General features: G+C 70.9%; 46 protein-coding genes and 2 pseudogenes (1 of these 48 running past the window's edge). 21 read left to right on the plus strand and 27 right to left on the minus strand.

From position 1 onward, the window contains the following. Together JHN63_RS11590 and JHN63_RS11595 are read right to left on the minus strand one after the other, a co-directional pair. The coding region (locus tag JHN63_RS11590; RefSeq protein WP_307781867.1) for a MarR family winged helix-turn-helix transcriptional regulator at positions 1-445 on the minus strand (445 nt) is incomplete at its 3' end. 45 nt (positions 446-490) lie between these two features. Then, positions 491-2,710 carry an MMPL family transporter gene (locus tag JHN63_RS11595; protein WP_200679430.1) on the minus strand — a complete coding sequence of 740 codons (2,220 nt, stop codon included), beginning with the start codon at positions 2,708-2,710 and terminating at the stop codon, positions 491-493. Between the two features lie 184 nt (positions 2,711-2,894). Between JHN63_RS11595 and JHN63_RS11600 the strand changes: the two genes are divergently transcribed. After that, positions 2,895-3,617: a TetR/AcrR family transcriptional regulator gene (locus JHN63_RS11600; protein ID WP_200679431.1), complete on the plus strand. Its 723-nt coding sequence runs from the start codon at positions 2,895-2,897 to the stop codon at positions 3,615-3,617. Positions 3,618-3,649: 32 nt separating this feature from the next. Next, positions 3,650-4,306 carry a maleylpyruvate isomerase N-terminal domain-containing protein gene (locus JHN63_RS11605; protein WP_200679432.1) on the plus strand — a complete coding sequence of 219 codons (657 nt, stop codon included), beginning with the start codon at positions 3,650-3,652 and terminating at the stop codon, positions 4,304-4,306. A 62-nt stretch (positions 4,307-4,368) separates the two neighbouring features. On the opposite strand, the gene JHN63_RS11610 is transcribed toward JHN63_RS11605, so the two are convergent. After that, positions 4,369-6,147: an FAD-binding dehydrogenase gene (locus JHN63_RS11610; protein WP_200679434.1), complete on the minus strand. Its 1,779-nt coding sequence runs from the start codon at positions 6,145-6,147 to the stop codon at positions 4,369-4,371. A gap of 135 nt (positions 6,148-6,282) precedes the next feature. Then, the gene (locus JHN63_RS11615) at positions 6,283-6,981 is read right to left on the minus strand and encodes an SDR family NAD(P)-dependent oxidoreductase (RefSeq protein WP_200679436.1); all 699 of its coding nucleotides are present in this window, start codon (positions 6,979-6,981) and stop codon (positions 6,283-6,285) included. A gap of 89 nt (positions 6,982-7,070) precedes the next feature. Between JHN63_RS11615 and JHN63_RS11620 the strand changes: the two genes are divergently transcribed. Further along, a complete protein-coding gene (locus tag JHN63_RS11620) occupies positions 7,071-7,955 on the plus strand; it encodes a helix-turn-helix transcriptional regulator (protein ID WP_200679438.1) in 885 nt (294 codons plus the stop codon). A 7-nt stretch (positions 7,956-7,962) separates the two neighbouring features. Here JHN63_RS11620 and JHN63_RS11625 read toward each other — a convergent pair whose 3' ends face one another. From JHN63_RS11625 to JHN63_RS11635, 3 genes are all read right to left on the minus strand, one after another. Continuing rightward, positions 7,963-8,886, minus strand: coding sequence for an expansin EXLX1 family cellulose-binding protein (locus JHN63_RS11625; RefSeq protein ID WP_200679440.1), 924 nt, complete (start codon positions 8,884-8,886; stop codon positions 7,963-7,965). Between the two features lie 151 nt (positions 8,887-9,037). Further along, entirely contained in the window at positions 9,038-10,003 is a 966-nt protein-coding gene (locus tag JHN63_RS11630) for an SMP-30/gluconolactonase/LRE family protein (protein WP_200679442.1), read from the minus strand. A gap of 123 nt (positions 10,004-10,126) precedes the next feature. Continuing rightward, the gene (locus JHN63_RS11635; RefSeq protein WP_200679444.1) at positions 10,127-11,014 is read right to left on the minus strand and encodes a helix-turn-helix domain-containing protein; all 888 of its coding nucleotides are present in this window, start codon (positions 11,012-11,014) and stop codon (positions 10,127-10,129) included. Positions 11,015-11,501: 487 nt separating this feature from the next. Between JHN63_RS11635 and JHN63_RS11640 the strand changes: the two genes are divergently transcribed. Beyond that, positions 11,502-11,960, plus strand: a complete 459-nt coding sequence (locus tag JHN63_RS11640) for a hypothetical protein (RefSeq protein ID WP_234476461.1) — start codon at positions 11,502-11,504, stop codon at positions 11,958-11,960. Positions 11,961-11,991: 31 nt separating this feature from the next. Here the strand turns inward: JHN63_RS11640 and JHN63_RS52550 are convergent, their stop codons facing one another. The 3 genes from JHN63_RS52550 to JHN63_RS11655 form a co-directional block, all read right to left on the minus strand. Further along, the gene (locus JHN63_RS52550) at positions 11,992-12,603 is read right to left on the minus strand and encodes a hypothetical protein (protein WP_234476462.1); all 612 of its coding nucleotides are present in this window, start codon (positions 12,601-12,603) and stop codon (positions 11,992-11,994) included. 65 nt (positions 12,604-12,668) lie between these two features. Beyond that, positions 12,669-14,105 carry a carboxylesterase/lipase family protein gene (locus JHN63_RS54235; protein ID WP_200679446.1) on the minus strand — a complete coding sequence of 479 codons (1,437 nt, stop codon included), beginning with the start codon at positions 14,103-14,105 and terminating at the stop codon, positions 12,669-12,671. An 83-nt stretch (positions 14,106-14,188) separates the two neighbouring features. Continuing rightward, positions 14,189-14,593, minus strand: coding sequence for an MFS transporter (locus JHN63_RS11655; RefSeq protein WP_307781868.1), 405 nt, complete (start codon positions 14,591-14,593; stop codon positions 14,189-14,191). Here JHN63_RS11655 and JHN63_RS11660 point away from each other — a divergent pair. The 8 genes from JHN63_RS11660 to JHN63_RS11695 all read left to right on the plus strand — a co-directional run bounded on the left by JHN63_RS11660 (position 14,571) and on the right by JHN63_RS11695 (position 28,143). Next, positions 14,571-15,719, plus strand: a complete 1,149-nt coding sequence (locus JHN63_RS11660; RefSeq protein WP_307781869.1) for an ROK family protein — start codon at positions 14,571-14,573, stop codon at positions 15,717-15,719. The genes JHN63_RS11655 and JHN63_RS11660 overlap by 23 nt on opposite strands. Before the next feature lie 332 nt (positions 15,720-16,051). Further along, complete coding sequence (locus JHN63_RS11665) at positions 16,052-17,059, plus strand: LacI family DNA-binding transcriptional regulator (protein ID WP_200679447.1); 1,008 nt, start codon at positions 16,052-16,054, stop codon at positions 17,057-17,059. A gap of 257 nt (positions 17,060-17,316) precedes the next feature. Further along, positions 17,317-18,651, plus strand: coding sequence for an ABC transporter substrate-binding protein (locus tag JHN63_RS11670; protein WP_200679451.1), 1,335 nt, complete (start codon positions 17,317-17,319; stop codon positions 18,649-18,651). Positions 18,652-18,658: 7 nt separating this feature from the next. Next, entirely contained in the window at positions 18,659-19,606 is a 948-nt protein-coding gene (locus JHN63_RS11675; protein WP_200679453.1) for a carbohydrate ABC transporter permease, read from the plus strand. Positions 19,607-19,632: 26 nt separating this feature from the next. After that, complete coding sequence (locus tag JHN63_RS11680; RefSeq protein ID WP_200679531.1) at positions 19,633-20,490, plus strand: carbohydrate ABC transporter permease; 858 nt, start codon at positions 19,633-19,635, stop codon at positions 20,488-20,490. A gap of 29 nt (positions 20,491-20,519) precedes the next feature. Beyond that, complete coding sequence (locus JHN63_RS11685; RefSeq protein ID WP_200679454.1) at positions 20,520-23,258, plus strand: glycoside hydrolase family 38 C-terminal domain-containing protein; 2,739 nt, start codon at positions 20,520-20,522, stop codon at positions 23,256-23,258. Positions 23,259-23,315: 57 nt separating this feature from the next. Beyond that, a complete protein-coding gene (locus tag JHN63_RS11690; protein ID WP_200679455.1) occupies positions 23,316-26,297 on the plus strand; it encodes a glycoside hydrolase family 2 TIM barrel-domain containing protein in 2,982 nt (993 codons plus the stop codon). A 121-nt stretch (positions 26,298-26,418) separates the two neighbouring features. Beyond that, on the plus strand, positions 26,419-28,143 hold the full coding sequence (locus tag JHN63_RS11695; protein WP_200679456.1) for an MOSC and FAD-binding oxidoreductase domain-containing protein: 1,725 nt from the start codon (positions 26,419-26,421) through the stop codon (positions 28,141-28,143). 29 nt (positions 28,144-28,172) lie between these two features. Here JHN63_RS11695 and JHN63_RS11700 read toward each other — a convergent pair whose 3' ends face one another. From JHN63_RS11700 to JHN63_RS11730, 7 genes and pseudogenes are all read right to left on the minus strand, one after another. After that, entirely contained in the window at positions 28,173-29,162 is a 990-nt protein-coding gene (locus JHN63_RS11700) for a sugar kinase (protein ID WP_200679457.1), read from the minus strand. After that, positions 29,159-29,818 (minus strand): bifunctional 4-hydroxy-2-oxoglutarate aldolase/2-dehydro-3-deoxy-phosphogluconate aldolase, encoded by a 660-nt coding sequence (locus tag JHN63_RS11705; RefSeq protein ID WP_200679458.1) that lies wholly within the window; start codon positions 29,816-29,818, stop codon positions 29,159-29,161. The genes JHN63_RS11700 and JHN63_RS11705 overlap by 4 nt, the downstream gene beginning before the upstream one ends. 30 nt (positions 29,819-29,848) lie before the next feature. Further along, positions 29,849-30,667 (minus strand): hypothetical protein, encoded by an 819-nt coding sequence (locus tag JHN63_RS11710; RefSeq protein ID WP_200679460.1) that lies wholly within the window; start codon positions 30,665-30,667, stop codon positions 29,849-29,851. Further along, a pseudogene (gene dgoD, locus JHN63_RS11715) lies at positions 30,664-31,810 on the minus strand (galactonate dehydratase). Before dgoD ends, JHN63_RS11710 begins: the two are co-directional and overlap by 4 nt. Further along, positions 31,807-32,577 carry a FadR/GntR family transcriptional regulator gene (locus tag JHN63_RS11720; protein WP_200679462.1) on the minus strand — a complete coding sequence of 257 codons (771 nt, stop codon included), beginning with the start codon at positions 32,575-32,577 and terminating at the stop codon, positions 31,807-31,809. Before JHN63_RS11720 ends, dgoD begins: the two are co-directional and overlap by 4 nt. 34 nt (positions 32,578-32,611) lie before the next feature. After that, a complete protein-coding gene (locus JHN63_RS11725; protein WP_200679464.1) occupies positions 32,612-33,385 on the minus strand; it encodes an SDR family NAD(P)-dependent oxidoreductase in 774 nt (257 codons plus the stop codon). Positions 33,386-33,436: 51 nt separating this feature from the next. Further along, positions 33,437-33,919, minus strand: a pseudogene (locus tag JHN63_RS11730) (GH36 C-terminal domain-containing protein); the annotation flags it as partial. 161 nt (positions 33,920-34,080) lie between these two features. Between JHN63_RS11730 and JHN63_RS11735 the strand changes: the two are divergent. After that, positions 34,081-38,130: a discoidin domain-containing protein gene (locus JHN63_RS11735; protein WP_200679465.1), complete on the plus strand. Its 4,050-nt coding sequence runs from the start codon at positions 34,081-34,083 to the stop codon at positions 38,128-38,130. 59 nt (positions 38,131-38,189) lie between these two features. Here the strand turns inward: JHN63_RS11735 and JHN63_RS11740 are convergent, their stop codons facing one another. Next, entirely contained in the window at positions 38,190-38,636 is a 447-nt protein-coding gene (locus tag JHN63_RS11740; protein WP_200679466.1) for an SRPBCC family protein, read from the minus strand. A 173-nt stretch (positions 38,637-38,809) separates the two neighbouring features. Between JHN63_RS11740 and JHN63_RS11745 the strand changes: the two genes are divergently transcribed. Beyond that, entirely contained in the window at positions 38,810-39,796 is a 987-nt protein-coding gene (locus tag JHN63_RS11745; protein ID WP_200679467.1) for an ATP-binding cassette domain-containing protein, read from the plus strand. Beyond that, complete coding sequence (locus JHN63_RS11750; RefSeq protein ID WP_200679468.1) at positions 39,793-40,578, plus strand: ABC transporter permease; 786 nt, start codon at positions 39,793-39,795, stop codon at positions 40,576-40,578. The genes JHN63_RS11745 and JHN63_RS11750 overlap by 4 nt, the downstream gene beginning before the upstream one ends. Here the strand turns inward: JHN63_RS11750 and JHN63_RS11755 are convergent. The 4 genes from JHN63_RS11755 to JHN63_RS11770 form a co-directional block, all read right to left on the minus strand. Beyond that, positions 40,559-43,690 carry a BTAD domain-containing putative transcriptional regulator gene (locus JHN63_RS11755; RefSeq protein WP_200679469.1) on the minus strand — a complete coding sequence of 1,044 codons (3,132 nt, stop codon included), beginning with the start codon at positions 43,688-43,690 and terminating at the stop codon, positions 40,559-40,561. The genes JHN63_RS11750 and JHN63_RS11755 overlap by 20 nt on opposite strands. A 9-nt stretch (positions 43,691-43,699) precedes the next feature. Beyond that, entirely contained in the window at positions 43,700-44,926 is a 1,227-nt protein-coding gene (locus JHN63_RS11760) for an MFS transporter (protein ID WP_200679471.1), read from the minus strand. A gap of 246 nt (positions 44,927-45,172) precedes the next feature. Further along, a complete protein-coding gene (locus JHN63_RS11765; RefSeq protein ID WP_234476474.1) occupies positions 45,173-45,754 on the minus strand; it encodes a response regulator transcription factor in 582 nt (193 codons plus the stop codon). A 50-nt stretch (positions 45,755-45,804) separates the two neighbouring features. After that, positions 45,805-47,067, minus strand: a complete 1,263-nt coding sequence (locus JHN63_RS11770; RefSeq protein WP_200679479.1) for a histidine kinase — start codon at positions 47,065-47,067, stop codon at positions 45,805-45,807. A 133-nt stretch (positions 47,068-47,200) separates the two neighbouring features. Here JHN63_RS11770 and JHN63_RS11775 point away from each other — a divergent pair, with 133 nt between their 5' ends. From JHN63_RS11775 to JHN63_RS11795, 5 genes are read left to right on the plus strand one after another with little or no spacing between them, the layout of a single operon-like run. Next, positions 47,201-47,581 (plus strand): hypothetical protein, encoded by a 381-nt coding sequence (locus JHN63_RS11775; RefSeq protein WP_307781870.1) that lies wholly within the window; start codon positions 47,201-47,203, stop codon positions 47,579-47,581. Between the two features lie 56 nt (positions 47,582-47,637). Then, entirely contained in the window at positions 47,638-48,078 is a 441-nt protein-coding gene (locus tag JHN63_RS11780; protein WP_200679482.1) for a MarR family winged helix-turn-helix transcriptional regulator, read from the plus strand. A 29-nt stretch (positions 48,079-48,107) separates the two neighbouring features. After that, positions 48,108-49,856, plus strand: coding sequence for an MFS transporter (locus JHN63_RS11785; protein ID WP_200679484.1), 1,749 nt, complete (start codon positions 48,108-48,110; stop codon positions 49,854-49,856). A gap of 40 nt (positions 49,857-49,896) precedes the next feature. Continuing rightward, complete coding sequence (locus tag JHN63_RS11790) at positions 49,897-50,466, plus strand: isochorismatase family cysteine hydrolase (protein ID WP_200679486.1); 570 nt, start codon at positions 49,897-49,899, stop codon at positions 50,464-50,466. After that, positions 50,463-51,035: a YbhB/YbcL family Raf kinase inhibitor-like protein gene (locus JHN63_RS11795; protein WP_200679488.1), complete on the plus strand. Its 573-nt coding sequence runs from the start codon at positions 50,463-50,465 to the stop codon at positions 51,033-51,035. The genes JHN63_RS11790 and JHN63_RS11795 overlap by 4 nt, the downstream gene beginning before the upstream one ends. A gap of 28 nt (positions 51,036-51,063) precedes the next feature. On the opposite strand, the gene JHN63_RS11800 is transcribed toward JHN63_RS11795, so the two are convergent. After that, positions 51,064-52,110, minus strand: a complete 1,047-nt coding sequence (locus JHN63_RS11800) for a LacI family DNA-binding transcriptional regulator (RefSeq protein WP_200679490.1) — start codon at positions 52,108-52,110, stop codon at positions 51,064-51,066. A 108-nt stretch (positions 52,111-52,218) separates the two neighbouring features. On the opposite strand from JHN63_RS11800, the gene JHN63_RS11805 reads away from it, so the two are divergent. Further along, the gene (locus JHN63_RS11805) at positions 52,219-53,397 is read left to right on the plus strand and encodes a phytanoyl-CoA dioxygenase family protein (RefSeq protein WP_200679491.1); all 1,179 of its coding nucleotides are present in this window, start codon (positions 52,219-52,221) and stop codon (positions 53,395-53,397) included. 493 nt (positions 53,398-53,890) lie between these two features. On the opposite strand, the gene JHN63_RS11810 is transcribed toward JHN63_RS11805, so the two are convergent. From JHN63_RS11810 to JHN63_RS11825, 4 genes are all read right to left on the minus strand, one after another. Next, a complete protein-coding gene (locus tag JHN63_RS11810; RefSeq protein WP_200679492.1) occupies positions 53,891-54,739 on the minus strand; it encodes a sugar phosphate isomerase/epimerase in 849 nt (282 codons plus the stop codon). Between the two features lie 79 nt (positions 54,740-54,818). Beyond that, the gene (locus JHN63_RS11815; RefSeq protein WP_200679494.1) at positions 54,819-55,706 is read right to left on the minus strand and encodes a sugar phosphate isomerase/epimerase; all 888 of its coding nucleotides are present in this window, start codon (positions 55,704-55,706) and stop codon (positions 54,819-54,821) included. Between the two features lie 346 nt (positions 55,707-56,052). Then, positions 56,053-57,279, minus strand: a complete 1,227-nt coding sequence (locus JHN63_RS11820; protein WP_200679496.1) for a cysteine desulfurase-like protein — start codon at positions 57,277-57,279, stop codon at positions 56,053-56,055. Positions 57,280-57,412: 133 nt separating this feature from the next. Further along, positions 57,413-57,671: the 3' end of a LuxR C-terminal-related transcriptional regulator gene (locus tag JHN63_RS11825; RefSeq protein WP_200679498.1), read on the minus strand. The gene runs 539 nt beyond the window's last position; the window shows 259 of its 798 coding nt (coding positions 540-798); its start codon lies beyond the right edge, outside the window; the stop codon is at positions 57,413-57,415.

Here is a 57,671-nt window from a genome sequence, read left to right on the forward strand (position 1 = left end):
GTGCCGGTCCGGGGGCCGGGGTGTGCGGGGTGGAGGCGCGGAGCACGGCGAGCGCGCCGGCGAGGTGGGCGAGTGCCGTGTCCGGGAGCGGGGCGGCCAGCCGGGTCGCGAGTTCACGGTCGAAGACGGGACCGGCCTCGTCCACCAACTCCCGCCCGGCCGCCGTCAGTTCGACGATCGAGGAGCGGCGGTCGGCGGGATGGGGGCGCCGGGTGCAGTGGCCGAGCCGCTCCAGCCGGTCGACGGCCTGGCTGGCGCCGCCGACCGTGATCGAGAGGGCGGCGGCTATGTCGTTCACCCGGCAGGAACCCGCGCGCTCGACGACGAGCATCACGTTCAGCCCGCCCAGGGTCACCTCGCACTCCTGCCGGAGCCGGGCGTCGATCCCGTTCCACAGGTCGGTCTCGAAGCGCACCAGGTCGTCGAACACCTGCCGCAGGTCCACGGGCGGGCCCTCCCTCCAGATACATTAGCTCTAATCATATTAGCGCTAATGCACTGTGGACGCATCCCTCTCGGCCGGCCCGGGCGCGGGCGTGGGACCGCCCTCGCTCAGACCGAACCGCGCGTGGAACCTGCGCAGGAATCCGGGCGCGTACCAGGCCGAGCGGCCGAGCACGCGCATCGCGGCGGGGACGAGGATGCCGCGTACGGCGACGGCGTCGATGAGGATGGCCAGTCCGCTGCCCAGGCCGAACAGCTGCATGAAGCTGAGTTCTGCCGTGCCGAAGGCGAAGAAGCTCACCGCGAGCAGACAGGCGGCCGCGGTGACGATGCGGCCCGTGTGCCCGAGGCCGTTGGTCACGGCGGACTCGTTGTCCTCGCCCAGGTCGTGGAGTTCCTTGATCCGGCTGGTGACGAAGACCTCGTAGTCCATCGAGAGGCCGAAGGCGATGCAGAACATCAGCACGGTCATGGAGACGTCCATGGGCTGTGCCGTGAAGCCGAGCAGGGAGGAGAGATGGCCGTCCTGGAAGATCCAGGTCATGACGCCGAGGGTCGCGCCCAGGCTGACCATGTTGAGGAACAGCGCGCGCAACGGCTGGACGACGCTGCCGGTGAACAGGAAGAGCAGGAGGAAGGTGGTGAGGGCGACGAGGGCCACGGCGAGCGGGAGGCGGCCGCCGACGGAGTGCTTGGAGTCGACCAGTACGGCGTCGACTCCCCCTACCAGTGGGTGTGTTCCGGCGGGCGCGACGACCGCGCGTACCTCCCGGACCAGGCTCTGGGCCGCGTCGGACTTCGGTGTCAGGGTGCTCACCACGTTGAGCTGCTGCGCGTCGGGGCGACCGAGGGCGGGGTTGCCGGGATCGGTCGCGGTCGACCGGCCGTCGGCGTAGGTTCCCGCGCTGCTCTCGACGCGGACGACGCCCTCGATCCCGGAGAGTTCGCTCGCGTACGACTCCAGTGGGGCCTTGCTCAAGGGTGTGTCGATGACGATGTGGAGGGCGGAGTCGTCGTTGCCGTTGAACTTCTCGCGCAGTACGGAGGAGACCTGGCGGCTCGCGGCGTCCTCGGGCAGGACGCGTTCGTCCGGTGTGCCGAAGGTGATGCCGAGGAGCGGACTCGCCGCGACCAGCAGGACCGCGAGGACGGGCAGCGCGGTGAGTGCGGGGCGGCGCATGACGGTGGCGGCCAGCCGTCCCCACAGGGGTGCGCGGCCGGCGGGGCGGGGGCGGTTCGCCCAGGGCAGCCGTCCGCCGTTGACCCGGTGGCCGAGCACGACGAACAGGGCCGGCATGACGAACAGGGTGCTGACGGCGGCGATGACGACGACCCCGACACCGGCGTAGCCGAACGAGCGCAGGAAGTACTGCGGGAACACCAGGAGTGCCGCGAGCGCGGCGGCCACGGTCGCGGCGGAGAAGGCGACGGTACGGCCCGCCGTGCTCACCGTGCGCCGTACGGCGTCGTCCACGCTCGCGCCGGTGGCGAGTTGCTCCCGGAACCGGCTGACCATCAGCAGGGCGTAGTCGATGCCGAGGCCCAGGCCCAGTGCCGTGGTCAGGTTGATCGCGAAGACGGAGACATCGGTGACGCTGCCGAGGAGGTACAGCTCCGCGAAGGTGCCCGCGATGGCGATGGTGCCGATGGCCAGCGGGAGCAGGGCCGCGACCATGCTGCCGAAGACGAGCACGAGCAGGAGCAGCGTGAGCGGCACGGCGATGGACTCGGCGAGGACGAGGTCCTTGGCCGACTGGGTGCCCATGTCGCTGGTGACGGCGGCGCCGCCACCCGCCCGGACCGTGAGGGTGTTCTCGTACGGTCCGGTGTAGGCGTCGATGACGCTCTTCGCGTTCTCGTCCCGCTCGGTGTCGTTGCCCTTCACATGGGCGAGGACCATGGCGTCGCGACCGTCCTTGGAGCGGAGGTCCGAACTGCCCGTGTCCCAGTACGAGATCACGTTCTCCAGGTGCTGGTCCTTCTTGAGGCGGCCCACCAGGTCCTGGCCGCGGTGCCGGGCGGCCGGGTCGTCGACGCGGCCTTCGGAGGCGCTGACGAGCAGGACCAGGTTGGTCTCCCCGCCGAACTTCTTGTCGATGGCCTGCGCGGCCCGGCTGGACTGGGAGGTCGGGTCGTCGTAGCCGCCGCCCAGCAGCTTGCCGAACGCGCCGGCTCCCAGGACACCCATGAGGGCCACCGCCACGACGGCGACGACGAGGACCAGCCGGGACCGGCGGATCACCAGTTCGGCTATGCGTTCAAACACGCCCGTTCTCCTTTGCTGTCCATACGGTGAAAGAGGCGCGAGACACCCGGAGTTGACCATCGGGGCACTCTTCGTCGCCGCGTCCGACGTTAGTGAGGAGCAAGAAGATTTGGCAGTGTTAGATTTTCCTCACACCTCGCGATGCCCGGGCGTCACGCGGGAGTTGTCGTCGTACGGTCGACGCATGTCCGTCGACGAAGCCACCACCGCCCCGCCCTCCCTGCGCCAGCGGCGCCGGGCCGCCGCCACGCAGGAGATAGTGGAGGCGGCCGAGCGCCATCTCACCGAACACGGGCCCACGGCCCTGTCGTTGCGCGCGGTCGCCCGCAGCCTCGGCATGACCGTGCAGGCGCTCTACCACTACTTCCCGAGCCGGGACGCGCTCGTCACCGCGCTCGTCACGAAGGCGTACGACGACCTGGCCGACGCCGTGCAGGCCGCCGTCGACGCTCCTGACGACCCGGATCTGCCCCGCCTGGTGGTCGCGGCCGAGGGCTACCGGCGCTGGGGCATCGCGAACCCCGAGCGCTTCCAACTCCTCTACGGCACACCGCTGCGGGACTACGCGGCACCCACCGACGGCCCGACCACCCAGGCGACGCGCCGGATGAGCGCGATCTTCGAGCGCGAGATGTTCGAGGGGTTCACCACGGAGCAGCTCGCGGCGACCGACACCTGCGCGCTCTCACCCGAACTCCGGTCGTACTTCGAGCAGTTGCCGCACTACGGCCAAGGTCATCTGCCCGCGCCCGCGACCGCGCTGCTGATGAGCGCGTGGGGACATCTGCACGGTCTCGTCGCCCTGGAGGTGTTCGGACACACCGATTTCCTCGGCGGGCACCAGGCCGAGCTGTTCCGCATGGCGATGCGGAACCTGCTGGCGGACATCCACCGCCGGATCACCTGACACGCTCCGCCCGGACGTCGTAGCTTGCCGGGGTGGACCTCTTCTCAAGCTCCTGGACAGCGCTTCTCACCGCGGTCGCCGGCCTCGCGGACGAGGATTTCGAGCGGCCGTCCGGTTGCGCCGGCTGGTTGGTGCGGGACCTGGTCTGTCATCTGGTCATCGACGCCCAGGACGTCCTGATCACCCTTGTGACGCCCGCCGACTCGGAGCCGACCCGCGACGCGGTGACCTACTGGGCCGTCACGCAGACGCGGCCCACCGGTGACGACCCGCTCGACGCGCTGATGGTCCGGCTGGCGGCCGCGTACGAGGAGCCCTGGCTGCTCAAGTTCCATCTGGACGACGTCGGTTCGGCCGCCGGCCGCGCCGCCCGACTCGCCGATCCGGGGCTGCGGGTCAGCACCCAGGACGAGGTGCTCACCGCGGGCGACTACCTCTCCGCGTACGTCCTGGAGTGGACGCTGCACCACCTCGACCTGGTCGCCCGACTCCCGGGGGTGGCGGGGCCGCCGGCGGAAACGCTCGCCGGGGCCCGCGCGTTGCTGGAGAAGATCGCCGGGGCCGCCTTCCCCGAGTCGTTCTCCGACCGGGACGCACTGCTCGTCGGCACCGGACGGCGTGCTCCGACGGACGCGGAGAGCGCCCGACTCGGCGCGTTGAGCGCCAAGTTGCCGATGGTCCTCGGGTGACCCGTCGGCAACTCGGGCCGGGTGCGCCCTGGTCGCCGACGGGTGGCGAGCTGCCGTGACACTCAGAGCGCGGCGGCCGCCGCGCGGCCCGCCTGGCGGCCGGAGAACAGGCAGCCGCCGAGGAAGGTGCCCTCCATCGAGCGGTAGCCGTGGACTCCCCCGCCGCCGAACCCGGAGACCTCACCGGCCGCGTACAGACCGGGAATCGCCGTACCCGTGGCGTCCAGGACCCGGCCCGAGAGGTCGGTCTGCAGGCCGCCCAACGTCTTGCGGGTGAGGATGTTGAGGCGGACCGCGATCAGCGGTCCGGCACTCGTGTCCAGGATCTTGTGGATCGCGGCGGTGCGGCTGAGCGAATCCCCCGGGTAGGAAAGGGCGTTGCGGATGCCCATCACCTGGGCGTCCTTCGAGTACGGGTTGTCGATCTCCCGGTCCCGGGCCTCGATCTGCCGCTGGAGATCGGCCAGCTTGATCAGGCCGTCACCGGTCAACTTGTTCATGCCGAGGACCAGTTCGGAGAGCGTGGTGGCGGTGACGAAGTCGACGCCGTTCTTCCTGAACTTCTCGATCGGCTCCGGCGTCTGCCAGATGCGTGAGAGGAGCATCAGGATGTCCTTGTTGGTGAGGTCCGGGTTCTGCTCGGACCCCGACAGCGCGAACTCCTTCGCGATGATCTTGCTCGTGGTGACGAACCACGAGTAGTCGTAGCCGCTGGCGGTGATCGAGCCCAGGGTGTGGAGGGTGTCGTAGCCCGGCATGTCGGGGGCGGAGAACCGCTTGCCGGTGGCGTCGAACCACATCGAGGACGGTCCCGGGAGGATGCGGATGCCGTGGTTGGGCCAGATCGGGTCGTAGTTCCTGAGGCCCTCGGTGTAGTGCCACATCCGGTCGGGGTTGACGATCCGGCCGCCCGCCGCCGAGGTGATGCCCAGCATCCGGCCGTCGACGTACGCCGGCACACCGGTGATCATGGTCTTGGGCGCGTTGCCGAGGCGGGCCGGCCAGTTCTGCCGTACGAGATCGTGGTTGGCGCCTATGCCGCCCGACGTGACGATCACGACCGGGGCCTTGAGGTCGAAGGCGCCCACCACGGTGCGGGAGGTGGCCTTGCCGCGCTGAGCCGTGCTGGGTTCGAGGATCGAGCCGCGGACTCCGGTCACGACTCCGCCCGTGCGGACGATCTCGTTGACCTGGTGGCGGAACTTGAAGACCACCTTGCCGCTCGCGACCCCGGCCCGCACCAGCTTCTCGAAGGGCTCGACCACGGCCGGGCCGGTGCCCCAGGTGACGTGGAAGCGGGGCACCGAGTTGCCGTGTCCGTCGGCGAGGCCGCCGCCGCGCTCGGCCCAGCCGACGATCGGGAACCAGCGGATGCCGAGGCCGTAGAGCCAGGACCGCTTCTCGTTGGCCGCGAAGTCCACATACGCCTCGGCCCACTTGCGGGCCCAGTAGTCCTGGCCGGTCGGGTCGTCGACACCGCGGTCGAAGCCGGCCGTGCCCAACCAGTCCTGCCACGCCAGCTCTTGGGAGTCCTTGATGCCCATGAGCCGCTGCTCGTCGGAGTCGACCAGGAACAGTCCGCCGAAGGACCAGAACGCCTGGCCGCCGAGGTTGGACTCGGGCTCCTGGTCCAGGAGCAGCACTTTCTTTCCTGCGGCGACGAGTTCGGAGGTGGCGACGAGACCGGCGAGGCCGTGGCCGACGACGATGGCGTCGGCGTCCGAGGTGCCGGCCGCGAACGCCGGAACCGCGTGCGCCGCGAGGGCGGCGCCGGCGGCGACACCGCCGGCCACCGTCAGGGCTCTTCGTCTGCTGATCGCCGTGGGGGCCGAGTTCTCCATGAGGTGCCTTCCGGATGAGATACGGGAGGTGCGGGAGGTGTGTTCGACACGTGGAACGTGCCGCGACACCCCAGTGTTACCGCCGGTAGCACCTAGGGAAACCAAGCTGTGTCGGGAGTGTTGCGGGAGTTGGGTTCAGGACAGGGCGAGCGGGCCGTCGCGGTCGATGAAACGGCCCGAGCCGGCGCCGGGTTCCTCGGTCGCGAGCCGGACGATCGCGTCGGTTCCCTCGGAGACGGTCTGGGGGCCGCTGTGGCCGTTGAGGTCGGTCGCCGTGTAGCCGGGATCGGCGGCGTTGACGCGAATGTCCTTGAGGCCCTTGGCGTATTGGGTGGTCAGCATGGTGAGGGCCGCCTTGGAGGCCGTGTAGAGCGGTGCGACGACGGAGGACTCGATCCGCGACGGATCGTGGGTGATGGCGAGCGAGCCCATGCCGCTGCTGACGTTGATGACGACCGGGTCGGGTGAGCGGCGCAGCAGCGGGAGGAAGGCGGTGGTCGTCCGGACCACCCCGAAGACGTTGACGTCGAAGACGGCGAGCGCGTCGGCGCCGGTCAGCTCCGCGGGATCGCCGTGCGAGCCGTGTACACCGGCGTTGTTGATCAGGACGTCGAGGACACCTTCGTGGGCGGCGACGTCGGCCGCGGCGGCGGTGACGGAGGCGTCGTCGGTGACGTCGATACGGACGAACCGCGCACCGAGTGCGGCGGCCGCCTCCGCACCGCGTTCCTGGTCGCGGGCTCCGATGATCACGGTGTGGCCGAGGGCGAGGAGGCGGCGGGCGGTCTCGTGGCCGAGGCCCTTGTTGGCTCCGGTGATGAACGTGGTGGTCATGCGTCCATCGTCCGCGCGGTGCGGGTGCGCCACCAGGGACGCCTCGACCGTAGGAACGGCATTACCAGGATCGGAGTCGGGGGAGGAAGATGGAGGACATGGCGACACACGAAGGGATCGGGCTCGGGCTGGGTGCGACGATCCGTGCCTGGCGGGAGCGGTTGTCCCCGTCGGACCTCGGGCTGCCGTCCGGTCGGTCCCGGCGTGCGGCCGGTCTGCGCCGCGAGGAACTCGCCGAGCGCGCCGGGTTGTCGGTCGACTACGTGGTGCGCCTGGAGCAGGGGCGGTCCACGGCGCCCTCGGCCCAGGTCGTCGCCTCCTTGGCCCGGGCGCTGCGACTGACCACCGTCGAGCGGGAGCACCTCTACCGCATGGCCGGGCTGGTCCCGCCGAACGACGAGCCGATCCCCGATCATCTGCCGTCAGGGGTGCATCGCGTGCTGAACCGGCTCGGGGACGTCGCCGTCGCCGTGTTCGCCGCCGACTGGCAGATGATCTGGTGGAACCCCGGGTGGGCGGCGCTGCTCGGTGACCCGTCGGCCAAGGCGCCCGAGCAACGGAACTTCGCTCGCGAGCGGTTCCCGGTCGGTTCCGGCGACGACGTACGGATCGCCTCCTGGCCGGTGCTGGTGCGCAACGGCGACGCCTCGGATCTCGCGATCGTGTCCGACCTGCGCCGGGCCACCGGCCGCTTCCCGCGCGACGTCCGCCTCGCGGAGCTGATCCGTCAACTCACCGCGGGCAACCCGACATTCGCCCGGCTGTGGTCGAGCGGCACGGTGGCCGCACATCGCGAGGACCGCAAGACGGTCCTGCATCCCGAGGTCGGGTCCGTGGAAGTGGACTGCGATGTCCTGACGGACGGTGAATCCGACCTCAAGATCGTCATCTTGACCGCGGTGCCCGGCAGTTCGGACGAGGGCAGGTTGCGGCGCACGATGACCGGTGACGGATCGCGCGCGCCCAGCTCCTGAGCGGGGGTCAGTGTCGGGCGAACTGGAGCCGCGTGGCCTGGGTGACGTTCGCTCGCACCGCGAGTGCGGGGACGGTGAGTTGCTCGCCGTAGATGTCGGTGAGCCGGAGCTCGCCGCCGCAGCCGGTGCCGTCCTCGGAGAGGAAGTAGTTGTAGTCGGCGCGTGCCAACTGACGCCAGCCGCCGCCCGCGCGAACTTCCAGGCGGGCCAAGGGGTTTCGGTGTCCGATCGCCTGGATGCCGCACCAGTAGCGGGTGGAACCGGTCTTGTAGCGGATCGAGATCGTGTCCGAGACGCTGGGGCTCGCCAGGTTCCAGGTGATCGGGATCCGGCCGGCCGAAGGGGCGGCGAGCTTGGCGAAGGCCTGTGCGCTGAGGTCGATCTGCCCGGGGGCGCAGTCCCCCGGGCATTCGTTGGTGATGCGGACCGTGACACTCGCGCCGCCTGCCGCGTGCACCACCACATACGCCCCGCACGCCTTGGACGACTCGTAGTCCGCGGTGTTCATCGCACCGGTCAGCACGTCGCCGCTCGGGTCGTACATGCAGGCTCCGCCACCGTCCGCGTCGTAGAAGGTGGCGACCCCTCGATAGGTGACACCGGGACGGATGCGGCCGGCCAACGAGGCGGTGCCCGAGGCCGGTTGAGCGGCCTTCGTGACCGCCGGCGCGGCGGAGGCGGTGGCCGCGTGGGCGGTCGGTGTCGCCGACGGCTTCTTCGACGCGGTCGCGCTCGCCCGCGCCGAGGCCGACGAAGTAACGCTCGGAGACGGCGAGTTCACCGCCGGGACGGTGGCGGACGCCGCCGAAGTGACGCCTGCCGCCACGGACTTCACGTCCTCGTCGTCCTTGTTGCCGGGCAGCAGCACCAGGGCCAGGGAGACCACGATGAGTACCGCGGCCGCCGACAGGAACAGCCACCGCTTGGACACCGGACCTCCTTGATGGCCACCACCCGTTGTTCGGAGTGATGAAGGCAGCGATGCTGCCAGTCTCAAGGGGACCGCGGCAAGCCCTTTCTGCGGATGTGCAGTTGGGGACGGGTGTCGGATGGCGTGACTGGTGGTGGAGAAGCCGTCGGACTCACCTGTCCAGGTGGGCGAGCAGCAGGTTGGGGTCCTCGGCGGTGACGTAGGCCGCGCTCAGGACGTAGGCCGTGTCGCCGCGCAGGGCGATGGACGTGGGGTTCCGCAGTCCGTCCGTCGCGGTGAGCACGACCGTGGGGCTGCGGTGCGGCTCGGCGAGGACGACCTCGCTCGAACCGTTGACGGCGGCGAGCAGTTGGTCGCCGCGGCCGGTGAAGGCGAAGTCGTCGATCCCCGGCAGGCCGGTGACCTCGGTGCGGACGCGGCCCGCGTGTCCGTCCCGGAGGACGGGGATGCGTACGACGGTGCCCCGGTCGAGGTTGGTCACCCAGAGGGCCCCGCCCCGGATCTTCAGGCCGTTGGCGCCGAGGAAACCGGTCGACGACAGTTCGGGGGCGGTGGACCAGGCCGTGGGGATGCCGCCCGCGACAGGTACCTTCCAGACCGTGCCGAGCACCGAGTCGGTGACGTAGAGGGTGCGTGAACTGGCGTCCAGCGCAAGGCCGTTGGCCAGCCCGTCGGCCGGCAGCGCGGCGATCCGCTCCGGTGTGCCGCCCGGCCGCAGCCGCCATACGCCAGTGAGGTCGGCGGTGCCGGTGGCGTACAGGAAGTAGAGGGTTCCGTCGTGGGCCCGGACGATGCCGGTCGTCAGCGGGAAGCCCAGTACGGGGGTGTGGACCCCGCCGTCCGCCGGTGCGGGCAGGGTGGCCAGGATCTGGGTGGTTCCCTTCGGTGAGAGCCGGGCGACCTGGCGGGCGGCGGCGAAGGTGACGTAGGCGCTGCCGTCCGGAGCCAGGGCGATGTTCTCCGGGGTCTGCCCCTTGGCCAGGTCGAAGTGGCGGGCGATCCGGGCGTCGCTCAGCGGCGCGGAGGCGGCGGACGCGGATGACGGGAAGAGCACGGCGGTGGCGGCCGCGACGACGACGGCCGTGGACAGAGCCGACTTGGTGAGCGTGGTGAACATGGGTGGTTCCTTAGGGCAGTTGGGTTCGGGCAGGGTTTTCGGGCATGCGGCAGCGACGTGCCGATGCGGTGGTGAGCGGGAGCGGGCGGTGAGCGGGAGCGGGCGGGTGCCGCCCTGGACGGGTCAGTCCGTGCTGATCCGGGATCGAGCCGGCAGGGGCTCGGCCGGTACGGCGGCCTGGGCGAGCAAGGTCAGTGCCGCCCGTGAGGGTGAGCCCGCCGGGGTGGTGGCGACCACGACGCCGATGCCACGCCCCAATCCGAGGCTCTGCTGGACGACCGTCAGCGAGCCCACGACCGGATGCCGCATGTCGTACTGGGCGAACATGTGGGACTTGACGCGGTGATCGGCCCACATCGAGGCGAACTCGGCGCTCTTGGCGCTCAGTTCACCCACCAGCGCGTGCAGCGCCGCGTCGTCGGGGAACCGGCCCGCCATCAGACGGAGGTTGCCCACCACCGCCCTGGCCTTGCTCGGCCAGTCCGCGTACAGCTCACGGGTGTGGGGGTCCAGGAACACCAGCCGGGCCAGATTGGGGCGCCGGTCCGGACGGTCCGGGGCCTCGGGGTCGAGGTGTCCGGCGAAGAGCGCGTGCCCCAGCCGGTTCCATGCGAGCACGTCGGCGCACCGGCCCTGCACGATCGCGGGCCTGTCCCCCAGGACGTCCAGGAGTTGGGCGTTCTCCTCCGTGACCCGCTCCGGCGCGAGCCGTCGGCCCCGCGGGCGCTGTCTCCCCGCGCGGGCCAGGTCGTGCAGATAGCGTCGCTCGGGTTCGTCGAGCCGCAGGGCGCCGGCCAGCGCGTCCAGCACCTCCGGTGAGGCGCTGGGCGACTGTCCCTGTTCCAGCCGGGTGTAGTACGAGACGCTCACTCCCGCGAGCAGCGCCAGTTCCTCGCGCCGGAGACCGGGCACGCGCCGCCGTTCCCCGTACGTGCTCACCCCCACGTCCTCAGGACGGAGGTGAGAACGTCGAGCCTTCAGAAAATCCCCGAGCTGCGTTTCTCCGTTCACGCTTCTCAGTATGGGCGGCCACCGCACACGGAGCCTGCCCCAATCATGGGTATGCAACGGCGGGTCAGGGTCAGTGGATCCGATGCGAATCGCCACGTATGGCGTTCCCCGTTCCGTCGGTGGAATCGGCGACAGGGAGCACGCTTGACACGGGCTCGTTGTCGATTCGACGGTGTCGGGCGTGACATTGCCCGCGGTACGACCGGACAGTGATCCGCCACGGTGGCCTACCGGCTCGGCCAGTGGCACAAGCTCACCGGAACCGACCCCCGCACCTTCACCGGACTGCTCCGCTCGGTCGTCGGCATCACGGGGTGACCTCGGCTGTGGAATCCACAGGGATCCGCCCCCTCACTCCATGATCGCGCCGAAGACCGGCCACGGTGCGATTCCTACACTCCGTAATTGACGACGTGCCGCGCTCCGGGCACGCCTCAAGCGAGGGAATGGATCCGGAATGGCACAGACAGACCCTAGTTCCTATGTCATGGGAAATACCTCCGAGGAGGCGGACCAGCTCGGGATACAGGCTTCCCTGTACGACCGCCACACCCAATTTCTGTTGCGGACGGCCGGGTTGAAAGAGGGAATACACGTCCTCGATGTCGGCTGCGGTATGGGGGAAGTGTCGCTCTGCGCGGCGCTCAGGGCGGGCGGCCGTAACCCCGACATGGGTGAGCAACTCGCTCATGTGCTACGGCTTTCGGGGCTGTCCGATCCCCGTGTGGCGGTCGCCGTGCCGACCGGTGGCCCGGACTCGGCGGCGGTGACCCTGATCGCCGAGTCGGCACGCAGTCTCCTGCCGGTGATGGAACGCGCCGGCATCACCACCGCCGAGGAAGCGGACCTCGACACCTTGCGGGCCCGCATGTCGCGCGCGTGCGCGGAGGTCCACGCGACGGTCTATGTGCCGGAGCTCGTCGCCGCCTGGGCCGAGTTGCACTGAGGGATGCCGAATTCGGTCACAGCGTCGGGGCTCACTGGCCCTCGAATCCCTCGGTCCGACTCCACTTGAGCGTGGTGTCCCTCCCGAAGACCACCCGCTGTCCGTCCTCGGAGACCGTGGCCCGTTCCCAACCGTCGAAGTTCTTGGTGACGTTGACACTCCAGTCGGTCAGGCCGCTGATGCCGACGGCCGCGATGGACTCGGTAGGCGGTTCACCGTCGTAGCAGTACGAGCCGAAGTCGGCGATCGCCGCCACGGTTCCTTTCTTTGTACGGAGTTGGATGCCCTGGCAGGCGTCGGTCCGGGTGCGGTAAATGACTTTCGGCGCGGTCCAGGCCTTCGCCCGGGGACTGTAGTGCTGCTCGACGAGCCCCTTGCCCCGGCGGTAGTGCAGGGCCACACGACGGCCGTCGTCGAGTGTCACCTCGGCGTTGTACGGGCTCGGACCGCCGCTCCAGGGAAGGTCGCTCTTCTCCAACTCGGCGCCGTACACGGAGGAGTCCGAGGGCTCCGAGGAATCCGGGGAGGCGCTCGCGGAGGGGGCTTTCGTCACCGAGCCCTGGTGACCGCATGCCACCGCGACGACCAGCATCGACACCACCGCCGTCACCCTGGCCAGCATCTGCATGCCGGGCTTGTGCATCCACGCCTCCCGTCGCCTCGTCGCAGCTCAGCTTAGGCACGCTCCTCGGTGAGGCACCCGAGGACTCATGGGGTGGTCGGGGGTGTCGTCCAGATACGCCGTTCGGCGCTCAGCGGGTCGTCGAGTGTCTCGGGGACGGTGTCCCAAACCATCGTCGTACGGCGCTTGTCGGTGTAGCGGGGCCAGTTCGGGCCCGGGTCGAGGTCGCGGACGAAGGCGACCCAGGCTCCGTGCATCGCGTCGGCGAGGGACTGGGGTGGGTGTGGGCCCGTCGCGGCGGTGACGCGTTCGGCGTCCAGGAGGTCGAAGGCGAAGGGGATCTCGACGCAGTGGGCGGCGCTGCCCCAGGTGAAGTGGTAGAGCCAGGTGGGCAGTTCGTGGTGGGCGCGGGACTCGGCGAGGGCGAGGGACGGGCCGCGGAAGATGGCGTCGGTGAGGGCCTGGCCGATGCGGTGCGTCGGGTCCGTCCCCTCCCTCAGCGCGGCGTACGCGGTCACGGCCTCGGGGCCCAGGCCGTGACCGGTCAGCACAGCGTCGACTACCCCAGTCGGTACGGGAGTTGGAGTGCTCCCGGGCGGGGGGTAGAACTCGCGCTCGGTGAAGCCGAGCAGGAGCGGTACGGAGGCTGCGCTGCCGTCCGCGAAGGCATCCGGGACGGGGACCGGGATCAACTCCCCGTCGGCGAAAGGCGCCAGCGTCAGACCCGCCTCGGGTGTGGCGAGGGCGTCCTGGAGGGCGAGCAGTTCGTCGTCGGTGAGGTCGCGGAGCGCGGCGGCGCGGGCGGGGACGCCGGTGATTTCGGTCAGGCGGGCCGAGTCGGCGAGGGCGTCGCGGCGGTGCTGGGGGGACCTGACGGCACCGGACTCGGAGATCGCGGCGCGGAACAGCCCGTGCGCGGAGGGGGTCGCCATCAGGGTCTGCACGGCGCCGCCGCCCGCCGACTGCCCGGCGACGGTGACCTTCCCGGGGTCGCCGCCGAACGCCTCGATGTTGTCCCGTACCCAGGTCAGCGCGGCGATCCAGTCGAGCACACCGCGGTTGTCGGGGGCGTCCTCGAGAGGGAGGAAGCCCTCGATGCCGAGCCGGTAGCCGAGGGACACGAGGACGATTGCGTCGCGGGCGAAGGTGGACCCGTCGTACCAGGGGCTGGCGGCCGATCCGGCGACGTAGCCGCCGCCGTGGATCCAGACGAGGACCGGCAGGTCGGCGCCCGGGTGCGGGTCCGGGGTGAAGACGTTGAGGTTCAGTGTCCCGTCGCCCGGTATCGACGGCTCGGGGATGGTGGTGGGGCCGTCGAGGATGAAGGGGCGGCGTTGCGCGGTGGGTCCGTACCGGGTGGCGTCGAGGGGTTCGGTCCACGGCTCGGGCGGGACGGGGGCGGCGAAGCGGAGTTCGCCGACGGGGGCCTGGGCGTAGGGGATGCCGAGGAAGCGGGCGGTGGTGTGCTGCCACGTCCCGAGGACGGGGCCCTGGGACGTGACAGCGAGTACGGAATGGGGCACGGAACAACTTCCTTGTGGAGATGGGAGGTAATGGGCGCAGGTGAGAGGTTACGGATGATGGTCGAAGTCTCGCGCCCCACCCGCTATTTGACGCCCTTGATCGGCCTGATCGCGAGCGCGCTGATCAGTACGACGGCCATGGCGAAGGCGAACAGGACGCGGTAGCCAGGGAGTTTGTCGGAGCCCGCGGCGAACGAGGTGATGAGCACGGAGGCGATGATCGGTCCGAGGGCCTGCGGGACGTTGGTGGCGATGTTGAGGATGCCCAGGTCCTTGCCGGCCGCCGCGCCCTTGGGCAGCACCTCCGTCATCAGGGCCATGTCCAGCGACATGTACGTACCGAAGCCCATGCCGCTGACCAGCGCGTACGCGTACATCGCGGGCAGGGTGGGGCTGACCAGCGGGATGGCCATGGACAGGGCGAGCAGGACCGACGCGCCGATCACGAAGATCTTGCGGCGGCCGGTGCGGTCGGAGATCCTCGCCACCGTCACCACGCTGGTGACGGAGCTGATCGACCGCGGTCTGGTCCGCGAGGCGGGTTCCGTGCCGACCGGTGGCCGGGGCCGCCCCCGGCGCCTGTTGGGGCTCGTCCCCGAACGCGTGGTCGTCCTCGCCGCGCAGGTGAGCCTGGAGTCCGTGCACGTCATGGCGGCGGACTTCCGGGGCCGTGTCCTGCACCGAGAGTCGGCGCCCCATCGCGCGCCGTACGGCGATCCGCGCGCGCTGGCCGCGGTGATCGGCTGCGTGGTGCGCTCGGCCGAGGCGGCGGTACGGGACGCGGCACCGGACGCCCATCTCGCCCAACTCGCCGTGGCCATGGCCGGACCGGTCGTCGGGACCTCCCAACTGGTCGCCGCCGCGATCGACTTCGGCTGGCGCAGCACCGATCTGCGTGCTCTGGTGACCGCCGAACTCCCCTTGCTCGAATGCCCTGTCGACGTGGTGAACGACGCCAACATGGCGGCCCTGGCCGAGTACCACGCCCTGGAGGCCGCGGGCGTGGAGCACCCCGACACCGTCGCCTACATCAAGGCCGACACCGGTGTGGGCGGCGGGCTCCTCGTCAACGGCCGTGTGCACAGCGGGAGTCACGGCATGGCGGGCGAGATCGGGCACCTGCCGATCGCCCTCGACGGGCCCCACTGCCGTTGTGGCACGCGGGGTTGTCTGGCGACCTACATCGGTCCCGAACCCCTCATCCACGCGGCCGGGTTGGACCATGTCGCCGCGACCGAGGGCGGCGAGGCGGCACTGGCCGAGCTGGACCGCCGACTGCGCGCGGCCGATCCGGCCGCGATCGCCGCCCTCGGCGCGGCCGGGCACGCCCTGGGCGCCGCCGTCCTCGGCGTGTCCGGGGTCACCGACGCGGGCGAGATCATCCTCGGCGGATACCTCGCCACCTGGGCCTCCTGGCTCCGCCCCGGCCTGGACGCCCGCCTGGCCGGACGCCGCGCCCTGGCACCCGACATGCAACCGGCCATCACCTTCGGCGTCCTCGGCGCCGAGGCCACACTGCGCGGCGCGTTCCAGACCTGCCGCGACGCCCTGCTCGACGACCCCACCGGCGTTCCGGCACTCCCGCAGGCACCGGTCACCGTGCCGTCGCCGTAGAACCTGCGCGGCGGATCATTCCGCAAACGCGAGTTCCGAAACGCACGTCGGGCGCCGCTGCTCTCCCCGCCCCCGCCGACTGTGCCCTCTGGAGGCCGGGGTCTGCGCTAACCAGTCAAAGCCCACGACGGTGGTTAGTGAAGACCCCAGCCTCCAGCACCCACCCACCGCCCAGGCACGCCTCCGAAGCGCGAAACCCACATCCACAACAGCCCGCCCAGCGCCCCACGACGCCCCGATCTCGTGGTCCGCGGCTTCGTGACCCCGCCCCCGTACATGCATACTCGGGCTCTGCGCGCGCACCTGCGTTCGCGAGAAGCGGGAGGTGGGCGATGGTGGTGCCCTCGGCAGCGGGGACCGAGCCCCGGAAAATCACGATCAATGATGTCGCCGCGTCCGCGGGGGTGTCCCGGCAGACCGTGTCGCGGGCGCTCAACGACAAGGGCGAGATCGACAGCGAGACGAAGCAGCGGGTGCTCGACGCGGCCCGTGCGCTCGGATACCGGCCGAGCCGGTTCGCGCGGGGGCTGGTGCGGCAGGACACGATGACGATCGGGCTGGTGATCCCCGATCTGCTCAACCCGTTCTTCACGGAGGTCGCCGCCGCCGCGCTGGAGGCTGCCAGGACCCGTGGCTGGCAGGTCGTCGTGTACGACACCGGGGACCGGGCCGAGGAAGAACGCGGCACGCTCCAGGTGATCAGTTCGCAGGTGGACGCGGTCATCGGCTACTTCAGCTGCCCCGAGAGCGAGTTGGAGAAGTTCACGCGCGGCATGCCGGTGGTGCTCATCGGCAGGGAGGAGCGCACGCGGTTCAGCGCGATCGAGATCGACGGCACGGCGGGGGTGCACGCCGCGGTCGCCCACCTGGTCGCGCGGGGGCACACCCGGATCGGCATGCTCGACCACCACACCCGCGCCGAACCGAGCGTCCGCCACGAGTGGTTCACGACGGCCGCGGCGGCCCACGGCATCGAGGCCGGCATGGTGGTCGGCGCGGACCAGACGGCCGACGGAGGTGGCGAGGCGCTGAGGACCCTGCTCGCCGACCATCCCGACATCACCGCCGTCTTCACGTTCAACGACATCATCGCCATCGGCGCCCTGCGCGAGGCACGTCGGCTGGGCCGGAGAATCCCGCAGGAACTGGCGGTCATCGGCTTCGACGGACTCCAGCTGGGCGCGCTGGTCGAGCCCCCGCTCAGCAGCGTCGCCCTGGACACCCGCAGGCTCGGTGCCCTCGCCATCGAACAGGTCGCGCGCCTGCTGTCGGGAGGGGAAGCGCTTGTCGCCGACGACCTGGTCGTGCGGGGCGAACTGCGGCTGAGCGGCTCCGCCTGACGGCCGCCCGCGCGTCCGGTCCGAATGTCTTGACACCCGCCCGCACCGGAGCGCAAACTTCCGAACATTCGCAACACACTCCAAGGGGTCTATCTGCAAGCAGTCCCGTGAGCGCTCACGGGAGCGCTCACGGGACGCTCTTAGACCCCGCAACAAATGGTGTGCCCACGTCCCTTCCACCCAGAAGGCATCCCGCCCGAGGGATCAGCATCGAAGCCGCCTAGCACCGCCGCTAGTCGTTGTCTGGAACGGAAACCATGAGCAGCACAGTCACGCGCATCCGCCTCGGCGCCGTCGCCGTGGCCGCCAGTGTCGCCGTACTCGCCGGATGCTCGTCATCCGAGCCGTCGGCCAAGACATCCGCGGCCTCCTGCGCGCCCGCGAAGGGCAAGGTCACCCTCCAGTACTGGAACACGGTTCCGGGCATGGACAAGGTTGTCGCCCTGTGGAACAAGAAGAACCCGAACATCCAGGTCGAGACGAAGAACATCTCCAACGACCAGTACGGCACCCTCGGCAACGCCCTCAAGGCGGGCAAAGCGCCGGACCTGGCCCAGGTCGGCTACGACGAGTTGCCCAACCTGCGCACCCAGAGCGCGTTCGTGGACGCCTCGTCCTGCTCCGCGGCGACCGCCGCCAAGTCGAAGTTCGTGCCGTGGACCTGGTCGCAGACCAGCTTCGGCAACACCGGCGTGTTCGCCCTGCCGCAGGACACCGGGCCGATGGCCCTCTACGTACGCAGTGACATCTTCAAGAAGTACGACGTCGCGATCCCGACGACCTGGGACGAGTACGCGGCCGCCGCGCAGAAGCTGCACAAGGCGGACTCGAAGCTCGACATCACCTTCTTCGACCCGAACAACGCCGAGTGGTTCAACGGGCTGCTCTGGCAGAACGACTCCCAGATGTACAGCTACTCCGGCGACAAGTGGCAGGTCACCGTCGCGTCGGACAAGAGCAAGCAGGTCGCCGACTACTGGCAGAAGCTGATCTCCGGCAAGCTCGTGCGCACCGATCTCGCCCACGGTTCGACGCAGATGTACGCCGCCTACCAGCAGAACCAGATCGCCAGCTACATCGGTGCCGCCTGGGGCTACAGCATGTTCCGCGACAACCTGCCCAAGCAGGCCGGGAAGTGGACCATCGTCCCGATGCCGACGTGGGGTTCGGACGGCGCCTCCGGTGACTGGGGCGGCTCGACCGTCGGGTTCATGAAGGGCAGCAAGCACCTCTACGAGTCGGTCAAGTTCAACACCTGGCTCAACACCGACCCGGAGGCCCTCGCGCTGGAGAACCAACTGGGCGGCCTCTACCCGGCGGCGACCGCGGGGCTCCAACTGCCCGCGCTGTCCAAGGGAGTTCCGTACTACAACAACGAGAAGATCTTCGACGTCTTCGCCGACTCGTCCAAGAAGATCAACACCAGCTTCGCCTGGGGACCCACGCAGAAGACGGTGAACCTCGCGCTGCAGGACGCGATGGCCAAGGCGGCGGCCGGCAGCGGCACGCTCGGCGACGCGCTGTCGGCGGCGCAGGCGGCCGCGTTGAAGTCGATGAAGGATCAGGCGATCCCGGCAGCGGCGGGCAAGTGACCGCACGATGACCGACATCGCACCCCGCGCGACGCGCGTGGTGGCCAAGCCCGGGGGCCGTCGCCGTCTCAACGGCGGCGGCCCCCGGGCGGGCACCATCTTCGCGTTCGTGATCCCCTTCTTCCTTCCGTTCGTGCTGTTCTACCTGGTGCCGGTGGGCTACGCGCTGTGGCAGAGCGTCCGCGTCGTGCGCCGCACCGGCGGTCAGTACGGCACCTCGTACACGACCTTCGGCGGCTTCGAGCAGTACGGGAAGGTCTTCCAGAACGACGAGTTCTGGTCCAGCATCGGGCGCATCGGCCTGTTCGGCATCGTGCAGGTGCCGGTGATGCTCTTCGTGGCGCTGGTCATCGCGCTGCTCCTCGACACTCCCCTGCTGCGGCTCAAGTCCGTGTTCCGCATCGCCGCGTTCATGCCGTACGCGGTGCCCGGTGTCATCGCCGCGATCATGTGGTCGTACCTCTACTCGCCCCAACTCAGCCCCGTCGTCGACCTGTTGAACGACATCGGGCTCAAGCCCGACTTCCTCGGGCCGGGCGCGGTGCTGTGGTCGGCGGCGAACATCTCCACGTGGCTGTGGACCGGCTACAACATGCTGATCATGTTCTCGGCGCTCCAGTCGATCCCGCAGGAGCTGTACGAGGCCGCCAAGCTCGACGGCGCGAGCAACTGGGCCATCGCCTGGCGGATCAAGGTCCCGATCATCGCCCCGTCGATCGTCCTCACCACGGTGTTCTCGATCATCGGCACGCTCCAGCTCTACGCCGAGCCGGCCGTGCTGCGGCAGATCTCCTCGAACATCTCCAGCACGTTCACGCCGAACATGCTCGCCTACGCGGTGGCCTCCGGGAACAACTACCAGCAGGCCGCGGCGATCTCCGTGGTCATCGCCGTCATCACCTTCGTCCTGAGCTTCGGGTTCATGCGACTGACGTCGAAGAGGGCCGGCCTGTGAACAAGCGATCCGTGAGCGACCGAGCCATGAACAACCGTTCCGTGAACCGTGAGAGCCAGGTCAGCCGCACCGCCGCCATGGCCCTGATGCTGCTCCTGGCGATCTACTTCCTGCTGCCGATCTACTTCCTGATCGTCGCCTCCACCAAGCCGCAGGGCGACCTCGCCGCCACCAACGGCCTGGCGTTCTCGCACTTCAACCTGTTCGAGAACCTGCGGGTCCTGTTCACCCGCAGCGACGGCATCTTCGGCCGCTGGGCCCTCAACACCGTGATCTACGCGGTACTCGGTGCGGCGGTCGGAACACTGATCTCCGCGCTGTGCGGCTACGCGCTCGCCAAGTTCCGGTTCCGTGGGCGGGAGTTCCTGTTCTCCGTCATCCTCGGCGGTGTCCTGGTCCCCACCACCGCTCTGGCGCTCCCGCTGTTCCTGCTGTTCTCGGCGACGGGCATCGTCAACACGTACTTCGCGGTGTTCCTGCCCAGCATCGTCAGCCCCTTCGGTGTCTATCTCGCGCGCATCTTCGCCAACGCGGCTGTTCCGCAGGAGCTGTTGGAGTCGGCGCGGCTGGACGGCGCCGGTGAGTTCCGCACGTTCTTCTCGGTGGCGTTCAAGCTGATGACGCCGTCGCTGGTGACGATCTTCCTGTTCCAGTTCGTGGCCATCTGGAACAACTTCTTCCTGCCGATGGTGATGCTGCAGAAGGAGTCCCTCTTCCCGATCACGCTCGGCCTCTACGAGTGGAACGGCCAGACCGCCCGCGCCCCGCTCCTTCAAGAGTCCGTCATCACCGGCTCATTGGTGTCGATCGTGCCCGTGATCATCCTGTTCATCCTGCTCCAGCGGTTCTGGCGCACCGGACTCGCCGCCGGTTCCCTCAAGTGACCGTCCCCGCACAGAAGGTGTCTCCCGCCATGACCGACTCCGCTGTCTTCGTGCCCCATTTCCACTGGGACCGGGAGTGGTACGAGCCTTTCCAGGTGTTCCGGCACCGGCTCGTCGCCGCCCTCGACACCGTGCTGGAGACGGCGGAGACGGACCCGGACTTCCGGTTCACCGTCGACGGCCAAATGGCCGCGATCGAGGACTACTTGGAGATGCGGCCGGAGAACCGCGACCGGGTCGCGGCCCTGGTCGCCGAGGGCCGGCTCGCGGTCGGGCCCTGGCTGATCCTGCTCGACGAGTTCCTCTGCTCCGGCGAGACCATCGTCCGTAATCTGCGCATGGGTTGGGCGGCCGCGGCCGAGCTGGGCGGCGCGATGCCGATCGGCTATCTGCCCGACATGTTCGGCCACATCGCGCAGATGCCGCAGATCCTGGCCCGCGCCGGCATCGAGCACGCGGCGCTGTGGCGCGGGGTGCCCGGCTCCGTCGCGGGCCACGCCTTCGACTGGCGGGCGCCGGACGGCTCCCAGGTGCGCACCGAGTTCCTCTTCGACGGCTACGACAACGGCCTCGACGTCCTCCTGATCCCCGAGCAGATCGGCCGCGCTCTGGGCGACTACGCGGAGATGACGGCCGAACGGTGGGGCGGCGACCCGGTGTTGGCGATGGCCGGCACCGACCACAACGCGCCCGATCCCCACCTCGCCTCCTGGCTGCGGCGGGCCTCCGGTGAGGGCCAGGCGATCACCGTCGCCACCCTCGACGAGTACCTCCGCAAGCACGTCCGTGACGAGGTGTCCGCCGTCGTCACCGGTGAGCTGCGCAGTCATGTGCGCGGCAACATCCTCCCGGGCGTGCTCTCGGTTCGGCTCGGACTCAAGCAGCGGATGGCGCTCGCGGAGCGCACCATCGACCACGCCGAGCGCATGAACGCACTGTGGTCCTGGCGCGACGACTCGCCGTTCCTGGACCTCGCCTGGCACAAGATCATCGAGTCGACGGCGCACGACTCGGTGGTCGGCTCCGGCACCGACGAGACCTGCGACCAGGTCGCCGCACGGCTCGCCGAAGCCGCGCAGACGGCGCGTGCCGTACGGGACGCGGCGCTCACCGGACCCGCCGCCCGGGTGCCGAGCGACGGCCATCTGGTCGCCAACCCGCTGCCGTTCGACCGCTCGGCGCTGGTCGAGGTGGACGTCGTGGCCCCGCCCGAGGGCAGCACGCTCGTCGCGACCGCCCCCGACGGGTCCACGGCCCCCGTGCAGTTGGTCTCCCAGGCGCCGACCGTCCTCAGCGACGAGCGCATGGACGCCTCGCGGCTCGAACGCGTCCTGCGCCGCATCCACCGCCGCGAACTCTTCGGCCGCCAGATCGACCACTACGAACTCACCCCCGGAGCCCTCGTCTTCCACCTCGCCGAGGTGCCGACCAGCGGCCCCTTCGACCTGCTGATCCTGCGCCGCGAGGTCGCCGCGGCGGCGGCCGATCACCCGGGTGAGTGGCGGGTGTCGACGCTGGAGGAGGCCCGGGCCACCGCACTCGTGCCCGTGCGCGTCCCCGCCTCCGGGCTGGCGTCCTTCCGGGTCGGGCCGAGCGACCGCGCCGACGGCGCCGTACCGTCGCACGCTCCGGCTACGGCGACGGACCGCACCCTCTCCAACGGGCTGGTCGAGGTCACGGTCGCCGCCGACGGCACCCTGGACGTCACCGGCTCCGACGGCACCGTGCTGTACGGAGTCGGGCGGCTCGTCGACGGCGGGGACCGGGGCGACAGCTACAACTACGCTCCTCCGGCTCACGACCTCCTCGTGTCGGAGCCGACGGAGGTCACCGTCGAGCCGGTCGAGAACGGTCCGTTGCGGGCGCGGCTGCGGGTCACCCGGGTCTACGCGTGGCCGGCCGCGCTCTCCGCCGACCGGGATGTGCGCGGCGAGCGGACCGTGCCGACGCTGGTGGAGACGCTCGTGGAGGTGCGCGCGGGCGAGCCGTTCGTGCGGGTGTCCACGTCCTTCCTCAACCAGTCCGCCGACCACCGGCTGCGCTTCCACGTACCGCTGCCCGAGCCGGTCACGAGCTCCGCGTCCGCCGGTCAATTCGCGGTCACCGAGCGCGGGTTGACCGCCGAGGGCGGCTGGGGCGAGTTTCCGCTGCCGACCTTCCCGGCCGACGCGTTCGTGTCGGCCGGTGCCGCCACCGTCCTGCTCGACCACTCAAGCGAGTACGAACTGGTCGGCGACGGCTCCGAACTCGCGATCACGCTGCTGCGCGCGATCGGCTCGATCAGTGTCAACATCCACCCCCTGCGCGACGAACCGGCGGCGAGCGAGATCCCCGTGCCCGGTGCGCAGGACCTCGGGATGCGGATCGAGAACCGGTTCGCCGTCGTCCCCTCGGCGAGCGCGACCGGCTGGCGCGGCGCGCACGCGGTCGCGCTCGCGGAGGAGTTCCGCGGCGACGTCCTGGTCGCCCGGGGAACCGCGCCCGCCGGGGCTCAACTGCCGCCCGACACGGCCGGGTTGCGGGTCGACGGGAAGGACGTCCTCGTCTCGGCCGTCCGCCGTGTCACCGACGACGAGCACGGATCCGGCACCGAGGTGCGGCTGACCGCGATGAGCGACGACGCGTCGACGACGGTCCGGGTGACGGGGCCGTTCACCGAGGCCGCCACCGTCGATCTGCTGGGCCGGACGATCTCCAGCTCCCGGGCCGAGGGCCAGCTCGAACTCGCCCTCGGTCCATGGGAGATCCACAGCCTCGTGCTCCGGTAGGCCGCCATGATCGAATGCAATACGCCCGTTCTGCTCTCACGAAAGCGTTGTGACCTCGTGCTTCCCGAGTTCTCCCCCCATGTTTCCGACCTCGCACCCGGCCGTGGCGCCCTGCGCCCGGCGCGCTCGTGGCTGCACTCCGACGCGAAGTCCCTATCTCTGAACGGGTCTTGGCGGTTCCGCCTGTCCCCCACGGCAACGGCTGCGGAGGACTTCACGGCCGAGGGCTTCGACGCCCAGGGCTGGGACAGCCTTCCGGTGCCCTCCCACTGGGTGCTGGAGGGCGATGGCGCGTACGGCCGCCCGATCTACACGAACATCCAGTTCCCGTTCCCGATCGACCCGCCGCACGTCCCGGACGAGAACCCGACCGGCGACTACCGCCGCACCTTCGACGTCCCCGCCGACTGGTCGGACGCCGAGCGGGTCGTGCTGCGCTTCGACGGTGTCGAGTCGCTGTTCCGCGTGTGGGTCAACGGCGTCGGGATCGGCGGCGCGAGCGGCAGCCGGCTCGCCCACGAATTCGATGTGACCGACGCCGTACGACCGGGCGAGAACGTCGTCGCCGTGCGGGTGCACCAGTGGTCGGCGGCCAGTTACGTCGAGGACCAGGACCAGTGGTGGCTGCCGGGCATCTTCCGCGATGTCACCCTGGTCGCCCGGCCGGCCGGGGGTATCGAGGACGTCTGGCTGCGCACGGGCTTCGACCACGGGCGCGGGCGGGTCGAGGCCGAGGTCGTCGCCGACGCCACGGCGTTCCCCGTCACCCTGCGCATCCCCGAGCTCGGCGTCGAGCAGGTCTGGGCGACGCCGGACGACGTGGCCCCCGTGGACCTCGCCGAGGTGGAGCCCTGGTCTGCCGAGCTGCCCCGCCTGTACGACGCCACGGTGTCGACGGCTGCGGAGACGATCACCCTGCGGGTGGGTTTCCGCACGGTCGAGATCCGCGGGGACCAGTTCCTGGTCAACGGCCGCCGGGTGGTGTTCCACGGGGTGAACCGGCACGAGACCCACCCCGAGCGCGGCCGTGTCTTCGACGAGGCGCACGCCCGCGAGGACCTCGCCCTCATGAAGCGGTTCAACGTGAACGCGATCCGCACCAGCCACTACCCGCCGCACCCCCGGCTGCTCGACCTCGCCGACGAACTCGGCTTCTGGGTGATCCTCGAATGCGATCTGGAGACGCACGGCTTCGACAAGGTCGGCTGGATCGGCAACCCCAGTGACGACCCGGCCTGGCGCGAGGCGTACCTCGACCGGATCCAGCGCACGGTCGAGCGGGACAAGAACCATCCCAGCATCGTGATCTGGTCGCTCGGCAACGAGGCCGGCACCGGCAGCAACCTCGCCGCGATGTCGGCGTGGGTGCACGCCCGCGACGCCGAACGCCCCGTGCACTACGAGGGCGACTACACAGGCGAGTACACCGACGTGTACTCCCGCATGTACGCGTCCGTGCTGGAGACCGAACAGATCGGCACCGACGGCTCCCGCGCCCCGCTGCTCAACTGCACGCCCGCGCAAGGCGCCCGGCAGCGCACCAAGCCGTTCCTGCTGTGCGAGTACGCGCACGCGATGGGCAACGGACCGGGCGCGTTCGACCAGTACGAGGCGCTGGTGCACGAACATCCGCGCCTGCACGGCGGTTTCGTCTGGGAGTGGCGCGACCACGGCATCCTGGCCACGACCCCGGACGGCACGCCGTACTACGCGTACGGCGGCGACTTCGGAGAGGTCGTCCATGACGGCAACTTCGTGATGGACGGCATGGTGTTGAGCGACGACGTGCCGACGCCGAGCCTGCACGAGTTCAAGGCCGTGGTCGCGCCGGTGCAGTTCGCCTTCGACGGCGACAAGGTCGCGGTCACCAACCTCCGGCATACGACCGACACGTCCGACCTGCGCTTCCGCTGGCGGGTCGAGCACGACGGAGTGCCGGTGGAATCAGGGGTGTTGGAGGTCCCCCTCGTCGCGGCGGGCGACTCGAGCCGGGTGTCGCTGCGGCCGGTCGCGGTGTCGCCGGACGCCGAGACCTGGCTGACGATCGACGCGGAGCTGGCGACCGCGACCGCCTGGGCACCCGAGGGTCATGTCGTCGCAACCGCCCAGCTGGACCGTTCGGTTCGCCGTCCGGTGCCCGCCGCCCGCGCCCGGTTCGACTGGCAGCCCGGCGACGGAACCCTCACGCTCGGTATCGCCGAGTTCGCCGGCGGATCTCTCGTACGGCTCGGCGAACGGGCAGTGGCCGGGCCGCGGTTGGAGCTGTTCCGGGCGCCGACCGACAACGACAAGGGCGCCTGGGGTGACGTCAAGGAGAGCGACGCGAACGTCGACGGAGTCTCCAACGCCGAGCTGTGGCTGCGCGACGGACTCGACCGGCTGACCTCGCGCCGGGTGTCCGTGGAGCAGAGCGCGGACGCGCTGCGCACGGTCGACAAGGTCGCGGCCGCCGACTCGGGACTGTCGGTGCTGGTGGAGTCCGTCTGGACGCGGGAGAGCGACGGCGAGGTGGAGCTGCGGGTGGAGATCCAGCCCTCGCACGGCTGGCGGACGGTGTGGCCGCGGATCGGGGTCCTCTTCGATCTGCCCGACGGCACGGCCCCGGTCGACGGCGCCGAGTGGTTCGGCCTGGGCCCGCTGGAGTCCTACCCCGACAGCATCCGGGCGGCCCGTACCGGCCGTTTCGCGTCCACCGTGGGTGACCTCTCGGTCGACTACGCGCGACCGCAGGAGACCGGTCATCGTTCCGAACTGCGCCGACTGGCGCTGACCAGCGGCGACACCGAAGTGCTGCACATCGTGGCGCTCCCCGACACGCACGGGCGCCGCCCCGGCTTCACGCTCGGCCGCCACACCCCGCAGGAGATCGCCCGGGCCGGGCACCCCTTCGAGCTGCCGGCGTCGACGACGAGCCGGCTCATCGTCGACGCCGCCCAGCACGGGCTCGGCTCCCGGGCCTGCGGTCCGGACGTGTGGCCCGCGTTCGCGCTGCGCCCGGAATCCCGGACGATCAGGCTCCGGATCACGGCACCGCGCTAGGTCGGCACCTCTGAGGGTGCGGTCTCGCACGGCGGGGACCGCACCCTCAGTATGGGAGGGGACGACTGCCGTCCCGGGGCGCCGCCCCTTACCGGGCGCCCCCTAGGGGAAGGAGCTCCCGATGCCCACCCTGCTCTCGGTGAATGTCGGCATGCCGAAGGACGTCCCCTGGCAGGGCAAGACCGTCTACACAGGTGTATGGAAATACCCGGTGATCGGCCCGGCCATGGTCCGGCGGCTCAACATCGACGGCGACGGCCAGGGTGACACCGCGGGCCACGGCGGCGAGCAGCGGGCCGTGCTCGTCTACCAGATCCAGTCGTACCGGCACTGGCAGCGGCACTTCGGCCGGGACGACCTCGGCTACGGCCAGTTCGGCGAGAACCTCACCGTGGACGGCCTGCTCGACGACGAGGTGTGCATCGGCGACCGGTACCGCATCGGGGAGGCCGAGTTCGAGGTCACCCAGCCGCGTGTCACCTGCTATCGCGTCGGCATGCGCTTCGGCGCCCCCGAGCTGGCCGCGCTGCTGGTGAGCCATCACCGTCCCGGGTTCTACATGCGGGTCGTACGGGAGGGCCGGGTGCAGGCCGGCGACCGGATCGTACGGACCAGGACCGGTCCGGGCGAACTGAGCGTGGCCGCCACCGACGCGCTGCTCTACCTCCCTGGTCGCGAACCCGCCCAGCTGCGCCTCGCCCTGGACATCCCCGCGCTGAGCCCCGGCTGGCAGGGCTCGTTCCGTGAGCTGCTCGCCGCGGCCGACGGTCCGCAGCCCGCGGCCCGCCCGGCCTGGGCCGGTTTCCGCACTCTGCGGGTGACGGACGTGATCCCCGAGACCACGACGGTCACCTCCATCCGGCTGACCGCCCCGGACGACTCCCCGCTCCCGGCCGCCCGCGCGGGCCAGTACCTGACCCTGCGCGTTCCCACGGCGACCGGACCCGCCCCCGTGCGCAGCTACTCGCTGTCCGCCGCACCCGACGCCGGCAGCTACCGGATCAGCGTCAAACACGAGCCCCACGGCACCGCGAGCGGCTATCTGACCACGCGGCTACGGCCCGGCGCCGTTCTCGAAGTCGCCGCGCCCCGTGGGGAGTTCGTGTACGCCGAGGGCAGCGGACCGGTGCTCCTCATCTCCGCCGGCATCGGTCTCACGCCGGTGCTGTCCATGTTGCACGCGCTCGCGGCGCAGGGCAGCAAGCGTGCGGTCTGGTGGATCCACGGCGCGCGCGGTCCCCGGGAACACCCCCTCGCGGCCGAGGCACACGAGCTGCTCGCCGCGCTGCCGGACGCGCAGGAACACGTGTTCTATAGCGCGGCCACGCCCGAGGAACGGCAGCGCGCCCACGCCGCCCCGGGCCGCCTCACGAGGGAGCGCCTGCTCGCGCTGTCGGTCCCGGCCGACGCGACCGCGTACATCTGCGGCCCGGCCCCCTTCATGGCCGACATGCGGCAGGCCCTCACCGAGGCCGGCCTCGACCCGGCGCACATCCACACCGAGCTGTTCGGAACCCTGGACGCCATCAACCCCGGCCTCACCGACCGTCCCGCCCGGGCGCCTCACCGGCCACCGGGCCCGCCTGGAACGGGCCCGCTGGTGACCTTCGCGCGCAGCGGTATCGCCGTACCGTTCGACGACGGCGACCGCAGTGTGCTCGAACTCGCCGACGCCTGCGACGTACCCACCCGCTGGAGCTGCCGCACGGGCGTCTGCCACACGTGCGTCACGCCCCTGTTGTCGGGCACGATCGCCTACTCCCCCGATCCGCTGGAGCCACCGGCCGAGGGCGAGATCCTGATCTGCTGCGCCCGCCCGGACACGGACATCGTCCTGGACATGTGAGTCCGACGCGTCGCCCGCGCCTCGCCCGACTAGGTCAACTGCCCTGCCCCCGCCGCCCATTCGTGCGTCGGCAGCTCAAGGAGCCGCTCGATCCGGGCGCTGTCCGGCAGCGGGCCGTGATCGGCGGTCACCTTGAGTGCCGAAGTCGCCGTGATGTGCCCCAGCCGCAGCGCCCGCTCCATGCCCTCGCCCCGCAGCAGCCCGGCCAGGACTCCGGCGGCGAACGCGTCGCCCGCGCCCACGGGTTCCACCACGTCCGTGTCCAGCGCGGGCACGATCCGAATGCCCTCGTCGCCGAAGGCGATGGCCGAACGGCCGCCGTCCTTGACGACGAGGAGCCGCGGACGTGGCAACAGCCCCCGTACGTCCGCCGGCTCGAGGTCAGCGCCCCAGAGATCCCGCGCCTCGTCGAGGCCCACGAAGGTGATGTCGGCCCGGTCGGCGAGATCGCGCAGCACGGTGGCGGCCCTGCCGGGCGGCCACAGCGCGGGGCGGTGGTTGACGTCGAAGCTGATGGCGTACGGCCGTTCACCGGCCGGCACGGCGAGTGCCTCGGCGACCAGGCTCAGGCAGGACGGGGACAACGCCGGTGTCACACCGGTGAGATGGAGGACGGAGGCCGATCCCAGCCTGTCGTCGTCGAGTACGTCGGGGCCCATCGCGGAAGCCGCCGAGTTGCCGCGGTAGTAGTGGACGCGGGTCCGCGAACCGTCCGGCTCCTTCACCAGCAGACCCGTCGGCCGCTCCGGATCGCGGCGCACCCCGCTGACATCGACACCGGCCGCGCCCACCTCCGCGAGCACACGCCGCCCGAGCGGGTCGTCGCCCACGGCCGAGAGCCAGGAGACGGGGACCCCCAGATCCGCCAGATACATGGCCACGTTCGACTCGGCCCCGGCCACCGACACCCGCAGATCGTCGGCGCTCTCCAGCGACGAGGACGGAGCGGGCGCCAGCGCCGCCATGGTCTCCCCGATGCACACGACCGGGCCTTCGGGCGGCTGCCAGCCGTTGCTCATGACGCCTCCCCGTCGGACGCCGTGTTCCGTACGCCGGTTCGTACGACGGCGAGGAAGGCGCGGGCCCGGTCGCGCAGCGCGGTCAGGTCGCCGCCGTCGGCCGCGTCGCCGACCAGCGGTGAGCCGACGCCGACGGCGGTCGCTCCGGCGTCCAGGTACGCCCGGGCGGCCACCGCGTCGACACCGCCCACCGGCACGAACACCTCGTGCGGGAACGGGCCGCGCAGCGCCTTCAGATACGCGGGTCCGCCCGCTTCGGCGGCCGGGAAGATCTTCAGCGCGGCGGCACCGAAGGAGCGTGCGGCGAGGATCTCGGTCGGGGTCAACACCCCGGCCAGCACCGGCAGTTCGAGCCGGTTGGCCTCACGGATGCCGTCGCCCAGTGCGGGGGTGACGGCGAAGTCGGCACCGGCCCGCCGGGCGGCGCGGGCGTCCTCGACGGTGAGGACGGTACCGGCGCCGAGCGGCCGGTCGGGGCCGAGTTCCTTGCGGGCGCGCTCGATGACGGAGAGGGCGTCAGCGCCGGTCAGGGACACCTCGATGAGTTCGACGCCCTCTTCGGCGAGGGTGAGGACGGTGCGCACGGAGGCTTCGGGATCGGTGCCGCGGACGACGGCGACAAGGCGGTGGGCGGCCAGGGCCGCTCGGAGATCCATGTGACGAATTCCCTTCCTGTACAGGTCGGTTCAGGCACAGCGGCAGTGCGTGGTCAGCGTCAGCCGCCACCGTGTCTCGCCCGACGCGGGTACCCGGGCGGCATCACCGGGGCCCGCTTCGGCGAGGTCGAAGACGCGGCCGAGCATCGGTTCGACGCCCGTGCTGCGGTAGGGGTGCGGGGCGGGATAGCCGCCCAGGTTGCGCCAGAGCGCGATGGACAGGGGCTGCCCGTCGGCCTCGAGGGCGAACGAGAGCCGGTCGGCCCGGTCGTGGACGCAGCACTGGGCAGCGTCCACGACGGCTCCTACGGCGGTGCCGTCGTCGGGCCCGAAGCGGTCCAGGCGCAGCCCGCACGGCGCGGGCCAGTCGCCTTCCACCCAAGGGGCATCTGTCGGCCACTCCCTGTCCAGCAGCGGCGTCGCCTCGGGAAAGAGCCGGGTGCGGGCTCCGCCGTCGATGTGCACGAGCGCACGGTCGGAGAGGTCGAGCAGGGCGTGCGCGGCCCAGACGAAGCGGAAGCCCGGGTCGGCCGTCAGGACGTAGTCGGCCACGGCTCCGTCGGTGATGGCACGCACCGTGCGCGTCAGGCCGAAGCGGTCGCAGCGAAGGACATCCGCGCCCGCCTCCCTCGCCCAGAGCCGCGACCAGGCGTCACCGTGATCCGGGATGCCCCGGACCGTGGGGACGCACTCCTCCAGTCCGCCCGCGTCCGCGAAGGCGTCCCCCGGTACGGCCTTCTCCCGCTCCGGTGCCTCACGTCTCCACAGCCATTCGCGCCCCGCCGCCCGCATGGAGGTCCAACGCCCGCCGTGCGCACGGTCGATAACGATGTCCAACGGCACGGTCACCACTCCGCGAAGGAGCCGTCGGGGTGCCGCCACACGGGGTTGCGCCAGGCGTGACCGGTGCGGTCGGCGGCGCGTACGGCGGTTTCGTCGATCGTGATGCCGAGGCCGGGGGCGTCACCGCGCACGGCATGCCCGTCGACGAACCGGAACGGCGCCGGGTCGACGAGGTAGGACAGCAGATCGGCGTCCTTGTTGTAGTGGATGCCCCGACTCTGCTCCTGGATGAGGAAGTTGGGGGTGGCGAAGGCGACCTGGAGGCTGGCCGCGAGCGCGATCGGGCCGAGCGGGCAGTGCGGGGCGAGCTGGGCGCCGTAGGCCTCCGCGAGGGAGGCGATGCGGCGTACCTCCGAGATGCCTCCGGCGTGGGACAGGTCGGGCTGGACGACGGCGATGCCCGCGGTGAGCGGGGGGAGGAACTCGGCGCGTCCGTAAAGGCGTTCACCGGTGGCGAGGGGGATCGGGCTCGACTCGACCAGGCTCGCCAGCAGATGGCCGTGCTCGGGCAGGACGGGTTCCTCGACGAACAGCGGGTGCAGCGGGGCGAGTTCGGCCAGGACGCGGCGGGCGGCGGGGGCGGTGAAGCGGCCGTGGCAGTCGACGGCGACATCGCGGTCCGGGCCGAGTGCCTCGCGGGCGGCGGCCACGCGGGCGACGATCGCGGCGGTCCCGGCGGGGGTGGGGATCGGTGAGGTCGCTCCGGCGGCGTTCATCTTCACCGCGCTGAAACCCGCCTCGACCTGGGCGGCTATCTGTTCGCGGAGCTGGGCGGGTTCGTCGCCGCCGACCCAGGCGTAGACCCGGACGCGGTCGCGCACGGGACCGCCGAGCAGGGCGTGCACGGGGGGCGCCGTACGTCTTCCCGGCGATGTCCCACAAGGCCTGGTCGAGGCCGGCGACGGCGCTGGAGAGGATCGGGCCGCCCCGGTAGAAGCCGCCCTTGGACATGACCTGCCAGTGGTCCTCGATCCGCAACGGGTCCTGGCCCACGAGGTGTTCGGCCAGGACGTCGACGGCGGCGCGGACGACCTCGGCGCGTCCTTCGACGACCGGTTCGCCCCAGCCGATCACCCCGTCGTCGGTCTCGACACGGCAGAACAGCCAGCGGGGCGGGACGAGGAAGGTCTCGACACGGGTGATCTTCACTGAGACCGGGAGCCTTCCGTTTCTTCGGAGTCCGCCGTGGAGTCCGTTGCGGAGTCCTCGGCGTCGTCGAGGCGGTCCAGGTCGCGGCCGGCCTGGTCGAGCAGGGCGCGCATCGCGGCCTCGGCGGCCTGCGGGTCCCGCTCGCGTACGGCGTCCAGTACGGCGCGGTGGGCCGGGACGGGGTCCTCGCTGTGCGGGGCGCTGTGCACGATGCGGTCGCGGTGGGCGAGGCCGGACTCGATCACCATCTCCATGCGTTCGAGGAGTTCGTTGTGGGTGGCGGCGAGCAGGGCGCGGTGGAAGGCGAGGTCGGCCTCGACGGCGTGGGCGGCGTCGCCGCCCTCCTCCCCCATCGCGTCGAGGGCGCCGTCCAGGGCGACCAGGTCCGCGTCGGTGCGGCGCTGCGCGGCCAGCCGTACGGCGGCGGGTTCGATGATGGCGCGGACCTCGGCGAGGTTGTGCAGCAGCGCCCGGTCGGACTCGGAGGTGGACGCGCCCTCGAACTGCCAGCGCAGCACGTCGGCGTCGAGCAGGTTCCACTCGGCGCGGGGGCGCACGAAGGTGCCGCGGCGCTGCCGGGCGTCGACCATCCCCTTGGCCGCGAGCACCTTCAGCGACTCGCGCAGCGCGGTCAGGCTCACGTCCAACTCGCTCTGCAGCGCCACGAGATCGAGCGTGGCCCCTTCGGCGATCTCGCCGCCCAGGATGCGGCGGGCGAGGACTTCCACGGTCTGGCCGTGGACGCCGCGTCGGGCATAGGGCGTCATGTCGTACAGCCTTTCTGCTGGTTGGGGAGCGTGGTCATGCGGAGGCCTTGACGACGCTCCAGCCGCCGTCCACCACGAGACTCGTCCCGGTGATGAAGGCGGCTTCGTCGGCGCTGAGGAACGCGATGGCCGCGGCCACTTCCTCGGGTGAGCCGAAGCGACGCAGGGCCGTCTCGGCGATGCTGCGTTCCCTCTCCTCGGGCGGTACCCGGTCCCAGGCCGCGGTCAGTATCGGTCCCGGTACGACGGCGTTGACCCGCACAACAGGCCCGTATTCGACGGCGAGTTGGCCGCACAGGGAGAGCAGCGCGCCCTTGGCGGCGGCATAGGCGGGATGCCCGGGAATGCCCTTGTGCGCGTGCACGGACGAGGTCAGCACCACGGCGCCCCGGCGCTCCTCCAGATCGGGCAGGACCGCCCGGAAGCCGAGGAAGCTGCCGGTCAGATTGACGTCGAGCTGCCGCTGCCAGGACGGCAGGGTCATCGCGTGCGCGGGCGTGACGTCGACGGTGAACGCGTTGCTGACGAGGACGTCGACGGGCCCGAAGGCGTGCGCGGCGCCGACGATGCGCGCCCAGTCGTCCTCGGTCGCGACATCGGCGGCCACGAACCGGGCCCGCCCGCCAACCTTCCCGATCCGCTCCGCCACCGCCTCGCCCCGCTCCTCGGCGATGTCGGCGAGCACGACGGCGGCACCCTCCTCGGCGAGGCGTACGGCCGTGGCGGCGCCGATTCCCGAAGCCGCTCCGGTGATCACGGCCGTGCGCCCGGTGAAGCGGGTGCCGTGCCGTCGTACGGGCTGGTCCATCGTGGGGTTCGACTCCTTCGCGCGTCAGGGCTTGCTGGAAACATAAGGGGCTCACTCGCGCACGAGCACGACCAGGTCCGCGTCATGATCGGCACTCCAGGCGAACGGCAGACCGTAGTGCAGCAGATGCGCTCCGCCGTACGACGTCCCGCTCGCCGTGTCCCGGTAGCGGGCCGCCGGTTCGAGGCCCCGCAACCGCAGCCGGGCCGGACGCCCCGGCACGAGCGGCGCGCCGTCGAGCCGCCCGGTGCTCAGCGCGGCCACGACGGTACGGTCCCCGGCGTCGTACTGCACCCCACAGCTCGGCTCCTCCGGTGTGCCGAGGAGCCGCGCCTCACCATGGTGGATCACATCCCGCACCTCCTTGTACCGGGCGATCCACTCGGCGGCCTCGGCCCGCCGCTCCGGCGTCCAGGTACGCAGGTCGGCGCCGATGCCCAGCACTCCGCACAGGGCGTTGACGAAGCGGAAGGCGAGACTGCGCGGACGCGGATCGAAGACTCCGGGCGCGTCGGTGACCCAGGAAGAGGGGGCTACCGGCGTCACGGCGACGACTGTGGCGCGGGACCGAAACCCTGTCAATATTAATTCCTAATTTATTAGAACGCCGCATCAGGGGTTGACACAGCTTCCCTCGCGTCCCAGCCTTTGGCAACGTTGTCAGTGCCGCCGGTTTTTGATGGGACTTCACGCTCATGACAGATCAGTCGAGTTCACCGCACCTGTCACGCCGCTCCTTCGTCAGCACGGGTTCCGGCCTGCTGGCAGGCTTCGGACTCGGATTCCCGCAGCCCGCGTCGGCTGCCCCCACCACTCCTGGTGAACTCGCCCTCCACCGCCCCGTGTCGGTCTCCTCGACGGCCTACGCGCCCACCCCGGGTTCGTTCGTGGTGGACCGGCTCGCCGCCCCCGGGGTGCGCGGCAGTGGCTGGCGGGCGGCGGCGGGCGACCCGCAGTGGATCTCGATCGACCTCCAGGCCGCGTGCGAGGTCACGTCGATCCGCCTCACCTTCGAAGGCGACGCGAACGACCCGGTGTTCACCCCGCCCACCTCCGGCAACCCGGCCGACGGCACAACAGGGCAGGAGATCCAGTCCAGTTACTCGGTCGAGTACGTCGTCGAGACATCGACCGACCACACCTCCTGGACCGCCGTGCACCGCACCACGGCGGGCACCGGCGGAGTGGTGACCATTCAGCCCGCGCGCCCGGTCACCGCACGCTGGATACGACTGACCTCGACGCGGCGCTCCAGCCCCAACCCCCTCGGCCTGAACGGCTTCGAGGTCTACGGCACCGTCAAGGGCCACCGGCCGGCGGCCACCGGCTGGACGGACTGGGGCACCCACTCCGGGCCCGCGCCCAAGCTGGCGGTGGCCAACGACGGCACGGTCCCGGTGGAGTCCGGCTGGCGGCTGACGCTCGACGACTGGGCAGGCGCCGACGGCACCGGCCTGTCCAAGACGTCCGTCGACACCAGCAGTTGGCTGCCGGCCACCGTTCCGGGCACGGTGCTCGGCTCGCTCGTGGACCGGGGCAAGCTCCCCGACCCCGTCGCCGGGCTCAACAACCTCCACATCCCCGAGGCCCTGTCCCGTCATTCCTGGTGGTACAAGCGGGACTTCGAGCTGCCGCGCGGTCTGCGCACCGGGCCCGGACGCCGGACCTGGCTGGAGTTCGACGGCATCAACCACACGGCCGACATCTGGCTCAACGGCCACCACGTGGGCGGTCTGACGTACGCCTTCGCGCGCTCGGCCCACGACGTGACCGAGCTGCTCGCGAGGGACACCGCGAACGCGCTCGCGGTGAGGATCACACCCATGCCCGTACCCGGCAGCCCCGGCGACAAGGGTCCGGCCGGCGAGTCCTGGGTGGACGCGGGCGCCAACCAGATGAACCTCAACTCCCCCACCTACCTGGCCTCTTCGGGCTGGGACTGGATGCCGGCGGTACGCGACCGGGCCGCCGGCATCTGGAACCACGTCCGGCTGAGGTCGACCGGCCAGGTCGTGATCGGCGATCCGCGGGTCGACACCGTGCTGCCGGACCTGCCCCAGGTGTCGGTCGCCGAAGTGACGATCGTCGTCCCGGTCCGCAACGCCGACACCACCGACCACCGCACGACGGTCTCCGCCGCCTTCGACGACGTGCGGGTCAGCAGGGCCGTCACCGTGCCGGCGGGCAGGAGCGTCGACGTCACCTTCGCGCCCGCCGACTTCGCTCAACTGCGGCTGCGCAACCCGACGTTGTGGTGGCCCAACGGGCTGGGCGACCCGGCCCTCCACCGGCTCACCCTGGTCGCGACGCTCGACGGCGCCGAGAGCGACCGCCGCACGACCCGCTTCGGCATCCGTCAGTTCGGCTACGAGTACGAGGTACCGCTGCCGTTCGCCAACTCCGGCGACGCATATACCCAGTCGGTGACCTTCGACCGGCAACAGGCCCGATACGTGCGCGTCAAGTGCCTGACCAGAGCGTCCGGTTGGGGCTATTCCCTGTGGACCCTGGCCGTACGCGACAGTGCTCGTGCCTCTGTCGACCTCGCCCTGCACGCGCAGGCCGACGCGTCGAGCACGGACGGGGACGATCACGGCGCGGGCAACGTGACCGACGGCGATCCCGGGACCCGCTGGTCCTCGGCCTACGAGGACGACCAGTGGATCCGGATCGACCTGGGGTCGACGCAGTCATTCGACGGGGTCGACCTGGTGTGGGAACAGGCGTACGCGAAGAGCTACTTGGTGCAGGTCTCCGCCGACAACGCCACCTGGACCGATGCCGCGGCGGTGGACAACGGCGCGTTGCCGCTGCCCTTCGGCAACGGCAACGCCAGCCTCCAGAGGGAGGACTTCGCTCCCCGGACGGCGCGTTATGTCCGTATCAACTGCGGTCTGCGCAACACCAGTTGGGGCAACTCCCTGTGGTCCCTGGGCATCATCGACAGCACCGCGCCCGGCACCGACCTCGCTCTGCGTCGTACGACGACCGCCTCCACCGAGGATCCCGACCACCCGGCGGCGCACGCCACGGACGGTGATCCGGGCACCCGTTGGTCGTCCGCCTACGAGGACCACCAGTGGATCCAGGTCGACCTCGGGGCCCCGAAGAGCTTCGACCGGGTCGTCGTCCTGTGGGAGTCGGCCTATCCGAAGACCTATGTGATCCAGGTGTCGGACGACGCGGACACCTGGACGGACGTGAAGTCGGTGTCCAACACGCCCGATCCGTTGAAGATCAGCGTGAACGGGGTGCGCGTCTTCGCCCGGGGCGGCAACTGGGGCTGGGACGAACTGCTGCGCCGGATGCCGCCGGAGCGGATGGACGCGGCCGTACGGATGCACCGCGACATGAACTTCACCATGATCCGCAACTGGGTGGGCACGTCCGACCGGGAGGAGTTCTTCGCCGCCTGCGACGAGCACGGAATCCTGGTGTGGAACGATTTTCCCAACGCGTGGGGCATGGACCCGCCGGACCACGAGGCCTTCAACTCGATCGCGCGGGACACCGTCCTGCGCTACCGCATCCACCCCAGCGTGGTCATCTGGTGCGGAGCCAACGAGGGCAATCCACCGGCCGCCATCGACCAGGGCATGCGCGAGGCGGTGGAGGGACAGGCGCCCGGCATCCTCTACCAGAACAACTCGGCCGGCGGCATCATCACCGGCGGCGGACCGTACGGCTGGGTGGAGCCGGAGAAGTACTTCGACCCGTCCACGTACGGCAGCAAGGACTTCGGCTTCCACACCGAGATCGGGATGCCCGTCGTCTCCACGGCCGCCAGCACGCGCAACATGACGGGCGACGAGCCCGAGTGGCCGATCCGGGGCGCCTGGTACTACCACGACTGGAGCGAGCGCGGGAACCAGGCACCGCAGAACTACAAGGCGGCCGTAGAAGCGCGCCTCGGAGCGGTCACCGGACTGGACGACTTCGCCCGCAAGGCCCAGTTCGTCAACTACGAGAACACGCGCGCCATGTTCGAGGCCTGGAACGCGAACCTGTGGGACAACGCCAGCGGTCTGATGCTGTGGATGTCCCACCCCGCGTGGCACAGCACGGTCTGGCAGACCTACGACTACGACTTCGACGTCAACGGCACGTACTACGGCGCCCGTTCGGCCTGCGAGCCGCTGCATGTGCAGGCCGATCCGGCGGGGCGGGTGCTCGCCGTGAACCACACCCGGGAGGGTCTGAGGAACGCTGTCGTGTCGGCCCAGTTGCTCGACCTGTCCGGTCGTCGGCTCGGCGCGAGCAGGAGTGCCCGGGTGGATGTGGCACCGGCCGCGACCGCGGAGGCGTTCACGGCGGCCTGGACAGACGGCCTGCCGGATCTGCATCTGCTGCGTCTGACATTGGAGGGCGGTGACGGCCGGGTCCTGTCGCGCAACACCTACTGGCGTTATCGCACGCCGGACGCCATGCGCGCGTTGAGCGGCGCGCCGCGGACCAAGGTGTCCGCGACGGTCGGACGCCTGTCCCGCTCCGGAGACCGGACCCGACTCAGCGCCACCGTGCGCAATCAGGGTCCGGCCGTCGCCGCCATGGTCCGGCTCTCCCTGAAGGACGGCTCGACCGGCGACCGGGTGCTGCCGACGCTGTACAGCCACAACTACCTGTGGCTGCTGCCCGGCGAGGCCCAGGCCGTCACCCTGTCCTGGCCGAGCCGGGCCCTGTCCTCAGGCCGTGCGGTCCTGGAGGTGGAGGCGTACAACAGCCGCCCCTCCAAGGCGAGTTCCTAGGAACCGGTAGTTCCCCGACGACCAGTGGTCTGGGAACCGGTCGTCGGGGAACCGGTGGTTCAGGAGGCCTCCACCGCCGTCTTGATGCGCTGCCCGAACGCGGGCGCGTCCTTGCGTGCCGCACCCAGCGCGAAGCCCACGAGCAGTTTTCCGATGCCGTGGCCTTCGAGGACGTTGAAGATCCTCACCTTGGTCGTGCCCGGACCGGTGGCTTCGAGGTCGTAGCCGCCTTGGTCCGCCGTCACGATGTTCTTGGAGGTCTCCGTCCAGCGGATGCGGTGGGGTGCCTCGTACTCGGTGATCCGGAAGGTCCGGCCCGTCTTCATGCCGGCGTCCTTGACCGTGCTCGTGAAGACGGTGCCCACGGCCGTCGGGCCCTGCGGGGTCTTGGTGATCTCCTGGACCCGGGGGCTGAACTTCGGGTCGTTCGTGCCCTCGGCGAGGAAGGCGAAGACCTCCTCGACGGGGCGGTCGATCTCGGCTGTCGCCTCGAACTGTCCGGCCACGATTCCTCCTGTGCCACGGTGGGAGTACTGGCTGGGTGCGCGCTGATGGGCCGAGCGTCCCCAGTTTATCGGCGCGGCCGCGCCCGTGCTCCCTGTCGGCGGCGGCGCCGGTTCCAGGGCACTGAAACCACGGTGAAACCGAGCTGAAGGCCCCTTGCCGCACGCTCTGCTGCATGACGACAACGACCCATGAACTCGCGATCTCGGCCACCGGGCTGCGCAAGGCCTACGGGGACAAGGCGGTGCTCGACGGCATCGACCTGGCCGTGCCGGCCGGCACCGTCTTCTCCCTGCTCGGTCCGAACGGCGCCGGCAAGACCACCGCTGTCAAGATCCTCTCCACGCTGATCACCGCCGACGCCGGCGAGCTGCGGGTCGGCGGTCACGACCTGGCCACCGACGGACAGGCCGTAAGGGCCTCGATCGGTGTCACCGGACAGTTCTCCGCCGTCGACGGGCTGATCACCGGCGAGGAGAACATGCTTCTGCTGGCGGACCTGCACCACCTGCCCAAGCGGGAGGGACGGCGGGTCGCCGCCGAACTGCTGGAGCGCTTCGACCTCACCGAGGCCGCGAAGAAGCCCGCGTCCACCTACTCCGGCGGGATGAAGCGCCGCCTCGACCTCGCCATGACCCTGGTCGGCGACCCGCGGATCATCTTCCTCGACGAACCGACCACCGGTCTCGACCCGCGCAGCCGGCACACCATGTGGGGCATCATCCGGGAGCTGGTCTCCGGCGGTACGACCGTCTTCCTCACCACCCAGTACCTGGACGAGGCCGATGAACTCGCCGACCGCATCGCGGTGTTGAGCGACGGCAAGCTCGTCGCCGAGGGCAGCGCCGAGGAGCTGAAGCGGCTCGTACCCGGCGGGCACGTACGGCTGCGGTTCACCGACCCGGACGCCTACCAGTCGGCGGCGGTGGCCCTGCGCGAGGTCACCCGGTTCGACGAGACGCTCTCGCTGCAGATCCCCAGCGGCGGCAGCCAGCGCGAGCTGCGCTCCATCCTCGACTGGCTCGACGCCGCCGACATCGAGGCGGACGAGCTGACCGTGCACACCCCCGACCTCGACGACGTGTTCTTCGCCCTGACCGGCGGCAGCAAGGTCCCCGGCCAGTCCACCAAGCCCAGCCAGCCCAAGGAGAACGTCCGATGAGCAGCCTCTCCCTCGCCGTCCGCGACTCGTCCACGATGCTGCGCCGCAACCTGCTGCACGCGCGCCGCTACCCGTCCCTCACCCTGAACCTGCTGCTCACGCCGATCATGCTGTTGCTGCTCTTCGTCTACATCTTCGGCGATGTGCTGAGCACGGGCATCGGCGGCGCCGACCGCTCCGACTACGTCGCGTACCTCGTCCCGGGCATCCTGATGATGACCATCGGCGGCACCGTGATCGGGACCGCGGTGTCGGTCGCCACCGACATGAACGAGGGCATCATCGCCCGCTTCCGGACACTGGCGATCCACCGCGGTTCCGTGCTCGTCGGGCATGTCGTCGCCAGTGTGATCCAGTGCGTCGCCAGCGTGGTCCTGGTCGGCGCCGTCGCCGTGGCCATCGGTTTCCGGTCCACGGACGCCACGGCGCTGGAGTGGCTGGCGGCGTTCGGGCTGCTCGCGCTGTTCTCCCTGGCGCTCACCTGGATCGCGGTCGGGATGGGCATGGTCAGCCCGAGCGCCGAGGCGGCCGCCAACAGCGCCCAGCCGCTGATCCTCCTCCCCCTCATCTCCAGCGCCTTCATCCCGGCCGACACCATGCCGGGCTGGTTCCAGCCGATCGCCGAGTACCAGCCCTTCACCCCGGCCATCGAGACCCTGCGCGGCCTGCTGCTCGGCACCGAGATCGGCAACAACTGGTGGATCGCGCTGGCCTGGTGCGTCGGACTGACCGTGCTCGGCTACTTCTGGTCCACGGCCTCCTTCAACCGCGACCCGAAGTAGCCGCCATGACAGCGCGGGCCGCCTCCCGCAACTCGTCCCGCCCCAGGGCGGCGTACTCCGACACAGCGTCGGCGTACGCCGCCCTGTCGGCGTCCTCGGCCGCCCGCCGGGCTAGGTCCGCCGACATCGTCGGCTGGAACTCCCGCAGCACGCCCAGCCGTTCGGCCAGCGCGATCATCCGTACGGCGGAACTGTCGCCGTCGGCGAGCCCCACCGTGCCCAGGGCGTGCAACATCGTTCCGTACAAGGGGAGTTCGGAGGGCGGGCCGTACGGCTGCGCCAGCAGGCCGCGCAGGTGCCGGCGCAGCCGGTCGATCACCTCCGCCACCAGCGCGTGCCGGCCGGCCCGCGCGTGGGCGGTCACCGCCACCGACTGCACCATGAACGCCCAGGCGTCCAGCGGGAGTTCGTCGCCGTGCGGCGAGGGCGCCGCGAGCATGCGCTCCACCGCGCCGCGCCACAGGCCGAGTCCGACCTCCGTCAGTCCGCGGGCGAGCGCGATCTCGGCGCGCCCGCCGAGATCGGGCCGGTAGAAGTCGTCCTCCGACGGGGTGTTGTCGCTCTCCGCCTGCCGCAGCCAGTACTCCGCCTCGTCGGCGTCGCCGCGCTGCAGACAGGCGAGGACGAGGAGCGAGCGGACGCCGATGTGGTCGTGCCCGTCACCGAGCCGCGGCAGGACGGCGAGCGAGGCCTTGAGATGGACGTACGCCTCCTCGCCCCGCCCGGTCCGCAGGCACAACTCGCTCAGCCGGGAGTGCACCATGAGCTGCACCGACGGATTGTCGACCCGCGCCAGCCCGACGACCGTCCGCCGGGCGGAGACCAGCGCGCGCTCGATGTCGTGCTCGAACTCCCAGACGTAGCAGGCGACGCACTCGGCGATGCCGGAGAGCAGCGCGTCCTCGCCGCCCGCGCCCTCGCTGAGTCCGCGCAGCACGTCGTAGTCGGGCGGTCTGATCTCGGGGATCGCGCTCAGCACGATCGCGGCGGCACGCATCAGCGTGTCCGGCGGGGCCGCCGGCAGCCGCCGGAGCGTGACGAGTTGGCGCACGGCACGCGGGCCCGGGCCCATGAAGACGGTCGCCGTCCCCAACACCGCGGCGGTGCGGGCGACTTCGACGTAGTCGGGCGACGGGTGGTAGTGCGAGAGCGTCGGGCCGGTGTCCGCGGTGAGGGCCATGAGGCGGGAGTAGTCGGTGCCGGTGGACCACAGGCTGCCCAGGGCGGCGGTGAGGGCGGCGGTCGCGGGCTGGTCCGTACGGGCCAGGGCATGCCGCAGGGCCGTCACGAGGTTGTCCTGCTCGGCCTTGATCCGCTCCCAGGCGGCCTGCGAGTCCGAACCGAACAGCACGTCGTGATGCGCGACCCCGAAGTCCCGCGCCCAGAACAGGAATTGGTCTACGGCCGTCTCGTCCTCGCCCGCCTCGGTGCGCCGGGCCGCGCTGAACTCCCGTACGGTCTCCAGCATCCGGAACCGCACACCGGCCGGGGTGTCGGCGACGGTGAGCAGGGACTGGTCGGCCAACTGCTCCAGCAGGAGCAGCGCGTCCTCGCCGAGGACCTGCTCGGCGGCCTCGCCGGAGAAGCCGCCAGGGAAGACCGACAGCGTGCGCAGTGCCGCCCTGGCGTCCTCGGCGAGCAGGTTCCAGCTCCACTCGACGACCGCGTGCAGGGTGCGGTGGCGCTCGGGCACGTCCCGGGCCCCGCCGCGCAGCAGCGCGAAGCGGTCGCCGAGGCGGCGGGCGATGTCGGGAACCGACAGGACGCGTACCCGTGCGGCCGCCAGCTCCACGGCGAGCGGCAGCCCGTCGAGGTGGCGGCACAGCTCGGCCACCGCGTCCGGCGGCAGCTCCACACCGCTTCTGGCGGCCCGGGCCCGCTGGGTGAACAGCTCGACGGAGACGGCGAGTCCGAGTTCCGGGAGCGCGTACACGGCCTCCGAGGTGAGGCCCAGCGGGGACCGGCTGGTGGTGAGCACCCTGAGATCCTTGGAGGAGGAGACCAGTGCCTGGACGAGGTCGGCGGCGCCCCGGATCACCTGCTCGCAGTTGTCGAGAACCAACAGCGCGGGCCCGGAGCCGAGCACGCCGAGGATGCCGGACACCGGGTCCCCGGAGGCAGGTCCGCCGAGGGCTCCGGCACCGAGCGCGGAGGCGACCTCGGCGGCCACGTCCGCGTCCTCGGTGACGCCGGCGAGGGGCACGAAGTACACCACGCGCTGTGCGGCCCGGCGGCTGACGGCGTGCGCGAGCCGGGTCTTGCCGAGGCCGCCGGGGCCGACGACGGTGACGGCGCGGGAGCCGCGCAACAGCCGTTCCACCGCCGCGATGTCCTCGTCGCGGCCGAGCAAGGGGTTCGGCTCGTGCGGCACCCCGTGCCGGGCCACCGGCGCCTCGCCGCGCAGCAACTCCTGTTGTACGGCCTTGAGTCCGGCGCCCGGGTCGGTGCCGAGTTCGTCGCGCAGCTCGCGGCGGTACGCCTCGTACCGGGTCAGCGCGGCGGACGGGCCCGCCGTGGCCGCCTCGCCGCGCAACAGCTCGCCCAGCACCTCCTCGTCGCGCGGATGCGCGGCGGCGGCCACGGCCAGTGGACCGGCGGCCTCCGCGTGCCGTCCGAGACGGGCGAAGGCGAGCGCCTGCGCGCGGACGAGCGCCTCACGGACGGGGGCGCGCTCGGCGCGCAGCGCGGCCACGGGGTCGTCGGAGTCGCCGCCCTGGTCGGGGGTGCCTTCCCACAGCGCGAGTCCGGCCTGGGCGGCGGCCAGCGATCCCGCGTGGTCCCCGGCCCTGGCCCGGTCCGCGCTCGCGGCGGCGTGCAGCAGCAGGGCGGAGCTGTCGACCTGGTCCTCGGCGAGGGCGAGCCGGTATCCGGTCGGTGTGCTGGCGATGAGGTCCGCGCCCAGTTGTGACCGAGCCCGGGACACGAGGACCTGGAGCGCCTTCCCGGGCCGCTCCGGCAGTTCGTCCGGCCACAGCCCCTCCACCAGCCGCTCGACACTGCACCCGGTGCGCAGGTCGCCCGCGAGCAACGCGAGGAGGCCGCGCAGCCGGGGTGCGGTGACCTCCTGTCTTCGGCAGACGACACGCGGCAGCAGGGTCAGGTCAATGGTCACCGGTGCAGATTAACCAAGGTCGCGCCCCAGCCGTGCAAGGGGAGACAGTGCCATCACCGCCGGGGACAGCATCATGCCCGCCGCGGTCACCAGAAGGCCGGTGCGCAACCCCAACTCCTGGGCGAGGAAGCCGCCGAGCAGGGATCCCAGCGGGGACAGCCCCATCCCGACGAACGTGATCGTCGCGGCCGCGCGTCCCTGCAACCCGTGCGGGGTCACGGCCTGCCTGACGGCCATGACCGTGACGTTCACCAACTGTCCGCCGATCCCGAAGACGAAGTTGACCACGAGGAGTACGGCCATCGTCGTCGCGGACGATCCGTGCAGCGCCGGCACCCACAGGAAGACGCCGTCGCCGAGTGCCGCCGCGACGACGAGCACCCTGCCGTAGCCGAAGCGGCCCGGCAGCCGGGCGGCCAGCATCGCGCCGACGAGCGCGCCCGGACCGGTCGCCGCGAGCGCCAGGCCCACGGCGGTGCCCGACAGGTGCAGTGCGCGCGGGAGGAAGAGCAGATAGACGGTCGTCGTGGCCGCGAAGAAGAACTGGAAAGGGGCGGCGGCGAGGCACACGGTACGCAGTGAGGAGTCGCCGACGACGAACCGTAGCCCCTCATGAATCTGCCGCCACACCCGAGGGGGACGCTCCGTGCGCACCGGGACGGATTCGCTACGCCGGATCCGGCGGACGGACAGGAACGACAGCGCGAAGAACACCGCACCGGAGGCGACGGCGATCGGCGCCGACAACAGGGTCACCAACGCACCACCGAGCGCGGGCCCGCCGATCTGGGCCGCCGACCTACTACCTTCCAACACGCTGTTGGCACGCACGAGTTGATTGTGCGTCACCAGCCGAACGGCACAGACCTGGTAGGCCATGTCGAAGTACACGGACAGTGCTCCGGAGACGGCGACCACCACGAACAGCGCGGGCAGGCCGAGCCAGTTGAGCAGGGCGGCCGCCGCGGCGCCGCCCAGGACCAGCGTCCGGCCGAGGTCCGCCAGCACCATCACCGTGCGCGTCCGCCATCTGTCCACCCAGGCACCGACGAAGAGCGAGAGCAGCAGCACCGGTGCCTGTCCCGTCGCGCGCAGCGCGCCCAACTCACCGGAACCGATGTCGAGCGTCAGGACGGCGAGGAGCGGAAGCACCACCAGGCTTGTCTGCTCGCCGAGTTGGGAGACCGTCTGCCCCAGCCAGAGCCGACGGAAGTCGTTGTTCGAAGTGGACGGCACAGGGACCCCTCGAGTCGCCGACAACGAGACCCGCGCCCAGGGTTCGGGCGGGGAAAGGCTCGCTGTGCCGCAGCATCGAGGGCGGCACGCGATGACGGGCCGAACTCGGCCTACGACGTCAACGCGCGCCCGGACGACCGGGCATCTCTGGGCTCCGACTTCTCGGTGGTGACTGGCGGTTGGGACAGTAGTTCCTGGGTGGCCCGGCGCGAAAGGCAATTACCGCCCGCCCCCGGAGCGTCTCGCTCACCCGGCGCTGAGGAACCGCAGGACAGCCAGCACCCGGCGATGGTCGCTGTCCACCGACGGCAGGTCGAGTTTCGTGAAGATGCTGTTGATGTGCTTGGCCACGGCGCTGTCGCTGACGACCAGTTGTCGGGCGATGCCGGAGTTCGAGCGGCCCTCGGCCATCAGGGTCAGTACCTCGCGTTCGCGGGGAGTCAATCGGTCCAGTGGGTCGCTGGCGCGGCGCAGCAGGAGTTGGGCCACGACCTCGGGGTCCAGGACGGTGCCGCCGGCGGCGACCCGGCCAAGGGCGTCGACGAAATCCTCGACGTCGGCGACGCGTTGCTTCAGCAGATAGCCGACGCCGCCGGTGTTCGTCGTCAACAGGTCGGCTGCGTACCGCTCTTCGACATATTGGGAGAGCAGCAGTACCGCGGTCGCCGGCCACTCGCGGCGGATCACCAGCGCCGCCCGCACCCCCTCGTCGGACTGGGCGGGCGGCATGCGGACGTCCACGACGGCGACGGCGGGGCGGTGTTCGGCGACGGCGGCGAGCAGGGCGTCGGCGTCACCGACTTCGGCGGCGACCTCGTAGCCCGCCATCTCCACCACTTTGACGAGGCCGATCCTGAGCAGGACCGAGTCCTCGGCGATCACGGCGAGACGGCGCACGGCAACTCCACGCTGATGACGGTCGGGCCTCCGGCGGGGCTGCTGATCGTGAGCGCGCCGTCGACGGAGGCTGCCCGGCGGGCGAGTCCGGCCAGGCCGGAGCCGTGCGCGGGGTCGGCGCCGCCGGGGCCGTCGTCCGCGACGGCGACCCGCAGCGTACCGTCGTGGATCTCGACGGTGACGTCCGCCCGGGAGGCCCCGGGGGCGTGCTTGGTGATGTTGGCCAGCGCCTCGGAGACGGTGAAGTAGGCGACCGCCTCGACGGTCGGGGCGAGCCGCCGGGGTACGTCGACGCGCAACCGCACGGGCAGCGGGCCGCGCGCGGCGATGCCGGACAGGGCCGCGTCCAGTCCCCGGTCGTCCAGGACGGCCGGGTGCAGGCCTCGTACCAGGTTGTTGAGTTCGTCGATCGCCTCCTTCGCCTCCCGGTGGGCCTGGTCGATGACCTGTCTGGCCTCGTCGGGCAGGTCGGTGAGTGTGGCCCTGGCGATGCCGAGGTTCACGGCGAGGGAGACCAGGCGTTGTTGTGCCCCGTCGTGCAAGTCCCTTTCTATGCGCCTGCGTTCGGCGTCGGCGGCGTCCACCGCTGCGGCGCGGCTCTCGGTGAGGTCCTCGACCCTGCGCGTCAACTGTTCGGCGCGGCTCGGGCCGAGCAGGGCCAGGGCGGCCCGGGTGTCGAGGCGGACCACGACGAAGGTGAGCCACACGGCGAGCAGCAGCGCGGCGAGGCCGGACGCGTCGATGTACACGGCCTCCGTGGAGGTCCGCAGGAACTTCGGCCACTGCTCCGGGGGGACACCCCACATCCACACCAGGGCGGTCCCGGCGAACGCGCCCCAGGCCCACAGCACGACGGTGACGACCGTCCCGCACGACACCAACGGTCCCAGCAGCAGGTGGTAGGAGACCTGCCGCCAAGTCCCGCCGGACCGGAGCCAGTTCATGGCGCCCCGGAGCGTGGGCCTGCGCCGCTCGGCGGGGAGCAGCGGTATGTCGACGCCGGCGAGTGCCGCGAACCTGCGGCGTTGGACGGCGGTCAGTGCTCCGGTGACGTAGATGACCAGCAACAGCGGTCCACAGACGGTCAGTTGGACCTCCGGCACAGCGCGCGGGTCAGGGAAGAACAACCACGGTTCCACGAGCAGCAGCAGGGGAAGCAACTGCAGCAGTACGCCGGCGAGGTTGAAGACCGTCGCACGTCCCAGGCGTGCGAACGGGCCGCGCAGCGCGGCGAGAAGGGCCATGCGCCCACCGTAGAACCCGGGTGGACCGGCGGACCATGCGGCTGGCTCCAGGTTCGGGCTGTACCCAGCACCACCCCCAAGTCGGAAATCCGCGTTACTGACCCCAACACCCGTCCTGACCAGGCTTGTTCGCGTGGAGACGACAACGTGTTGGAAGTGGTCCGCCCGTGTGCTCACCGCCTCGGGACTGGCCCTGATCCCCTGGATCTTCGTGTTGGCGTGGGCGGCGGGCGCCTGTCCCGTGGCGTGGATCGGCCTGGACACGATGGAGGCGATGGGCCTGGTCGGTACGGGCCTCTTACTGGCCCGCTGCGACCCGCGGCGGGTCGCGGTGGCCCCGGCCACGGCTGTCCTGCTGACGGTCGACGCCTGGTTCGACGTACTGACCGCCGGTCCCGGAGTGCTGGTGGCGCTGCTGATGGCCGCCTGTCTCGAACTGCCGCTGGCCGCGCTGTGCACGGCGGTGGCTTGGAAGGCCCTGCGGGCGCTGCCAGTGGCGCCCGGCAGCCACTGACGGAACCAGCCAGCCAGGCAATGTACTAAGGCAGATTTATAAAGTAGCCTTAGTATATGAACGACGACCTGGATCCGAACGCGGTCGCCTCCGCCCTGCTGGCGAGCATCGGCGTACTCGTGCGACGCGCCCGCCAAGTGCCGGTCGAGGGCGGGCTCACGATGCCCGAGCGGGCCGCCCTGGCGCAGTTGGACCGCGCGGGCCCCACGACCTCCTCGGCGCTGGCCCGCGAGGCGCAGATCACCGCGCAGGCCATGGGCGCGACGCTCGGGTCACTGCGGACCCGTGGCCTGATCGAGAGTCGCCCGGACCCGGACGACGGCCGCCGCGTGGTGCTGACCGTGACCGACGCGGGCCGCCAGGCGCTGCGGAACAAGCGCAACGCGCGGGCCGAACTCCTCGGCCGCGCCATGACCAGCGGGGCGTTCACCCAGGCGGAGCTGGAGCAACTCGCCGCGACCGCCCCCCTGTTGGAGCGGCTGGCTCAGCACATCTGACGGCGACGGAGCCACAAGGAAGCAGACCGATGAAAGACACCGCCAAGCCGCGCCGCCCGGTCTCCGACGACCGCTACAAGTGGACCGCGCTGACGAACACGACCGCCGCCGTCTTCATGTCCGCACTGGACGGCTCCATCGTGCTGATCGCCCTCCCGGCCATCTTCCGGGGCGTCCACCTGGACCCGCTCTCCCCGGGCAACATCGCCTATCTGCTCTGGATGATCATGGGATACCGGCTGATCCAGGCCGTCCTCGTGGTCACGGTGGGCCGCCTGGGCGACATGTACGGCCGGGTCCGGATCTACAACTCCGGGTTCGCGGTCTTCACCTTCGCCTCGATCCTGCTGTCCTTCGATCCCTTCGACGGCGGCCACGGCGCGATGTGGCTGATCGGCTGGCGGGTGCTGCAGGCCGTCGGCGGCTCGATGCTGACCGCGAACTCCGCCGCGATCCTGACCGACGCCTTCCCCGAGGAACAACGCGGCTTCGCCCTCGGCATCAACCAAGTCGCCGCCCTGGCCGGGATGTTCATCGGCCTGGTCGCCGGCGGCCTGCTCTCGGCCTGGGACTGGCGCGCGGTGTTCTGGGTGAACGTGCCCATCGGCGTGTTCTTCACCGTGTGGGCCTACCGCACCCTGCGCGAGACCACCAGGCACGACGGCGGCCGCGTCGACTGGTGGGGCAACATCACCTTCGCGGTCGGCCTCAGCGCCACCCTGATCGCCATCACCTTCGGCCTCCAGCCCTACGGCGGCCACACCATGGGCTGGACCAACCCGCTGGTCGACGTGCTGATCGCCGGCGGACTGCTCCTCCTGGCGGCGTTCGTCGTCATCGAGAACCGGGTCTCCGCGCCGATGATCCAGCTGAGCCTCTTCCGCCAACGGGCCTTCACCTTCGGCAACTTGGCGAGCCTGGCCATCTCGGTCGGCCGGGGCGGGATGCAGTTCGTGCTGATCATCTGGCTGCAGGGCATCTGGCTCCCGCTGCACGGCTACGACTACAGCGACACTCCCCTGTGGGCTGGCATCTTCATGCTGCCGCTGACCGCGGGCTTCCTCGCCGCGGGCCCGGTGTCGGGCTATCTGTCCGACCGGCTCGGTTCCCGGGGGCTGGCCACCGGCGGCGCGCTGCTGTTCGGCTCCACCTTCCTGGGGCTCATGTGCCTGCCGATCGACTTCAGTTACTGGATCTTCGCGGTGCTGATCGCGCTCAACGGCATCGCCAGCGGGATGTTCGGCGCCCCCAACTCCTCCTCGATCATGGGCAGTGTGCCCGCCCGGCTGCGCGGGGTCGCCTCCGGCATGCGCGCCACCTTCCAGAACTCCGGGACCGCCGTCTCCATCGGTGTGTTCTTCTCCCTCATGATCGCCGGGCTGGCCAAGAGCCTCCCGCACACGCTCACCACCGGACTGCAACAGCAGGGCGTACCGGCCCACTTGGCCGCTCAGGTCGGCGGGCTGCCCCCGGTCTCGTCCCTGTTCGCAGCGCAGTTGGGCGTCAACCCGATCCAGCATCTGCTCCAGCCCAGCGGCGTCCTGAACCATCTGACGGCGACGCAGCAACACACCCTGACCGGCAGCGAGTTCTTCCCGACCCTGATATCCGGGCCGTTCCACTCCGGCCTGGTCATCGTGTTCGCCTTCGGCGCCACCCTCGCCTTCCTCGCCGCGCTCGCCTCCCTGCTGCGCGGCACCGGCACCGGCCCCACGGCCAGGACTCCGGGACCGCGCAGGACCGCCACCGGCGACGCCCTGGCACGACCGGACAGATAACCCCCTCCACCCACGGACACCGAAGAAGCGAGCAACCCCCATGCCACTCACAACGATCGACCCCGCGTCCGCGCTCGTCGTGGTCGACCTGCAGAAGGGCATCGTCTCGGCCCTCGCCGACGATCCCGCCATCACCACCGCCGTCAAGCAAGCGACCCACCTGGCCGCCGAGTTCCGGCGGCACGGCCTTCCCGTGGTCCTGGTCAATGTCACCGGACGCGCGTCGGGACGTACCGACATCGGACGGGCCGTCAACACCACTGCCCCGCCCAGCGGTTGGGCCGACCTCGTCGACGAACTCGACGTACGGCCGACCGACCATCTGATCACCAAGCGGCGGCGCAGCGCGTTCCACGACACCGGACTCGACACGCTCCTGCGGGACTTGGGCGTCGCGCAGGTCGTGCTCTGCGGTGTCGCGACCGGTTCGGGTGTCGAGTCGACGGCGCGCTCCGCGTCGGACCACGGCTATCACGTCGTCCTGGTGACCGATGCCATGGGCGATCCCGATCCCGAGATCCATCGGCACAGTGTCGAGCGCGTCTTCCCCAAGCTCGGCGAGACCGCGACCACCGCCGAGGTCGTCGACATGGTGGAGGCGACGCGATGACCCTGCTCGGCCGACTCCTGAAGAACCGTCGAGCGGGCGAGACCCACGCGGCGTGGAACCTGCCCGACTTGCTGGGACCCGAACAACTGACCCTCACCAGCCGGGACTTCGGCGACGGCGAGGCCATGTCGCTGAAGCACTGCGCGAAGACGATCGGCGGCACGGACGTGTCGCCGCACCTGGCCTGGACAGCGCTCCCGCCCGGCACCGCCCAACTCCTCCTGGTCGTGGAGGACATGGATGTGCCGATGGCCAAGCCCGCCGTGCACTGCCTCGCCCTGATCGACCCGACGACCGACCACCTGGAGCCCGGCGCACTGGCCGCACGGAACTCCGGCCCCGGGGTGCGGATCCTCCGCTCCACCATCGGACGGGGCTATCACGGTCCCGCACCCGTCAAAGGCCACGGGCCGCACCGCTACGTGTTCCAACTCTTCGCCCTCGCGGCCGCCGTGGACAGCGCTCCCGGCACGGCGCAGGTGGAGCGGGCCCGCCCTCGCGCCCTCCTGGCCACCGTCACCGGACCCGTCCTCGGTCGCGGCCGGCTGACCGGCATCTACGAACGCTGACCCCAACGCCCTTTGACCTGCGCCCAGTTCAGTCGACCACCGGTACGGACGGCGCCCCCGGCGGCAGGTTGAACGGTGTGACCACCTGGATCGCCGAGGGCAGCGACGGGCCGTCGTCGGGCAGTGCCTTGTGGGCGCGCATGACGATCTGGCAGGCGCGGCGCATGTCCTGGCGCAGGTCGTGGTGGAGGACCGCGGACAGCCGGCGCTCGCGCAGCAGCCGGGTGTTGTCGTGGTCCAGGTCATGGGCGATGAACACCGCGCACTCGCGGCCCAGCGCGTCGAAGGCGTCGAGGGTGGCGACGTTGCCGCCGCCCGCCGAGTACACGGCGACGATGTCCTCGTCCCGTTTCACTGCCTCCAGGACGAGTTCGTGCTGGGTGGCGTCCAGGCCGTCGCTGTCGGTGACCTCGACCAGGGACCGCCGGGGGTCGGCGAGGCGCATCGCGCTGCGGAAGCCCATCTCGCGCTCCTCCTCGCCCCGGAACGAGCCCCGGCTGATGGTGGTGAGCACATTGCCGGGCCGCTTGCCCAGCCACTGTCCGAGGAGGTAGGCGGCGGTGGCGCCGGCCGCGCGGTTGTCGATGCCGACATAGGCCAGCCGTGCGCTGTGCGGCAGGTCGGTCACCAGGGTGACGACGGGGATGCCGGCCGCGACCAGCCGCCCGACGGCGGCGGCGATCTCCGGCTCGTCGGGGGCCTTGAGGATCACGCCCTGTGTGCCGCGCTTCGCGATCCCGTCCAGCGTCGCGGTCAGTTCGGCGGGCGGGCAGGTCTCCCGGAAGTGGAAGCGCGAACGCACCAACGCGGGGTGCAGGGAGGGCAGTTCGGCTTCGAGTGCGTCCCGTACGGCGGTGGAGAACCGCTCCGGGGTCTGCATCACGATGTCGATCATGAAGGTACGGCCGCCGAGCCGCACCTGGCTCTGCTGGCGGTCCAGGTCCTTGATGGCTTCCTGGACCTCTCTGATGGTGCTCTGCGTGACGTTGCCCCGCTGATTGAGGACACGGTCGACGGTGGCCGTGCTCAGCCCGGCCTGGCGGGCAATCTCCCGGATCGGGTACGGGTGTCGCATGTCTGATCCCCCAGACCGATGATGCGGTTTTGATGTAGTGAGGGGCATTGAATGATGGGTTTGAGTTATCAAGACTGTCAGAAACGCACGGACAGTGAAAGGACCCGGATGTCTCCCATCACCGCAAGGACGCGGACTTGGTTGACCGAGGCGGACTGCGACCTCGACGTGTTCCGCTCCCTCGTGGAGCAGCGCACCGACCTCGCCGACCACCCCTCGGCCGAGCGCATCGAACAGAACGTCCCGCTCTACGACAGCGCGCGGCTCCGCGCTCTCGCGGCCACCGCCGAGGGCCGCCGCGACATACAGAGCGAACTCGTGGAGGCGCTGATCGACGGCCCCGGCATCGTCGTCCTCAAGGGCGCCTTCCCGGACGCGGCCGTCGTGGACCGGGCGTCCGAGGCCTTCCGGGCGCTGATCGAGGAGGAGCGCGCGAGCGGTGCGGGGCGCGGCGACCACTTCGCCGAGCCCGGCGCGAACGACCGCGTGTGGAACGCCCTGGACAAGGTGGCCGTAAGGACCCCCGAGGCGTTCGCCGACTACTACGCCAACGACATCCTGGAGCTGGTCTCCGAGGCCTGGCTCGGCCCCGCCTATCAGGTCACCTCGCAGGTCAACGTCGTCAACCCGGGCGGCGCGGCGCAGAACGTGCACCGCGACTACCACCTCGGTTTCCTCTCCCAGGAGCAGGCGGCGGCCTATCCCGCGCACGTCCACCGGCTGTCCCCGGTGCTGACCCTCCAGGGCGCCGTGGCCCACTGCGACATGCCCGTCGAGTCCGGCCCCACGCTCTACCTCCCGCACTCGCAGAAGTTCGAGCCCGGCTATCTCGCCTGGCGGCTCCCGCAGTTCGTGGAGTACTTCGACGCGAACCGCGTCCAACTCCCCCTGGAGAAGGGCGACGCGGTCTTCTTCAACCCGGCGCTCTTCCACGCCGCCGGGCACAACCGCTCGACCGACATCAAGCGCATGGCCAATCTGCTCCAGGTCTCCTCCGCGTTCGGGCGTGCCATGGAGACGGTGGACCGTGAGGCGATGGCGAACGCCCTGTTCCCGGTGCTGCTGAGCCGCAAGGCCGAGGGCGTCTCCGAGGACTGGCTGCGCCGCGTGATCGCCGCCACCGCCGAGGGCTACCCCTTCCCCACCAACCTCGATCTCGACCCGCCGGTCGAGGGTCTCGCCCCGCCCTCGCAGGCGGACACCCTCCGGCAGGCCGTCGCGGAGGAGTGGAACCCGGAGCGGCTGCGCCACGAACTCCAGGCCGGCGCCAAGCGCCGCCAGAGCTGAAGCGAACACACCACTCTCGTGGGACTGCTGGAGGACAGAGTCGGCCTCGTCAACGGCGGCGGCCAGGGCGGCCCGGCCCAGCCCGGTGGCCACTGGCTGGTCGCGGTGGCCACCCGCGATCTCGACCGCGCCGAGATATTCGCCGCCGAGCACGGCGTGGAGCGGGTGGAGCGGGTGGAGCGGGTGGTCGACTCCTACACCGTCCTCGCCTCCAACCGGAGACAGAGGTCGCGACCGCCGGCGGACGGCGCGCTGATGGACCTCGGGTGCTACGGCCCGCACGCCCGGCGCATGCTCGCCCCCAGGGCGACCGGGGCACCGGGATCGACGAATGGCCGGGCGCGGAGCTGGAGTTCCCCGGCGGCGCCACCGACAGCGCCCGCTGCCACATGGCCCACGACACCTGGCAGAACCGTCACGCCCTCGAGGCCACCGCTTGTGAACAGAGATGGCGGGGACGACCGTGGTCTCGTCCCCGCCATCACTGTGGCTTCTACTTCACGAGCGCGGCGGCACTCCGGTACGCCGCGGCGGCGGCCTCCCGCACCGGCAGCGCACGGTGTGCGTCGGAGAGGATCTCCACGCCCCAGGGGCCGCGGAAGCCGGCCGTCCGGAGCGCGGCGATGATCCCCGGCAGGTCGAACGAGCCCTCTCCGCACAGGCGTCGGCGGTGGACGGTGTCCTCGAAGAGCGTGCCGACGACCTCGCTGTCCGCGTCGTTGAGTTCCACGCCGACGATCCGCGACCCGGGTACGTCCGCCAGCTCGGCGGGCGGCGTATGGGCGCGCTCGACGTGCCAGACGTCGATGACGAGACCGCCCGCCGGGTGGCCGTCGGCCTCGACGAGCCGTAGCCCGTCGTGCACGGTCCTGAGGTTGGACCAGGGCAGCGGTTCGATACCGAGCCGGGCGCCCACCCCGTCGGCCTGCGCGGCCAGCACGGCGAACTCCTCGGCCCAGACGTCGAGTTCCCAGGGTTCGTCCGCGACGTCGGGGCCGATCTTGAAGGTGCGCGCGCCGAGCGCCTCGATGGCTCTCAGCATGCCGACCCGGACGGTGTCCGACGCGGCCCGCCGGGCTCCGTCGGCCCACCAGTCGGTCAGCAGCTCCAACTCGACATGGCTGATCCCGTTGTCCTCGAACAGGGACCGGATCCCGGCGATCCCGTACTCGCGCTCGGCCCCCACCAGGTCCGCGTACAACAGCCCGAAGGCGGTGAATCCGGCGTCGCGCGCCGCTTCCACGCGTTCCCGCAGATTCAGCGGACTGCGCTGGTCCGCCTCGTCGGGAGCGGCGTCGCCCGCCGTGGTCCAGCACGTGGCCAGAAATTCGTCAGCGGTCATTCAGCGGTCATCCCTGTTTCCTGGATTCCTCGAGTTCGGATCCCTCAAGTTCGGATTCCTCGAGTTCACGAAGACACGCCTACGCGACACCGCGCAGCACCGAGCGCAGGTGCTCGGCGCTGGCCCACACGTCCTCGACGGGGCCCTTCGCCTTGGGCTCCTCGGTGAGGATGGTGTCCTGTTCGAGGACGTACCAGCCGTCGTAGCCGCGTGCGCTGAGGTGGGTGACGATGGCCTCCACGTCCACGTCTCCGGCGCCCAGCGGGCGGTACATGCCCTTGCGCACGGCGTCGGTGTAACTGAGCTGTCCGTCCTGGACCTTGGCGGCGAGGGAGGCGTCCACGTCCTTCATGTGGGTGTGGGCGATGCGCTCGGGCGCCTGGCGGGTGAGTTCGGCCGGGTCGGTGCCGCCGATGAGGAGGTGGCCGGTATCGAGACAGAGCGAGATCGCCGAGTGCTCCAGGACGCGCCGGACCTCGTCGCCGTTCTCGATCATCGTGCCGACGTGCGGGTGCAGGACGGCGCGGACGCCGCGTTCGGCGGCCAGGGAGGCGAGCCGGTCGAGGTTGGACAGCAGCAACTTCCAGCCGTCGGCGTCGAGTTCGGGGCGCGAGTCGTAGCCGTCCTGGCCGGTGACGGCCGACAGGACCAGCACCTCGGCCTTCGAGGCGTCGTAGCCCGCCAGGAGCTGTTCGGCCTCGGGCAGCGGGTCGTGGCCGGGCACGTGCAGCAGCAGCGGGGTGAAGCCGCCGACGGCGTGCAGGTCGTGGTCGGCGAGGGTGCGGGCCATGGCGGCCGGCTCGCCGGGCAGGAAGCCCTCGGGGCCGAACTCGGTGGCGGCCAGGCCGACCTCGCGCATCTCGTTCAGCACCCGCTCGGGCGTCAACTGGTAGCCCCAGCCGGGCACTTCGCACACACCCCACGAGATGGGAGCGCCGGCGATCCTGTTCAGGGGGGAGGTGGTCATGCTGTGGCCTTTCTGAGGTTCCGGTCGGGACGTGCGGACATGGGGTGCTGGACGGCTGGTTCGGGATCGAGGACATCCGGGCCCGCGTCGCCGCACGGGGCGCCCCGCTCGGGCGCGGCGAAAGCCCGCTCGGCATTCACGAGCAGTTGCGCAGGCGTCATCGCCTTCTCCCTCCAGGCGCCGTCCCGACCGATGAGGTGCTGATCAGCCGACGGCCGGGCCGTTTACCTGCGCGCAACGGTAGGTGCGGTACGGGGCATTACTGAAGAGGGGGAACCCATCATTATCCCGTCATTGGACCCATCTTTTCTCCCTCATCGGATACAACCGGAGCCGGCCCCGGCCGTCAGCGGGGTCCCTGCTTCAGGAACAGCGCCAGCCCGGTCAGGAGCCGGTCGACGTCGTCCGTGCCGGTGTAGGGCGCGAGGCCGATGCGCAGGCCGCCCGAGTCGCCCAGGCCGAGGTGCCGGGAGGCCTCGATGGCGTAGAAGGAGCCGGAGGGCGCGTACACGTCGCGTTCCGCCAGGAAGCGGGAGGCGTCCTGGGTGCCCTGCGCGCCGAAGGTCTCGTCGAGGGTCAGGAGCACGGTCGGTGTCCGTTCGGCCGCCCTCGAGTGGACGGTGATCCCGTCCAGCGCGGCGAGCCCTTGGTCGATGCGCGTCCGCAGGGTCTCCTCGTGCCGGTGGAGTGCGGCCAGGCTCGTGGTCAGACGCTCACGGCGGCTGCCGACGGCATCCGTGTCGAGGCCCGCGAGGACGTCGACCGCGGTGGCCGTACCGGCGAGCAACTCGTAGGGCAGCGTGCCGAGTTCGAAGCGTTCGGGTACCTCGTCGGAGGACGGCAGGAGCTTGTCCGGCCGCAGGGTGGCGAGGAGTTCGGGCCGGGCGGCGAGGACGCCGTGGTGCGGGCCGAGGAACTTGTACGGGGAGCACACGAAGAAGTCCGCGCCGAGCGCGCCGAGGTCGACCAGGGCGTGCGCGGTGTAGTGGACGCCGTCGACGTGGACCAGGGCACCCGCCTCATGAGCCAGGCGGGCCAGCTCGGCGATCGCGGGCCGGGTGCCGATCAGGTTGGAGGCGGCGGTCACGGCGACCAGCCGGGTGCGGTCGGACAGGACGGCGCGGAGGTGCTCCGGGGTCAGTTCGCCGGTCGCGGGGTCGAAGTCCGCCCAGCGGACGGTGGCGCCGACCCGCGCGGCCGCCTGGACCCAGGGGCGGATGTTGGCGTCGTGGTCGAGGCGCGTGACGACGACCTCGTCGCCGGGCGACCAGGTCGCGGCGAGGGTGCGGGAGAAGTCGTAGGTGAGCTGGGTGGCGCTGCGGCCGAAGACGATGCCCGAGGGGTCCGCCCCCAGGAGGTCGGCCATGGCCGCACGGGACCGGGTCACGATGGCGTCGGCGTTGCGCTCCCCCGCGGTGATCCGGCCGCGGTTGGAGAGGGGGTTCGCGAGCGCCTGGGTGATGGCCTCGATGACCGGCCGGGGCGTCTGGGTGCCGCCGGGGCCGTCGAAGTGGGCGGCGCCGCCGCTCAGGGCGGGAAACAGGGCGCGCAGGGCGGTGAGGTCGTAGGCCACGGAAGTGAGCTCCTGTCGGTGCCGTGTGCGGGCTCTGGGGCCCCGGGTGTCCAGGACGATCATCGGACATCGACACGCGGACGGACAGGGACCCCGGGTGGTCGGAGGCAACCTGGAGTGCTCCGCGGGTGGCTCAGCGTCCCGTTCGGCGCGGGAGCAGTCCGATCTCCTGCGCCCGCAGCACCGTGCTCACCCGATCGCGCGTGCCCAGCTTCCGGTACAGGCTCTCCACGTGCTTGTGGACCGTGCGGACGGAGATGCCCAGGCGGTGGGCGATGGCCGCGGCCGTGAGGGCGTCGGCGAGCAGGAGGAGGACGGTGGTCTGGCGCGGAGTGAGCCGCGAGTCGGCCGGCGGCTCCGGTGCCTCGGGCGTGGCCGCGCGCCAGCGTTCG

This window comes from Streptomyces sp. MBT65 (assembly GCF_016612545.1).
Lineage (GTDB): Bacteria > Actinomycetota > Actinomycetes > Streptomycetales > Streptomycetaceae > Streptomyces.

Bases quoted from the DNA above. Each gene is read 5' to 3' on its own strand.
- JHN63_RS11600 (WP_200679431.1), top strand. From the start codon at position 2,895: ATGTCCGTCGACGAAGCCACCACCGCCCCGCCCTCCCTGCGCCAGCGG.
- JHN63_RS11610 (WP_200679434.1), bottom strand. From the start codon at position 6,147: ATGGAGAACTCGGCCCCCACGGCGATCAGCAGACGAAGAGCCCTGACG.
- JHN63_RS11615 (WP_200679436.1), bottom strand. From the start codon at position 6,981: ATGACCACCACGTTCATCACCGGAGCCAACAAGGGCCTCGGCCACGAG.
- JHN63_RS11620 (WP_200679438.1), top strand. From the start codon at position 7,071: ATGGAGGACATGGCGACACACGAAGGGATCGGGCTCGGGCTGGGTGCG.
- JHN63_RS11630 (WP_200679442.1), bottom strand. From the start codon at position 10,003: ATGTTCACCACGCTCACCAAGTCGGCTCTGTCCACGGCCGTCGTCGTC.
- JHN63_RS11640 (WP_234476461.1), top strand. From the start codon at position 11,502: ATGGGAAATACCTCCGAGGAGGCGGACCAGCTCGGGATACAGGCTTCC.
- JHN63_RS52550 (WP_234476462.1), bottom strand. From the start codon at position 12,603: ATGCACAAGCCCGGCATGCAGATGCTGGCCAGGGTGACGGCGGTGGTG.
- JHN63_RS11665 (WP_200679447.1), top strand. From the start codon at position 16,052: ATGGTGGTGCCCTCGGCAGCGGGGACCGAGCCCCGGAAAATCACGATC.
- JHN63_RS11670 (WP_200679451.1), top strand. From the start codon at position 17,317: ATGAGCAGCACAGTCACGCGCATCCGCCTCGGCGCCGTCGCCGTGGCC.
- JHN63_RS11675 (WP_200679453.1), top strand. From the start codon at position 18,659: ATGACCGACATCGCACCCCGCGCGACGCGCGTGGTGGCCAAGCCCGGG.
- JHN63_RS11680 (WP_200679531.1), top strand. From the start codon at position 19,633: ATGAACAACCGTTCCGTGAACCGTGAGAGCCAGGTCAGCCGCACCGCC.
- JHN63_RS11685 (WP_200679454.1), top strand. From the start codon at position 20,520: ATGACCGACTCCGCTGTCTTCGTGCCCCATTTCCACTGGGACCGGGAG.
- JHN63_RS11695 (WP_200679456.1), top strand. From the start codon at position 26,419: ATGCCCACCCTGCTCTCGGTGAATGTCGGCATGCCGAAGGACGTCCCC.
- JHN63_RS11700 (WP_200679457.1), bottom strand. From the start codon at position 29,162: ATGAGCAACGGCTGGCAGCCGCCCGAAGGCCCGGTCGTGTGCATCGGG.
- JHN63_RS11705 (WP_200679458.1), bottom strand. From the start codon at position 29,818: ATGGATCTCCGAGCGGCCCTGGCCGCCCACCGCCTTGTCGCCGTCGTC.
- JHN63_RS11720 (WP_200679462.1), bottom strand. From the start codon at position 32,577: ATGACGCCCTATGCCCGACGCGGCGTCCACGGCCAGACCGTGGAAGTC.
- JHN63_RS11725 (WP_200679464.1), bottom strand. From the start codon at position 33,385: ATGGACCAGCCCGTACGACGGCACGGCACCCGCTTCACCGGGCGCACG.
- JHN63_RS11735 (WP_200679465.1), top strand. From the start codon at position 34,081: ATGACAGATCAGTCGAGTTCACCGCACCTGTCACGCCGCTCCTTCGTC.
- JHN63_RS11745 (WP_200679467.1), top strand. From the start codon at position 38,810: ATGACGACAACGACCCATGAACTCGCGATCTCGGCCACCGGGCTGCGC.
- JHN63_RS11750 (WP_200679468.1), top strand. From the start codon at position 39,793: ATGAGCAGCCTCTCCCTCGCCGTCCGCGACTCGTCCACGATGCTGCGC.
- JHN63_RS11765 (WP_234476474.1), bottom strand. From the start codon at position 45,754: ATGGCGGGCTACGAGGTCGCCGCCGAAGTCGGTGACGCCGACGCCCTG.
- JHN63_RS11770 (WP_200679479.1), bottom strand. From the start codon at position 47,067: ATGGCCCTTCTCGCCGCGCTGCGCGGCCCGTTCGCACGCCTGGGACGT.
- JHN63_RS11780 (WP_200679482.1), top strand. From the start codon at position 47,638: ATGAACGACGACCTGGATCCGAACGCGGTCGCCTCCGCCCTGCTGGCG.
- JHN63_RS11785 (WP_200679484.1), top strand. From the start codon at position 48,108: ATGAAAGACACCGCCAAGCCGCGCCGCCCGGTCTCCGACGACCGCTAC.
- JHN63_RS11790 (WP_200679486.1), top strand. From the start codon at position 49,897: ATGCCACTCACAACGATCGACCCCGCGTCCGCGCTCGTCGTGGTCGAC.
- JHN63_RS11795 (WP_200679488.1), top strand. From the start codon at position 50,463: ATGACCCTGCTCGGCCGACTCCTGAAGAACCGTCGAGCGGGCGAGACC.
- JHN63_RS11800 (WP_200679490.1), bottom strand. From the start codon at position 52,110: ATGCGACACCCGTACCCGATCCGGGAGATTGCCCGCCAGGCCGGGCTG.
- JHN63_RS11805 (WP_200679491.1), top strand. From the start codon at position 52,219: ATGTCTCCCATCACCGCAAGGACGCGGACTTGGTTGACCGAGGCGGAC.
- JHN63_RS11810 (WP_200679492.1), bottom strand. From the start codon at position 54,739: ATGACCGCTGACGAATTTCTGGCCACGTGCTGGACCACGGCGGGCGAC.
- JHN63_RS11815 (WP_200679494.1), bottom strand. From the start codon at position 55,706: ATGACCACCTCCCCCCTGAACAGGATCGCCGGCGCTCCCATCTCGTGG.